The organism is uncultured Jannaschia sp., assembly GCF_947494055.1.
Taxonomy (GTDB): Bacteria; Pseudomonadota; Alphaproteobacteria; order Rhodobacterales; family Rhodobacteraceae; genus Jannaschia.
The window spans coordinates 1-53,042 of record NZ_CANLTR010000021.1; the positions used below are offsets into that span (position 1 = coordinate 1).

General features: G+C 67.6%; 48 protein-coding genes and 2 pseudogenes. 28 read left to right on the forward strand and 22 right to left on the reverse strand.

The window, feature by feature from the left end; genetic code table 11:
- From Q1A87_RS15100 to Q1A87_RS15130, 7 genes and pseudogenes are all read left to right on the forward strand, one after another.
- A pseudogene (locus Q1A87_RS15100) lies at nucleotides 1–147 on the forward strand (IS5/IS1182 family transposase); the annotation flags it as partial.
- Between the two features lie 151 nt (nucleotides 148–298).
- A complete protein-coding gene (locus tag Q1A87_RS15105; protein ID WP_299652906.1) occupies nucleotides 299–982 on the forward strand; it encodes a hypothetical protein in 684 nt (227 codons plus the stop codon).
- The gene (locus tag Q1A87_RS15110) at nucleotides 906–2,489 is read left to right on the forward strand and encodes a DNA polymerase Y family protein (RefSeq protein WP_299653024.1); all 1,584 of its coding nucleotides are present in this window, start codon (nucleotides 906–908) and stop codon (nucleotides 2,487–2,489) included. The genes Q1A87_RS15105 and Q1A87_RS15110 overlap by 77 nt, the downstream gene beginning before the upstream one ends.
- Nucleotides 2,489–5,791: an error-prone DNA polymerase gene (locus Q1A87_RS15115; RefSeq protein ID WP_299652908.1), complete on the forward strand. Its 3,303-nt coding sequence runs from the start codon at nucleotides 2,489–2,491 to the stop codon at nucleotides 5,789–5,791. The genes Q1A87_RS15110 and Q1A87_RS15115 overlap by 1 nt, the downstream gene beginning before the upstream one ends.
- Nucleotides 5,792–5,842: 51 nt before the next feature.
- Complete coding sequence (locus Q1A87_RS15120; RefSeq protein WP_299652910.1) at nucleotides 5,843–6,376, forward strand: cytochrome c; 534 nt, start codon at nucleotides 5,843–5,845, stop codon at nucleotides 6,374–6,376.
- Nucleotides 6,373–7,254: a cytochrome c gene (locus Q1A87_RS15125; protein ID WP_299652912.1), complete on the forward strand. Its 882-nt coding sequence runs from the start codon at nucleotides 6,373–6,375 to the stop codon at nucleotides 7,252–7,254. Before Q1A87_RS15120 ends, Q1A87_RS15125 begins: the two co-directional genes overlap by 4 nt.
- A 126-nt stretch (nucleotides 7,255–7,380) precedes the next feature.
- Nucleotides 7,381–8,391 (forward strand): calcium-binding protein, encoded by a 1,011-nt coding sequence (locus Q1A87_RS15130; protein WP_299652914.1) that lies wholly within the window; start codon nucleotides 7,381–7,383, stop codon nucleotides 8,389–8,391.
- Here Q1A87_RS15130 and Q1A87_RS15135 read toward each other — a convergent pair.
- Together Q1A87_RS15135 and Q1A87_RS15140 are read right to left on the reverse strand one after the other, a co-directional pair.
- The gene (locus Q1A87_RS15135) at nucleotides 8,388–9,245 is read right to left on the reverse strand and encodes an alpha/beta hydrolase (protein WP_299652916.1); all 858 of its coding nucleotides are present in this window, start codon (nucleotides 9,243–9,245) and stop codon (nucleotides 8,388–8,390) included. The genes Q1A87_RS15130 and Q1A87_RS15135 overlap by 4 nt on opposite strands.
- 1 nt (nucleotide 9,246) lies before the next feature.
- Nucleotides 9,247–10,047, reverse strand: coding sequence for an SDR family oxidoreductase (locus tag Q1A87_RS15140; RefSeq protein WP_299652918.1), 801 nt, complete (start codon nucleotides 10,045–10,047; stop codon nucleotides 9,247–9,249).
- 246 nt (nucleotides 10,048–10,293) lie between these two features.
- On the opposite strand from Q1A87_RS15140, the gene Q1A87_RS15145 reads away from it, so the two are divergent.
- Together Q1A87_RS15145 and Q1A87_RS15150 are read left to right on the forward strand one after the other, a co-directional pair.
- Nucleotides 10,294–11,145, forward strand: a complete 852-nt coding sequence (locus Q1A87_RS15145) for an SDR family oxidoreductase (protein WP_299652921.1) — start codon at nucleotides 10,294–10,296, stop codon at nucleotides 11,143–11,145.
- 77 nt (nucleotides 11,146–11,222) lie between these two features.
- A complete protein-coding gene (locus Q1A87_RS15150; RefSeq protein ID WP_299652923.1) occupies nucleotides 11,223–12,758 on the forward strand; it encodes an alpha-amylase family glycosyl hydrolase in 1,536 nt (511 codons plus the stop codon).
- 25 nt (nucleotides 12,759–12,783) lie between these two features.
- Here the strand turns inward: Q1A87_RS15150 and Q1A87_RS15155 are convergent, their stop codons facing one another.
- A complete protein-coding gene (locus tag Q1A87_RS15155) occupies nucleotides 12,784–13,830 on the reverse strand; it encodes an SDR family oxidoreductase (protein ID WP_299652925.1) in 1,047 nt (348 codons plus the stop codon).
- A gap of 182 nt (nucleotides 13,831–14,012) precedes the next feature.
- Between Q1A87_RS15155 and Q1A87_RS15160 the strand changes: the two genes are divergently transcribed.
- Nucleotides 14,013–14,504: a DUF892 family protein gene (locus Q1A87_RS15160; RefSeq protein ID WP_299652927.1), complete on the forward strand. Its 492-nt coding sequence runs from the start codon at nucleotides 14,013–14,015 to the stop codon at nucleotides 14,502–14,504.
- A 123-nt stretch (nucleotides 14,505–14,627) separates the two neighbouring features.
- Here Q1A87_RS15160 and Q1A87_RS15165 read toward each other — a convergent pair whose 3' ends face one another.
- Genes Q1A87_RS15165 through Q1A87_RS15175 form a run of 3 tightly spaced genes read right to left on the reverse strand, consistent with a single transcriptional unit; the run spans nucleotide 14,628 to nucleotide 16,971 of the window.
- Nucleotides 14,628–15,821, reverse strand: coding sequence for a DUF3618 domain-containing protein (locus Q1A87_RS15165; RefSeq protein WP_299652929.1), 1,194 nt, complete (start codon nucleotides 15,819–15,821; stop codon nucleotides 14,628–14,630).
- Nucleotides 15,821–16,213 carry a phage holin family protein gene (locus tag Q1A87_RS15170; RefSeq protein ID WP_299652931.1) on the reverse strand — a complete coding sequence of 131 codons (393 nt, stop codon included), beginning with the start codon at nucleotides 16,211–16,213 and terminating at the stop codon, nucleotides 15,821–15,823. Before Q1A87_RS15170 ends, Q1A87_RS15165 begins: the two co-directional genes overlap by 1 nt.
- Nucleotides 16,210–16,971: a hypothetical protein gene (locus Q1A87_RS15175; RefSeq protein ID WP_299652933.1), complete on the reverse strand. Its 762-nt coding sequence runs from the start codon at nucleotides 16,969–16,971 to the stop codon at nucleotides 16,210–16,212. The genes Q1A87_RS15170 and Q1A87_RS15175 overlap by 4 nt, the downstream gene beginning before the upstream one ends.
- Nucleotides 16,972–17,245: 274 nt before the next feature.
- On the opposite strand from Q1A87_RS15175, the gene Q1A87_RS15180 reads away from it, so the two are divergent.
- The 7 genes from Q1A87_RS15180 to Q1A87_RS15210 all read left to right on the forward strand — a co-directional run bounded on the left by Q1A87_RS15180 (nucleotide 17,246) and on the right by Q1A87_RS15210 (nucleotide 24,586).
- Entirely contained in the window at nucleotides 17,246–17,893 is a 648-nt protein-coding gene (locus Q1A87_RS15180; RefSeq protein ID WP_299652935.1) for an HAD family hydrolase, read from the forward strand.
- Nucleotides 17,890–18,861 (forward strand): sugar-binding transcriptional regulator, encoded by a 972-nt coding sequence (locus tag Q1A87_RS15185; protein WP_299652936.1) that lies wholly within the window; start codon nucleotides 17,890–17,892, stop codon nucleotides 18,859–18,861. Before Q1A87_RS15180 ends, Q1A87_RS15185 begins: the two co-directional genes overlap by 4 nt.
- Before the next feature lie 71 nt (nucleotides 18,862–18,932).
- Nucleotides 18,933–20,246 (forward strand): sugar ABC transporter substrate-binding protein, encoded by a 1,314-nt coding sequence (locus Q1A87_RS15190; RefSeq protein WP_299652938.1) that lies wholly within the window; start codon nucleotides 18,933–18,935, stop codon nucleotides 20,244–20,246.
- A gap of 66 nt (nucleotides 20,247–20,312) precedes the next feature.
- Nucleotides 20,313–21,185 (forward strand): sugar ABC transporter permease, encoded by an 873-nt coding sequence (locus Q1A87_RS15195; RefSeq protein WP_299652941.1) that lies wholly within the window; start codon nucleotides 20,313–20,315, stop codon nucleotides 21,183–21,185.
- Between the two features lie 13 nt (nucleotides 21,186–21,198).
- Complete coding sequence (locus Q1A87_RS15200) at nucleotides 21,199–22,029, forward strand: carbohydrate ABC transporter permease (protein ID WP_299652943.1); 831 nt, start codon at nucleotides 21,199–21,201, stop codon at nucleotides 22,027–22,029.
- Between the two features lie 40 nt (nucleotides 22,030–22,069).
- Nucleotides 22,070–23,071: an ABC transporter ATP-binding protein gene (locus Q1A87_RS15205; RefSeq protein WP_299652945.1), complete on the forward strand. Its 1,002-nt coding sequence runs from the start codon at nucleotides 22,070–22,072 to the stop codon at nucleotides 23,069–23,071.
- 60 nt (nucleotides 23,072–23,131) lie between these two features.
- Nucleotides 23,132–24,586, forward strand: a complete 1,455-nt coding sequence (locus tag Q1A87_RS15210; RefSeq protein ID WP_299652947.1) for a mannitol dehydrogenase family protein — start codon at nucleotides 23,132–23,134, stop codon at nucleotides 24,584–24,586.
- 3 nt (nucleotides 24,587–24,589) lie between these two features.
- On the opposite strand, the gene Q1A87_RS15215 is transcribed toward Q1A87_RS15210, so the two are convergent.
- From Q1A87_RS15215 to Q1A87_RS15225, 3 genes are all read right to left on the reverse strand, one after another.
- Nucleotides 24,590–26,263, reverse strand: coding sequence for an MFS transporter (locus tag Q1A87_RS15215; RefSeq protein WP_299652949.1), 1,674 nt, complete (start codon nucleotides 26,261–26,263; stop codon nucleotides 24,590–24,592).
- 156 nt (nucleotides 26,264–26,419) lie between these two features.
- Nucleotides 26,420–26,623, reverse strand: coding sequence for a hypothetical protein (locus tag Q1A87_RS15220; RefSeq protein WP_299652951.1), 204 nt, complete (start codon nucleotides 26,621–26,623; stop codon nucleotides 26,420–26,422).
- A 170-nt stretch (nucleotides 26,624–26,793) separates the two neighbouring features.
- Nucleotides 26,794–27,399, reverse strand: a complete 606-nt coding sequence (locus tag Q1A87_RS15225; protein WP_299652954.1) for an outer membrane lipoprotein carrier protein LolA — start codon at nucleotides 27,397–27,399, stop codon at nucleotides 26,794–26,796.
- 228 nt (nucleotides 27,400–27,627) lie between these two features.
- On the opposite strand from Q1A87_RS15225, the gene Q1A87_RS15230 reads away from it, so the two are divergent.
- Nucleotides 27,628–28,263, forward strand: coding sequence for a hypothetical protein (locus tag Q1A87_RS15230; RefSeq protein WP_299652957.1), 636 nt, complete (start codon nucleotides 27,628–27,630; stop codon nucleotides 28,261–28,263).
- Nucleotides 28,264–28,282: 19 nt separating this feature from the next.
- Here the strand turns inward: Q1A87_RS15230 and Q1A87_RS15235 are convergent, their stop codons facing one another.
- The 3 genes from Q1A87_RS15235 to Q1A87_RS15245 all read right to left on the reverse strand — a co-directional run bounded on the left by Q1A87_RS15235 (nucleotide 28,283) and on the right by Q1A87_RS15245 (nucleotide 33,723).
- Complete coding sequence (locus Q1A87_RS15235; protein WP_299652960.1) at nucleotides 28,283–31,090, reverse strand: DNA translocase FtsK; 2,808 nt, start codon at nucleotides 31,088–31,090, stop codon at nucleotides 28,283–28,285.
- 11 nt (nucleotides 31,091–31,101) lie between these two features.
- A complete protein-coding gene (locus Q1A87_RS15240; protein WP_299652963.1) occupies nucleotides 31,102–32,274 on the reverse strand; it encodes an aminotransferase class I/II-fold pyridoxal phosphate-dependent enzyme in 1,173 nt (390 codons plus the stop codon).
- A gap of 123 nt (nucleotides 32,275–32,397) precedes the next feature.
- Nucleotides 32,398–33,723 (reverse strand): amidase, encoded by a 1,326-nt coding sequence (locus Q1A87_RS15245; RefSeq protein WP_299652966.1) that lies wholly within the window; start codon nucleotides 33,721–33,723, stop codon nucleotides 32,398–32,400.
- Between the two features lie 84 nt (nucleotides 33,724–33,807).
- On the opposite strand from Q1A87_RS15245, the gene Q1A87_RS15250 reads away from it, so the two are divergent.
- The gene (locus Q1A87_RS15250) at nucleotides 33,808–35,010 is read left to right on the forward strand and encodes an FAD-dependent monooxygenase (protein ID WP_299652969.1); all 1,203 of its coding nucleotides are present in this window, start codon (nucleotides 33,808–33,810) and stop codon (nucleotides 35,008–35,010) included.
- On the opposite strand, the gene Q1A87_RS15255 is transcribed toward Q1A87_RS15250, so the two are convergent.
- From Q1A87_RS15255 to Q1A87_RS15275, 5 genes are all read right to left on the reverse strand, one after another.
- On the reverse strand, nucleotides 35,011–35,193 hold the full coding sequence (locus Q1A87_RS15255; protein ID WP_299652972.1) for a Trm112 family protein: 183 nt from the start codon (nucleotides 35,191–35,193) through the stop codon (nucleotides 35,011–35,013).
- On the reverse strand, nucleotides 35,190–35,834 hold the full coding sequence (locus tag Q1A87_RS15260) for an LON peptidase substrate-binding domain-containing protein (protein WP_299653027.1): 645 nt from the start codon (nucleotides 35,832–35,834) through the stop codon (nucleotides 35,190–35,192). Before Q1A87_RS15260 ends, Q1A87_RS15255 begins: the two co-directional genes overlap by 4 nt.
- 37 nt (nucleotides 35,835–35,871) lie before the next feature.
- Nucleotides 35,872–36,789, reverse strand: coding sequence for a tetratricopeptide repeat protein (locus Q1A87_RS15265; RefSeq protein ID WP_299652975.1), 918 nt, complete (start codon nucleotides 36,787–36,789; stop codon nucleotides 35,872–35,874).
- 54 nt (nucleotides 36,790–36,843) lie between these two features.
- Nucleotides 36,844–37,632, reverse strand: coding sequence for an exodeoxyribonuclease III (locus Q1A87_RS15270; RefSeq protein ID WP_299652978.1), 789 nt, complete (start codon nucleotides 37,630–37,632; stop codon nucleotides 36,844–36,846).
- 240 nt (nucleotides 37,633–37,872) lie between these two features.
- Nucleotides 37,873–38,559, reverse strand: a complete 687-nt coding sequence (locus tag Q1A87_RS15275; protein WP_299652981.1) for a response regulator transcription factor — start codon at nucleotides 38,557–38,559, stop codon at nucleotides 37,873–37,875.
- Nucleotides 38,560–38,723: 164 nt separating this feature from the next.
- Between Q1A87_RS15275 and ribA the strand changes: the two genes are divergently transcribed.
- Both ribA and Q1A87_RS15285 read left to right on the forward strand, forming a co-directional pair.
- A complete protein-coding gene (gene ribA / locus Q1A87_RS15280; protein ID WP_299652984.1) occupies nucleotides 38,724–39,773 on the forward strand; it encodes a GTP cyclohydrolase II in 1,050 nt (349 codons plus the stop codon).
- Entirely contained in the window at nucleotides 39,770–40,270 is a 501-nt protein-coding gene (locus Q1A87_RS15285) for a L,D-transpeptidase family protein (protein ID WP_299652988.1), read from the forward strand. Before ribA ends, Q1A87_RS15285 begins: the two co-directional genes overlap by 4 nt.
- Before the next feature lie 4 nt (nucleotides 40,271–40,274).
- On the opposite strand, the gene Q1A87_RS15290 is transcribed toward Q1A87_RS15285, so the two are convergent.
- Together Q1A87_RS15290 and Q1A87_RS15295 are read right to left on the reverse strand one after the other, a co-directional pair.
- On the reverse strand, nucleotides 40,275–40,928 hold the full coding sequence (locus tag Q1A87_RS15290; protein WP_299652991.1) for a YggS family pyridoxal phosphate-dependent enzyme: 654 nt from the start codon (nucleotides 40,926–40,928) through the stop codon (nucleotides 40,275–40,277).
- A gap of 88 nt (nucleotides 40,929–41,016) precedes the next feature.
- A complete protein-coding gene (locus Q1A87_RS15295; RefSeq protein WP_299652994.1) occupies nucleotides 41,017–42,387 on the reverse strand; it encodes a porin in 1,371 nt (456 codons plus the stop codon).
- On the opposite strand from Q1A87_RS15295, the gene Q1A87_RS15300 reads away from it, so the two are divergent.
- From Q1A87_RS15300 to holA, 4 genes are read left to right on the forward strand one after another with little or no spacing between them, the layout of a single operon-like run.
- A complete protein-coding gene (locus Q1A87_RS15300) occupies nucleotides 42,386–42,895 on the forward strand; it encodes a DUF3576 domain-containing protein (RefSeq protein WP_299652997.1) in 510 nt (169 codons plus the stop codon). The two genes, Q1A87_RS15295 and Q1A87_RS15300, sit on opposite strands and share 2 nt — an antisense overlap.
- 50 nt (nucleotides 42,896–42,945) lie before the next feature.
- On the forward strand, nucleotides 42,946–45,495 hold the full coding sequence (gene leuS, locus Q1A87_RS15305) for a leucine--tRNA ligase (protein ID WP_299653000.1): 2,550 nt from the start codon (nucleotides 42,946–42,948) through the stop codon (nucleotides 45,493–45,495).
- The gene (gene lptE / locus Q1A87_RS15310) at nucleotides 45,482–45,982 is read left to right on the forward strand and encodes an LPS assembly lipoprotein LptE (protein ID WP_299653003.1); all 501 of its coding nucleotides are present in this window, start codon (nucleotides 45,482–45,484) and stop codon (nucleotides 45,980–45,982) included. The genes leuS and lptE overlap by 14 nt, the downstream gene beginning before the upstream one ends.
- On the forward strand, nucleotides 45,979–46,977 hold the full coding sequence (gene holA / locus Q1A87_RS15315) for a DNA polymerase III subunit delta (RefSeq protein ID WP_299653006.1): 999 nt from the start codon (nucleotides 45,979–45,981) through the stop codon (nucleotides 46,975–46,977). Before lptE ends, holA begins: the two co-directional genes overlap by 4 nt.
- Nucleotides 46,978–46,980: 3 nt before the next feature.
- On the opposite strand, the gene Q1A87_RS15320 is transcribed toward holA, so the two are convergent.
- Nucleotides 46,981–48,123 (reverse strand): TIGR03862 family flavoprotein, encoded by a 1,143-nt coding sequence (locus Q1A87_RS15320; protein ID WP_299653009.1) that lies wholly within the window; start codon nucleotides 48,121–48,123, stop codon nucleotides 46,981–46,983.
- Between the two features lie 10 nt (nucleotides 48,124–48,133).
- On the opposite strand from Q1A87_RS15320, the gene Q1A87_RS15325 reads away from it, so the two are divergent.
- The gene (locus tag Q1A87_RS15325) at nucleotides 48,134–48,454 is read left to right on the forward strand and encodes an HNH endonuclease (RefSeq protein ID WP_299653012.1); all 321 of its coding nucleotides are present in this window, start codon (nucleotides 48,134–48,136) and stop codon (nucleotides 48,452–48,454) included.
- Between the two features lie 637 nt (nucleotides 48,455–49,091).
- On the opposite strand, the gene Q1A87_RS15330 is transcribed toward Q1A87_RS15325, so the two are convergent.
- Together Q1A87_RS15330 and Q1A87_RS15335 are read right to left on the reverse strand one after the other, a co-directional pair.
- Nucleotides 49,092–49,226, reverse strand: coding sequence for a helix-turn-helix domain-containing protein (locus Q1A87_RS15330; RefSeq protein ID WP_299653015.1), 135 nt, complete (start codon nucleotides 49,224–49,226; stop codon nucleotides 49,092–49,094).
- Between the two features lie 38 nt (nucleotides 49,227–49,264).
- Nucleotides 49,265–50,196, reverse strand: a pseudogene (locus tag Q1A87_RS15335) (IS5 family transposase).
- A gap of 803 nt (nucleotides 50,197–50,999) precedes the next feature.
- Here Q1A87_RS15335 and Q1A87_RS15340 point away from each other — a divergent pair.
- Nucleotides 51,000–51,389 (forward strand): hypothetical protein, encoded by a 390-nt coding sequence (locus Q1A87_RS15340; RefSeq protein ID WP_299653018.1) that lies wholly within the window; start codon nucleotides 51,000–51,002, stop codon nucleotides 51,387–51,389.
- A 164-nt stretch (nucleotides 51,390–51,553) separates the two neighbouring features.
- Nucleotides 51,554–52,792: a hypothetical protein gene (locus Q1A87_RS15345; RefSeq protein WP_299653021.1), complete on the forward strand. Its 1,239-nt coding sequence runs from the start codon at nucleotides 51,554–51,556 to the stop codon at nucleotides 52,790–52,792.
- The last annotated feature ends 250 nt before the right edge of the window (nucleotides 52,793–53,042 follow it).

The window sequence follows — 53,042 nt, forward strand, 5'->3', positions numbered from 1 at the left end:
GGCCAGTGGATGAACTGCATGAAGCTGCTCGGTCAAAAGCTCATGGCCCGAGATTTCGATCGTCAGACAGCCGAACTCCAGGTCCGCATCGCCATCCTCAACCGCTACACCGCCCTCGGCATCCCCGTCACGCGGCCCATCGGCTGACATCCACGGGGGAAAGGGGGAACTCGGCCTTCAGCGTCTTTACGCAACAAGGCCGTCTGTACACACGAGGCCCCGTCAAGGGACTCGACAAGCGAGACGCGAAGGGAGAACAATAGGGGAACATAAATCGATTCCCCGGTGTTCCCGCCCCATGTCGGACCCTGACCTGCCCCCTTTTGCCGAAGCCTTCTCGACCACGCGGGACGGGGCGGGAACGGGCTTCGTGATGGCGCAGATCGAGGCACGGCTTGCCGGCGCCGGGCGGCGGGACGGGCCGATCCTCTGGGTGCAGGATCACCGCGCCACGCAGGAGGCGGGCCTGCCCTGCCTGCGGGGAATCGCCGCAACGGGACTCGGAATGCCCATCCTGCGGGTCGGCGCGCGCGGCGCGGCCGATGCGCTTTGGGCGATGGAGGAGGGACTGGAATGTGCCGCGCTGTCCGCCGTCGTGGGCGAGGTCTGGGGCAACCCCAAGGCGCTCGACTTCACTGCCACCAAGCGGCTCGCGCTCCGCGCGGCGCGGTCCGGCGTGCCGGTCTGGCTCCTGCGGCAGGACGCGGCGGCGGATCTCTCGGTCGCGCCCGAGCGCTGGCGGCTGGTCTCCGCCGCGTCGGAGGCGAACTCGCTCGATGCCCGCGCGCCGGGCGAGGCGCGCTGGATGGCGGAGCTGTTCCGGTCGCGGCGGCAGGCGCCGGGGATCTGGGTGGCCGGCCATGACCGGGCGGCGCATCGTGTCGATCTGGCTGCCGCGCTTTCCGATGGCGCGGTGGGAGCGGGCGCAGGCCACGCGCCCGCCGACGCCCCCCGCGCCGTGGGAGGCGGAGGACGCGCCTGACGGGCCCGACCCGGACGCCCCCCTCGTCCTCGCGCAGGACGGCCCCCACGGACCGGTGATCCACGCCGCCAATGCCGCCGCGCAGGCGAACGGCGCGGCGCGGGGCATGCGCGTCGTGGACCTGCGCGCGATCTGTCCCGAGCTGCAGGTCGTGCCCGCCGATCTCGCCGGGGATGCGAAGGCGCTGCACCGCCTGATCCTCTGGTCGCGCCGCTGGTGCCCGTGGTCGGCGGGCGACGGGGCGGACGGGCTGGTGCTCGACACGACCGGCTCGGATCATCTCTGGGGCGGAGAGGCGGCGATGCTGGCCAACATCGCCGCGCGTCTGTCCGGTCTGGGGCAGGTCGCGCGCGTGGCGGCGGCGCCGACCCACGGCGCGGCCTGGGCGCTGGCACGGCACGGCGACCGCGAGGAGATCTGCGGTGCTCGCGCGCTGCGGGTGCGGATGGCGATGCTGCCGGTCTCGGCGCTGCGCCTCGACGGGGCGACGCTGACGACGCTGCACCGGCTGGGGCTGAAGCGGGTGGGCGACCTGATGCTGGTGCCGCGTGCCACGCTGGAGCGGCGTTTCGGCCGCGACGGGCGCGCGCTGATGACGCCGCTGCGGCGTCTGGACCAGATGCTGGGCGACGCGCCCGAGCCGGTGGTCAGCCCCGCGCCCCCCTTGCGCTTCCGCATCGTGCGGCGGCTGGTGGAGCCGGTGATGGACCCGCAGCCGCTCCTGGACGAGCCGCTGGGAATGCTCTGCGACGCGCTGGCCGAAGCGGGGCAAGGGCTGCGCGGGCTGCGGCTGGAGCTTTACCGCACCGACGGGATCGCCGTGCGCTTCGAGATCGGCTGCGCGCAGGCCAACCGCGATCCGGCGCATCTGCGGCGGCTTCTGGCGCGGCATTTCGAGAGCCTCGACGCGGGCTTCGGCTTCGATACGCTGAGCCTCGAGGGGCTGCGTCCGGAGCGGCTCGCCGCCGCGCAGGTCCGGCTCGACGGGGGGATCGACAGCGACGTGGCGCTGGCCACGCTGGTCGACCGCCTGACAGCGCGGCTGGGCCCGGGCGCGGTGGAACTGCCCGACCCCGGGGAAAGCCACCTGCCGGAGCGTGCCGAGGGCTGGCGGCCGGCGCTGGACGGACTGGGCGGCGGGCTGGACGGCCGGCGCGCCGACGCGCTCGCCCCCGGGGGGCTCGGCGGCGGCGGCCTCGTCGCGCCGGGGCGGGAGCGGCCCGTCCGCCTGCTGCGCGCGCCGGAGCGGATCGAGGTGCTCTACGCCGTGCCCGAGGGCCCGCCCGTGCGGTTCCGCTGGCGCCGCAAGCCCTACCTGATCCGCCGCCATCAGGGGCCGGAGCGGATCGCGCCGGAATGGTGGCGGGCGAAACCGGGCACGCGGCTTCGCGACTACTACAAGGTCGAGGTCGAGGAGGGCGCGCGCTACTGGCTCTACCGCGAGGGGATCGCCGGCGACGGGCGCGGGGGCGAGCCGGACTGGTTCCTGCACGGCCTCTTCGCCTGATGCCGGACCAGCCGCTCACCCCCGACAAGCGGACGCTGGCGCGCCACGACGACTTCGCCGCGAACCCGCCCGCGCCCTTCGTCGAGCTGGGCCTGACGACCTGTTTCTCGTTCCTGCACGGCGCGTCGGAGCCGGTCGACCTCGTGCTGCAGGCCTGGGAGCTGGGCTACCATGCGCTGGGCATCGCCGATCGCAACTCGATGGCGGGGGTGGTGCGGCTGCACACCGAGGCCGAGACGACGAAGATGCGGCCGCTGATCGGCACGCGGATCGTGCTCGTTGACGGGACCGAGATCCTGGCCTACCCGACCGACCGCGACGCCTACGGCAATCTCTGCGCGCTGATCTCCAAGGGGCGGATGTCCACGCCGGACGGGGCCTGGCAGGAGAAGGGGCGCTGCGACCTGACGCTGGCCGACCTCGCGGCGCACCAGGCGGGGCTGGTGCTGATCGCGATGCCGCCCGACGACCTGGACGCCTTCGCCGCGCGGCTGCCCGGCCTCGTCCGCCGCCTGCCGTCGCTCACCCACGTCGCGGCGGCGCATCTCTACCGCGGCGACGACCACGCGCGGATCGAGCGGCTGGACCGGCTGGCGCGGCACCACGGCCTGCGCATCGTGGCGACGAACGACGTGCATTATCACACCCCCGAGCGTCGGCCGCTGCAGGACGTGATGACCTGCATCCGCGAGAAGACGAAGCTCGCCGAGGCCGGCTTCCGGCTCCACGCCAATGCCGAGCGGCACCTGAAGTCGCCCGCGGAGATGGTGCGCCTCTTCGCGCGCTGGCCGCGGGCGATCGCCGAGAGCCTGGCCATCGCGGAACGGCTCCGCTTCTCGCTCCGGGAGCTGCGCTACGAATACCCGCAGGACGACGTGCCCGCCGGTCGGTCGCCCGACGAACACCTGCGCATCCTGACCGAGGCCGGGGCGCGGCGGCGCTACCCGGAGGGAGTGCCGCAGAAGGTCCGCGACGCGGTGGAGAAGGAGCTCGACCTGATCCGGCGCCATGACATCGCGCGCTACTTCATCACCATCCAGGAGATCGTGGCCGAGGCGCGCGGGCGCGGCATCCTTTGCCAGGGACGCGGTTCGGCGGCGAACTCGGCGGTGTGCTTCTGCCTCGAGATCACCTCGGTCGACCCCTCCAAGCACGACCTCCTGTTCGAGCGGTTCCTCAACGACGAGCGACGGGAGCCGCCCGACATCGACGTCGATTTCGAGCACGAGCGGCGCGAGGAGATCATCCAGCACATCTACGACCGCTACGGCCGCGCCCATGCCGGCCTCTGCGCCACCGTGATCCACTACCGCCCCCGCATGGCGATCCGCGAGGTGGGCAAGGTGCTGGGCCTGACCGAGGACGTGACGGCGGCGATGGCACGCACCGTCTGGGGTTCCTGGGGCAGCTCCACGGACGACATGCATCTCGAGGATACGGGCGTGAACCTCCACGATCCCGCGATCCGCCGGGCGATCCTCCTGACCGATCAGCTCATCGGGATGCCGCGACATCTGGGTCAGCATGTCGGCGGGTTCATCCTGACCGAGCATCCGCTGACGCGCACCGTGCCCATCGGCAACGGCGCGATGCCGGAGCGCAGCTTCATCGAATGGGACAAGGACGACATCGACACGCTGCGCATCCTCAAGATCGACGTGCTGGCGCTGGGCATGCTGACCTGCATCCGCAAGTGCTTCGACCTCGCCCGCGCGCATCTGGGGGAGGAAATGTCGCTGGCCACGGTCCCGCCCGAGGATGCGGAGACCTACGCGATGCTGCAACGGGGCGACTCGCTCGGCGTCTTCCAGGTGGAGAGCCGGGCGCAGATGGCGATGCTGCCGAAGCTGAAGCCCAGGGAGTTCTACGACCTTGTGATCCAGGTCGCCATCGTCCGCCCCGGCCCGATCCAGGGCGACATGGTGCATCCCTACCTGAAGCGCCGCCGCTCGGGCGAGGTGATCCACTACCCGCAGCCCGCGCCCGAGCACGGGGAGCCCGACGAGCTCAAGAACATCCTCGTCCGGACGCTGGGCGTGCCGATCTTCCAGGAGCAGGCGATGAAGATCGCGCTCGTCGCCGCCCGGTTCACGCCGGCGGAGGCGAACCAGCTCCGCAAGGCGATGGCCACGTTCCGTTCCAAAGGTCTGGTCAGCGCCCACAAGGAGAAGATGGTCGGCAACATGATCGCGCGCGGCTACGACGCGGAGTTCGCCGCCCGCTGCTTCAGCCAGATCGAGGGGTTCGGCGAATACGGCTTCCCCGAGAGCCACGCGGCCAGCTTCGCGCATCTGGTCTACGTGTCGAGCTGGCTCAAGTGTCACCGGCCGGACGTCTTCGCCTGCGCGCTGCTGAACTCGCAGCCGATGGGCTTCTACGCTCCGGCGCAGATCGTCGAGATGGCGCGGCGGTCGGGCGTGACCGTCCTGCCGGTGGACGTGAACTTCAGCGACTGGGACTGCACGCTGGAGCCCATAGGCGCAGGATTGGCGCTGCGCCTGGGGTTCCGGCAGCTTTCGGGACTCCGGCAGGCGGAACTGGCGCGGCTGGTGGCCGTGCGCGACGCGCCCTTCGCGGGGGTGGAGGATCTGCGCCGGCGCACCGGACTCTCGAAGCGCGCGATCGAGACGCTGGCCGCCGCCGACGCCTTCCGCTCCGCCGGGCAGGACCGGCGGCAGGCGCTCTGGGACGCGAAGGCGATCCGGTCCGGGCCGGACCTGCCGCTCTTCGCCCACGGCGACGCGCCGGACGTGGGCGCGGAGCCCGAGCACCTGCTGCCCGTCATGCCGATGCGGGAGCATGTCGTGGCCGACTACCAGACCGCGCGGCTGTCGCTGAAGGCGCATCCGATCGCCTTCATGCGCGGCGGCATGCGGAAGTCGGGCTATGTCCGGTCCGATCGATTGCGGTCGCTGCGGTTCAACGAGCGATGCTCGGTCGCAGGGCTCGTCCTGATCCGCCAGAAGCCCGGCAGCGCCAAGGGCGTCTGCTTCGTCACGCTGGAGGACGAGAGCGGGGTCATCAACGTCGTGATCTGGCCCGACCTCTTCGCCAGGGCCCGCAAGGCGATCATGTCGGCGCGCCTGATGGCGGTGCATGGCCATGTGCAGTTCGACGACGCGGTGATCCATGTCGTCGCGCACGAGATCGTGGACCGCAACGACGCGCTCCAGCGGCTCTCCACCGACGAGCTCACGGCCGACGTGGCGCGGGGCGATCACGTCCGGCATCCGCTGCCCGCCCATGCGAGCCGACATCCGCGCGATGTCAGCGCAATCCCGAAGTCACGAGATTTTCACTAGAAGCATGGCCCGTGACGTGCATCATCGTCCCGGCAACCAAGGGAGAACCAGATGAGACTCATGGCTATCGCCGGCACCGTCGCGGCCCTGACCGCGACGATGGCCCTCGCGCAGGATTTCGAGGCCCTCGTGAAGGAGCGGCAGCAGGGCATGAAGGATATGGGCTCCGCCATGAAGACGATGGGTCCGATCATGAAGGGCGAGGTGGATTACGACCCCGCCGCGGTCCACGAAGGGGCGCAGACCATCGCGTCCCATTCCGGCGAGACGCTGGTGAACTGGTTCCCCGAAGGCAGCATCGACGTGGCCGATAGCGAGGCGAAGCCCGAGATCTGGGACCGGCACGAGGAATTCACGGCCCTCGCGAACCAGCTTCACGAATATGCCATGGCGCTCGACGCGGCCGCCGATGCCGGGCTCGGCGCCGCAGACGAGGGTGGCGAGGCCGATGTCGGCGCGCTTCTCGGCACGGCTCCGGCGGAGGACGCGTTCGACATCGAGACCGCCTCGGCCGATGCGATCTACGGCGAGATCGGCAAGACCTGCGGGACTTGCCACCAGAACTTCCGCGTCGACGACGATTGAGACGGCTCCTCGCCATCGCGGGGGTGCTGGTCGTGGCCGGCCTGATCGGGCTGGTCGCGATCATCCTCTGGCCCATCGGGCACGACGAACCGGAGATCGCGCTCGAAGGGAATGTCCGTGACGGCGCCTATCTGGCGCGGGCGGCGGGCTGCATCTCCTGCCACTCGCGGGAGGGGGGCGAGGTCCTCGGCGGCGGCGCGCCGCTTGTGACCGATTTCGGCACGTTCCATCCGCCCAACATCTCGCCCGACCCGGAAGCGGGGATCGGTGACTGGTCCGTCGCGCAATTTGCCAAGGCCGTGCGGCAGGGCATCTCACCCCAAGGCCATCCCTACTACCCGGCCTTCCCGAGCGCCTTCTACGCCGCCTTCACCGACCAGCAGATCGCCGATCTGCACGCCGCGCTCGGCTCCGTGCCCGCCGTGGCGGAGCCCGCCCCGCCGCATGAGGTGGGCTTTCCGTTCGATCAGCGCTGGGGGCTGAAGCTCTGGCGCGCCGCGTTCGAGCACGCGCCGGACGTGGCCCCGGTCGAGGGCCGGTCCGAGGCCTGGAACCGCGGGAAGGAACTCGCCGAGGGCGCGTCGCATTGCGCGGCTTGCCACACCGACCGGAACTTCGTGGGCGGTCTGATCGAGTCCCGGCATTTCGCCGGCAGCGACGACCTTCCCGGCGGCGAGCGGGCCCCGGCGATCCTGCCGGCGGCGCTGGCCGAGGATGGCTGGGACGTCGACGCGATCACCGACGCACTCGCAAGCGGAATGATGCCGGACGGTGATACCTTCGGCGGCGCGATGGCCGAAGTCGTCGCGGGCGGCACGACGTTCCTGACCGAGGAGGACCGCCGCGCCATTGCGACCTACTTGATGGAAGGGCGCTAGGCGCCCGAAGGTCCGGTCCTGTCGCATTCGGAGGCTTAGGAAACTGTCAGGGTTTGCTGGCTAAGCAAGCACGTCCGTTCGGCTTCGCCCGGCCGGATGCGTATTGATGCCTACTTGGAGATTCCCATGGCAATTCCGACTCCGTTCGAATTCTTCGCCCGACCGTTCGATCTCGACTTCGCCGCGATGTCCGGCCTGCCCGCCGCCGCCGCGCGGAAGACCGACGGCGACGATCGCATCGTCGGCAAGGGCGCGAACGACCGGATTGCCGGGGGTGGAGGCAACGACGTGCTGAAGGGCGCCGGTGGCCGGGACACGATTGCCGGCGGCTCGGGCGACGATTCTCTCGAAGGCGGAGCGCAGGCCGATTTCCTGCGGGGCAATTCCGGACGCGACGATCTGAGCGGCGGATTGGGGAACGATCGGCTGGAGGGCGGCAGCGACCGCGACCGGTTGAAGGGCCACGGCGGCGACGATGTCCTCCTCGGGGGCGACGGCGGCGACCGCCTATCGGGCGGCACTGGGAACGATTCCCTCTACGGCGAGGCCGGACACGACTGGCTGTCGGGAGACAAGGGGAACGATCACCTCTGCGGCGGCGCAGGCAACGACAAGCTGCGGGGCGGTTCCGGAAAAGACACGCTTCTCGGCGGCACGGGGAACGACAGGCTGGCGGGCGGTACGCAGGACGACGAGTTGGCGGGTGAGGACGGCGACGACCGGCTCCTTGGCGGTGCCGGGAACGACGCCCTGACGGGCGGTGACGGCGACGACGTCGTGAAAGGGGGCGGCGGAAACGACGTCATCTATCTGGGTTCCGGACGCGACGTGTCCTTCGGCGGAGGCGGCGCGGACGAATTCGTGTTCGGCCCGCCCGACGACGATACCGTTATCTTCGACAATGTCATCAAGGGCTACGACCCGTCGCAGGACTTCATCACGGTTCTCGAGGGTGATGGAACGGCCAAGGCCACGGGGAAAAAGGGCCTCGACCTCCGCGATGATTGGGCCGCCGACGGCGTGAAGATGGATTTCGACGGTCATTCCTTCACGGCCGGGGAGGATGGCTTTCGCCTGACGGTCCTGTTCGATGAAAAGGTGACCGAGGTCGCGTTCTGGAACAGCGTGATCTTCTAGAGCTCCGCCGCCGCGCCGGTCCGTCTCCAGATGCCGGTCGCGAAAGCGGCCGCGCGGTCGAGCGAGGCGCGGGCCGGCGCCCACCAGGGCGCCCAGATCTGTCCCATGTGAAGCATCCCGGGCGTTACCGTCAGATGCGCGTCGACGCCCGCGGCGGCGGCGCGCGCATGCAACAGACGTGAATCGTCGAGCAGGACCTCGGGCGTGCCGACCTCGATCCAGGTCGGTGGCAATCCCGTCAGATCCGCCAGCAGGGGCGAGACGTCCGGGTCCGACGGCGGTCGCGCGCCGAAGCACATCTCGGCCAGCGCGCGGTCGCCCGCGTCGTCGACCATCGGATCGTCGGCTGCCATCTCCGTTCGGGTGGCGCTTCGGCCCGTCCGGTCCGTGTTGGGCGAGAACAGGAGCAGGCCCCGCGGCGGTCGCCCGGCGCGGGCGAGATGCAGCGCCGTCACCAGCGCGAGATGGCCGCCCGCGCTGTCGCCCGCGAGTATGACGTCGCTATCGTGGGCGATAGCGGCCAACGCGTCGTCGAGTTGCGCCGGCCACGAATTCTCCGGCGCGAGGCGGTAGGCGGGCAAGGTGACGTCGAACCCGTGCCGGTCGGTCAGATAGGTCGCGATGCGCGCGTGCGTCGCGGGCGACCCGAAGACGTAGCCGCCCCCGTGGAACCAGACCACGCGCGGCCCGCCCGGGCGCCGTGGCCGGTCGTGCCGTGATCCGGGCGCGACCGAGTCCCGTCCGAGCATCAGCTCTCGGAACGCCGGCCGCATTACCGCGGGTGTGTCGCCCAGCGGATGCGCCGCGATGCGCGCGAGCAGGTCGTCGCGCGTGACGTCCCCGTGAAACGGCACCTCAGAGGTTCATCGACTGCACCGCGCCGCCGTCCACGCGCCAGTTCGAGCCGTTGACGAAGCTGGCCCGCTCCGAGCACAGGCAGGCGATCACGAAGGCCACTTCCTCGGGTCGGCCGCGGCGCTTGAGCGACAGGTGCGGGCGCTCTTCCTCGAGGAAGGACTCGATGGCCTCGTCGAAGGAAACGCCGAGCTTCTCGGACCGCTTCTCCATCATGCCGTCGGTCATGTCCGTCTTGATGAAGGCGGGCGCGACGCAATTTATCAGCGTGCCCTTCTGCGCGTAGACCTGGCTCATGCCCTTGGAAAAGCTCAGGAGCGCGGATTTCGAGGCGTTGTAGACGACTTCGTCGGGATAGGGCTGCGCCACGTTCTCGGAGACAACGAAGACCACCCGGCCCCAGCCGCGCGCATTCATGCCGGGGATGAAGGCCTTGGACATCCGCACGGCGGACATGAAGTCGGTGTTCCAGGCATGCATCCAGTCGTCTTCGGTGATGTCGTCGAGCGGATCACCCTTGGCGCCCGTGACACCCGCGGCGTGGATGAGGATGTCGGCGTTCCACCCGGCGTCCTCGACTGCCTGCGCGACCTCGTCGGCCCCGGCCTGGTCGCTCAGATCCGCGACGACCGTCACCACGCCGTCGCCCAGCTTGAACGCGACCTCCGCCAGCTCGTCGGCGTCGATGTCGGTGAGGACGAGGTTGCAACCGTCGCCCTGCAGTATCTTCGCGGTCTCCAGCGCCATGTCGCCGGCCGCACCGGAAATGACGGCCGTGCGGCCGTTTATGTCGAGGTCCATCGATGGTCTCCGTTTCGTCGAAAGGGTCCGGGCCTATCGTTCGCGTAACGGCATCGGTTCCGGCCAGACCGCGGGGGCGTGGCCAACTACCGCACCGTCCGTAACGTCAACGCTAGTGCGTCACCCATGCCCCAAGGCGGGAATCATTTGTCCGCGACAGATGCTCGCGACCCCGGGACGCAGCCTGGAACAAGGCGGAGCGCACCGTGTTCCAACCGGGATTCTGAATACTACGAGGAGGTCGCAATGAACGCACCAACGATTCCGGCCCAGCATCAGGACAGCATGCCGGCCGACGAGCACGAGATGGATCCCGCCCCGGACTACACGCCGCGCCATCCCGGCTCGGGCAAGCTGATGGGCAAGGTCGCGCTGATCACCGGCGGCGACAGCGGCATCGGCCGCGCCGTCTCGGTCCTCTTCGCGCGCGAGGGCGCGAAAGTGGCGATCGCCTATCTCGAGGAGGACCGGGACGCCGAGGAGACGAAGCGGCTTGTGGAAGCCGAGGGCAGCGAATGCCTGCTGATCCGTGGCGACCTCGGGCAGAAGGCGCATTGCGAGACGGCGGTGGCGGACACGGTCGAGGCCTTCGGGCAGCTCGACATTCTGATCAACAACGCCGCGCAGCAATTCATCGACGAGGATTTCGCCAATCTCGACGAAGAACTGATCGATCGGATGCTCGCATCCAATGTGAAGTCCTACATGTTCACCACTCAGGCGGCGTTGCCGCATCTCAAGGACGGCGCGGCGATCGTGAACACGTCTTCGGTGAACGCCTTCGCGGGGATGGGTTCGCTCATCACCTACTCGACTACGCGCGGCGCCTCGCTGGCGTTCACCCGGTCGATGTCGAGCAACCTCGTCGAGAAGGGCATCCGCGTGAATGCGGTGGCGCCCGGCCCGATCTGGACGCCGTTCATCCCGGGCACGATGCCCGCCGAGGACGTGGAGGGTTTCGGCTCCGGTACGCCGATGGGCCGCGCGGGGCAACCTTGGGAGGTGGCCACCGCCTTCCTGTTCCTCGCCTCCTCGGACGGCAGCTACTTCACCGGTCAGACCCTCCATCCGAACGGGGGCAAGGTGGTCGGCGCCTGATGACGGTCCTATAACGTACCGAGCGAGGCGCTCCATGTGGGGCGCCTTCTGCTCGATCCGACGTCAGGAGCCGCCCCTTGTCCTCGAACCGCTGGCCCGACGCGCCCGTCATCTACCAGATCTATCCCCGCTCCTTCGCCGACAGCACAGGTGACGGTCTTGGCGACCTGAACGGCATTTCCCGCAATCTCGGCCATGTCGCGGCGCTGAACGTCGACGCGATCTGGCTGTCGCCGTTCTATCCTTCGCCGATGACCGACGGGGGTTACGACATCCTCGACCACACGGATGTGCATCCCGCCCTCGGCACGCTCGCGGATTTCGAGCGGCTGGTGCAAAGGGCGCACGACATGAACCTGAAGGTGATCGTCGACCAGGTCTTCAATCACACATCCGCCGAACATGCCTGGTTCCGCCGCGCGCTGATGCGCGATCCGCATTACGAAGCCTACTATCTCTGGGCGGACCCGAAGCCCGACGGGACGGCGCCGAACAACTGGCTGTCGCAGTTCGGACAGCCGGCCTGGACATGGTCGCATCGGCGCCGTCAGTACTACTTCCACAACTTCACCTCCGCGCAGCCCAGCCTGGACCTGCGAAACGAGAACGTGCAGGGCGAGCTGCGGCGGATCATGGCGTTCTGGCGCGAGCGCGGGGTGGACGGGTTCCGGATCGACGCGGTGACGTCGTTCCTGTGGGACCCGTCGCTCGAGGACAATCCGCCCGCCACGCCGGAGGTGCAGGCGAAGGTCGCTGGCGAGACCTTCGTTCCCTTCACCTACCAGGATCACGTCCACGACATCCTGCCCGGCGACGGCCTCGCCTATGTCGAGAAGATCCGGGACTGGGCCGGAACCGACGCCTACCTGCTGGGCGAGGTGACGTCCGGGAACAACTCCGTCGAGCTGGCCTGCGGGCTGACGGAGCCGAACCGGCTCGACGCCGCCTATACCACGGATTTGCCGGAGAACGCCGCGTCGGCCGAGGCCTATGCGGACATCCTGCGTCGCGCGCGCGATCCCCACCGCCTCGGCTGGTGGCTGTCCTCGCACGACCAGCCGCGCCATGTCGGCAAGGCCGGGGACGGGTCGGACCACGATGCACGCTTCCTGGCCTTCATGCTGGTGATGTCGCCGGGTCCGGTCATCCTCTACCAGGGGGAGGAACTGGGCCTGACGCAGCCTCACCTGCCGCGGGCCGCGGTGACGGACCCCCTCGACCTTCTCTACTGGCCCGACGGGCCGGGGCGGGAAGGCGCGCGCGTGCCGATCCCCTGGACGGAAAGCAACGACCGCGGGTTCTCGACGGCCCGGCCGTGGCTGCCGATGGACTGGCCGATGGGCGTATCCGTGGCGGTGCAGAGCATCGGCGCGGATTCCACCCTTGCCTTCTACCGCAGGGTGATCTCGTTCCGGCGCCGGCGGATGCCGAAGATGGTGCTCGAAGACTGGTCGCGGGACGGCGACGTGATCCGGCTCGACTACGAGGGCGGACGGGTGGTGCTGAACTTCGGACGGGACGGGGTCGAGGCCGGGGGCGAGCCGGACTTCGCCTCCGGTCCGATGGCGGGAACGACGTTGCCGGCGCGGACCGGGGCGGTCTGGCTCGAATGAGCGACCGGCCCGGTCCGGTGGTGCTTCAGAACCCTGCGGGGCGCAGATGGGCCGGTGTGGCGCGCAATCGGTCGAGGCGCCGCGGCATCCGTCCGGGTGCCGTGGCCCGGCCGAGGAGCACGCCGGCCGCCAGAAGCGCGGCGGCGCTCCCCAGGGCGAAGACCTTGCGCGCGACATCGCCGTCGACCACGATTCCACGGGACGAGGCACGGTCGTCGTAGGGGCCGTGCGACGCGCTGGGATAGTCCTCCACGGGGCTGTCGAGATTGTCGAGTTGCGGCAGGTCCGGCCGCTCCGACGTCTGGATGTCGGTGCCGATCTTCGTCAGCTTGCGCTCCACCGCTCCGGGGAGGAGCATGTTCGCGACCATCAGTTGCAGGACGGACCGGCCGACCAGCACCTCGCGCGCATCGCTGTCGATCGCCCGCAACACGCCTTCGGCCGCGACCTCCGGCTGGAAGATCGGCGGGGCCGGTTGTTGCTTGCGGTCCATCCGGTTGCGAGACCAGTCGAATTGCGGCGTGTTGAGCGCCGGAAGCTGGACCATCGACAGCGTGATCGGGCGCCGGGCCTGGGCGAGCTCGATGCGCAGCGACTGGGTGAAGCCCTCGATGGCGTGCTTGGCGCCGCAATAGGCGGCCTGGTTCGGGACCGAGGTATAGGCGAGGCCGGAGCCGACATTGACGATGTTCCCGCGTGCCATGATCCGCAGCGCCGTCCGGCAGCCGTTCACCGTGCCGATATAAGTCGTGTCGGTGATCTTGCGAAACTCGGCCTCGTCGACCTTGGCGAAGGGCGAAAGGCTGGTGAGCATCGCGTTGTTCACCCAGACATCCGGCACGCCGAGTTCCGCGACGATCGCGTCGCCGGCCCGCTCGAGCGCGGCGCCGTCGCTCACGTCCACCGATCGGGTCCAGACACGGTCGCCCATGATGCGCGACAGCGTCTCCAGCCGTTTCGTGCCGCGGGCGAGGACGGCCACGCGGTAGCCGCGATTTAGCAGGGCGTCGACGGTCGCGCGGCCGATGCCGGCCGATCCGCCGGTGACGACGGCGATAGGGGGATTGTGCATGATGGTCTCCGTTCCATGCCGGGACGCGACATACCGCCGTTCGCGATCTGCCGGCCGGGATCGTTGGTCAACGTTTTCGCCGCACCGCTCAGTTCCCGGCTTGCGCCGGAGCGCCGCACAGGAACGAAGGGACGACCCGGGACGTTTGCTGGCAGGAACCCCACAAACGGGAAGGAAACACGATGGACACCCTGAAGGACCTCTATATCGACCAGTTGCAGGACATCTACTCGGCCTGCACCCAGTCGCGCGACGTGACCGTCGAGCTCGAGGAAGCCGCGACCGATCCGGAGCTGAAGAAGGCGCTCCATTCCGGCCACAAGGGCATCTCCGACGGCTTGCAGATGCTCGAAGCCTTGATCAAGGGCCACGGCGCCGACCCGAAGGGCGAGCATTGCAAGGGCATGGAAGGCCTCGTGAAGGAGGCGCGGTCCCATGCGCTGGAGGAGGAGTTCGGCGACGATGCGGTGCGCGACGTGATGATCATCACGCAGTACCAGCGCATGGCGCATTACGCGATCGCCGGCTACGGCTGCGTCAAGGCGTTCGCCACGCGGCTCGGCCTCGATGAGGAAGCCGCGCGCCTCGATACGCATCTGTCGAACACCTATGACGGCGACGACCACATGACGCGTCTCGCCACGAGCGGCATCAACGCGGACGCCGTGGCCTGACAGACCGGCATCAGCAATGCGAAGGGCGGCCCCGGCGGGGCCGCCTTTTTTCGTTCAGTGAACCGCGCAAACGAAAAGCGCGGCCCGATCGGACCGCGCTTTCCCGTCTGTTTATCTGGAAAGTCAGCTAACGCTGCTGCCGAGGTTCTGCTTCTCGGCCTCGTCCTCGGCCGCGTCCTTCACGCGAGCGGCGGCCGATTTCGCGGCGCCCTCGGCCCGGTCCACCGCCTCTTCGCCGGTGGGCGTGCCTTCCTTGGCGTTGCTCAGCGTCTCGGACGCGACGGCCTTGGCCTCCTCGGCCGCGGCCCGCGCGACTTCCTGCAGCTTGTCGACCTCGGCGTGATAGATGCGCTCGGCCTCTTCCAGCGCACGGTCGCGGTAGGAGCCCACGTAGGCGTCTTCCTGACGCGTGCGCGGCAGCGCGGCGCCGATCGCGGCGCCCAGCCCGAAGGCGAGAAGGCCACCGACCAGCGGATGCTCACCATACGCGTCGCGGCCCTGCGAGGCATACGCACGGGCGTGTTGGTCCAGGTTCCGCTGTGCGTTGTAGGCCGCCTGTCGCGCGGCGATGACACGGTCTCGTGCGGCGTCGGTCATGTGTTCGGTTCCTTCCTTTAGGCGATCGATGAAGCTCTGTTCGGAGCTGTCGTCGTAATCGCGCATGTATGAGGGGTGGTCGCGGCCGCCGCCGAGGGACGGGACGGCCCCGCCGATCCGTCTGCCGGCGGAACTCAGGCTGTCCCGCGCCGAACGTGCGGCACCGGTGATACGGTCGCGAAACGTGGGGTCGTGGCGGTCGCCCGTGGCACGGGCCAACCGGTCGTCGAACCCGCCCATCTCGTCCGGGCCACGGCGGAAGCCATGCACCGGCTCGTACGCCCGGTCGTCATAGGCGACCTTCGGCGTATGCGTCGCCGGCTCGAGCCGGGTGCGCGACGCCGGAAGGCGGTCGCCAGGCATGGCGGTGCCGGTCTCGTCTTCCGTTCCGACTTCGTCGGGACGACCGTAGGTGTCGCGGAACGACTCGACGTCGTGCGTCGCGCCCCATCGGTCATAGGTGCCGGCCGTCGGCCGGGACGGGCCCGCGATCAGCCAGGCGAGGCCAACTCCCGTCAGCGCAAGCGCGATCGGGTTGGCCTTCGCTTGCCGGACCGCGCCGTCGGCGAAGGCGCCGCCATGCTCCCGGAAGAGGCCGGAAGCGGTCTCGACCATCGCCTCGGGCGAGAAGCGGTTCTGCAACGCGTCGAGGGAGCGGGCGAGTTCGCCACGCTCGGCCTCGATCTCGCGTTCGATCTCGTCTGGGGACTTGTCAGACATCACATCGTCTCCTTGACGGCCACGGCATCACGCTTGACGTTCTTTACCGTGCGGTTCGGGGCGAGGCTCGACAGCTTCAGATCGCTGATGCCCTTCGACACCATGACGAAGGCGATGATCGCCAGCGCGCCGCCCACGATGAGAGCGGCCCAGCCCGCATCGAGCCCCAGCTCGGCAATCGCCGAGACCAGCGCCGCGGCCAGCACGTTCAGCGCGACGAGCGCCACGACCAGCGCGCCGGCCAGCATCCCGACGGCGACTCCGGCCCGGGTGACGTTCTCGGATACCTCGGCGCGGGCGAGGTCCACTTCCTTGCGGACGAGATTTGAGACATGCGACAGCACGTCCCCGATCAGGCCCGTCGTTCCTTTCGTTTCCGGGGCCTCGTTCATCGTCCGTAACCTCCGACCGGGCGGTCGTACGCGGTGCCGGCAACGCCGGGCGTCGGCGCGTCGAAGCGCGGATCGTAATCGTCGCGGCGATAGTCCGAACGATCACGCGGCATCCCGCTGCGATAGCCGGACTGGTCGCGTTCGGACGCCTTGAGCAGTCGCGCGACCGCGAAGCCCAGAAGCGCGGCCCCGCCGAGGAAGACGCCCGGATTGCGGCGGGCGAAGGTGGTCACGTCATCGGCAAGCGAGCCGAGATCCTTGTCCCGGATCGCGTCGGCCGCGTAGCCCAAATTCGAGGCGAGGTAATCCGCCGCGCGTGCCTGATAGCTGTCGTCACCGAATTCGTGACCGGCATTGCGGATCTGATCGGCCGTGCGCTCGATGTTGGATGTCGCGTAGCTGCGGGCCTCCTCGACCTTGGAATCCGCGGCCGACCGGGCCTGGTCGGCGAGCTTGTGCGCCTCGCCGCGGGCCTTGTCGCCGAGCTGCGACGCACGGCTCTCCGCGGCGTCCTTCGTCTCCTTCGCCATGTCGGCGGCGTTCTTCTCCGAGCCTGATGCAGAGCCGGTCGCGGTCGTGTTCGACGTGGTCGCGCTCCCGCCCGTGGTGGCTCCGCCGGTGGCCGTTGTTCCGCCCGTCGAGCCGGCGACAGCGCCGGTAGCAGCGGTGGAGGGGTTCGCCGCCGTGGAGGCGGCCGTCGACGGGTTGCCGGGTTTCGGCGTGGCCGTCGGGGTAGGGGTGGATTTGTCGGTGTTCATTACTGTGTCTCCTAAATTGCCTTGGATCGGGCCGATCGGATCAGCTGACGAAGCTGATCACCGCAAGGACCACGACGACGACGCCGATGATGTAGAAGATGCTGTGCATGCTGGCCTCTCAGGTTCCGCGGGGTGCCGGGTCCTGTGCGGTTGGCCGGCGCCTCAACTTCGGCACCTCAACGCGTCCATTCACAATTCTGTTCCCTTCCTTAACCCGCGGCCCCGGCAAGCGTGGCGCTTGCCCGGAAAGCCGCCGGCGGGTAGCCCCGACAGGATGCTGGACCTCGATCTCGTGATTTTCGACTGCGACGGCGTGCTCATCGACAGCGAGGGACTGTCGGGGGAGGTGCTGATCGAATCCCTGGCCGAGATCGGGGTAACGATCGACTTCGACGTCTTCTGCACGCGCATGGTCGGGCGGAGCTTTCCGACCGTCGCCGCCGAGCTTCGGACGCGATCAGGATACCCCCTGCCGGAGGGGTTCGAGATGCAGTACCGGCGCCGCCTGCTCGCCCGGTTCGAGACGGAGCTCGCGCCCACGATGGGGGTCGAGTCGATGCTGGACCTGCTCGATCTTCCGGTCTGCGTCGCGACCTCGTCGTCGCCCGAGCGGGTGCGACATTCGCTCGGCGTGACCGGGCTCTCCGACCGGTTCCCGCATGTCTTCACCGCCTCCGAGGTCGCGCGGGGCAAGCCGGCGCCGGACCTGTTCCTGCACGCCGCGGCGCGGATGGGGGCGGATCCGGCCCGATGTCTCGTCGTTGAGGACAGCCTGCCCGGCCTCGAAGCCGCCCGCGCCGCGGGGATGCGCGCGCTGCGCTACACCGGCGGGGCGCATCTGCGGGGGCGGATGCTCAAACACGAGGCCGACATCGTCTGCTTCGACGACTGGCGCAGGTTTCCCGCGGTGATCGGGGCATGAGCGACGAGACCCGGTTCGACGACGCCGCCCGCGCGGGCTGGCTCTATTACGTCGCCGGCAACCGGCAGGACGAGATCGCGCGCAAGCTCGGCGTCAGCCGGCAATCGGCGCAGCGGCTCGTGGCGATGGCGGTGAGCGAGCGGCTGGTGAAGGTCCGGCTCGACCACCCGATCGCACAATGCATGGAGCTGGCGCATCGCCTGACCGAACGCTACGGGCTTTCGCGTTGCGAGGTCGTACCCTCGGATCCGGACGCGCCCGGTTTGCTGACCGGCGTCGCCATCGTCGGCGCGGTCGAGATGGAACGCTTCCTGAAGCTGTCCGCACCGCAGATCCTCGCCCTCGGCACCGGCCGGGCGCTGCGGGCCTGCACCGAGCACCTCGCGGCGATGAACTGTCCGCAGCACCGCATCGTCAGCCGACTCGGCAACATGATGCAGGACGGGTCCGCCACGCCCTACAACGTCGTCATCCGCATGGCCGAGCGGGTGGGCGCGCGCCACTACCCGATGCCGCTTCCCGTGCTCGCCCGCACGCAGGACGAGCTGGCGGTGCTCCACGCGCAGGATCCGGTGCGCAACACGCTCGAACTTTGCGCGCGCGCGGACGCGACCTTCGTGGGCGTGGGCCAGATCGACGAGATGGCGCCGCTCAAGGTGGACGGGTTCATGAGCGAGGCCGAGGTCACGGCCCTGCGCGCGCAGGGGGCCGTGGGCGAGATCACGAGCTGGGTCTTCGACGGCGACGGGCGCATCTTCGACAGCGGCTACAACGAACGCGTGGCCTCCGCTCCGCTCGCACCGGCGGGCGACCGGCCGGTCATCGGCATCGCCGTGGGGGCCGCGAAGGTGCCGGCAATCCGTGGCGCCTTGCGCGGCCAGCTCCTCAACGGACTGATCACGGACGAAGCGACGGCGGCCGGCGTTCTGGATGACGGCGCGGATCTGCCGGCTCGTTCACCCCCTTGACAGAACCGTCCTGAATGATGAGCATACGCCCACCTGATAGGCATTTGCCCAAAAGGCATATGGGAGGATTTATGACCAAGATGAACCGTGCCCTGATGGGCGCGACCGCGTTCTGCATGGTCGCCGGAGTCGCATCCGCGCAGCAGACCACCCTGACCATCGCCACCGTGAACAACGGCGACATGATCCGCATGCAGGGCATGACCGACAGCTTCACCGAAGCCAACCCGGACATCGCCCTCGAATGGGTGACGCTCGAGGAGAACGTCCTGCGTCAGCGTGTCACCACCGACATCGCGACTAACGGGGGTCAGTACGACGTGATGACCATCGGCACCTACGAGGTTCCGATCTGGGGTCGTCAGGGTTGGCTGACATCGCTCAATGACCTGCCGGCCGAATGGAACAAGGACGACATCCTGCCCGCGATCGCCGGGGGACTCACCGTCGACGGAGAACTCTACGCCGCGCCGTTCTACGGTGAATCCTCGATGGTCATGTACCGCACCGACCTGATGGAGGAGGCCGGCCTCGAGATGCCCGAGGCGCCGACCTGGGAGTTCATCCGCGAGGCCGCGGCGGCGATGACCGACGAGGAGGCCGAGATCTACGGCATCTGTGCCCGCGGAAAGGCCGGCTGGGGCGAGAACATGGCCTTCCTGACCGCGATGGCCAACAGTTTCGGCGCCCGTTGGTTCGACGAGGAATGGAACGCGCAGTTCGACCAGCCGGAATGGCGGGAGACGCTCGAGTTCTACACCGGCATGATGGAGGAATCCGGCCCTCCGGGCGCGTCCAACAACGGGTTCAACGAGAACCTCGCGCTGTTCCAGCAGGGCAAGTGCGGCATGTGGATCGATGCGACCGTCGCCGCGTCCTTCGTGACCGGTGCGGACTCGACCGTGGCCGACCAGGTCGGCTTCGCGCTGGCGCCCGATACCGGCCTCGGCAAGCGCGGCAACTGGCTCTGGGCCTGGTCGCTGGCGATCCCGGCGAGTACCGATGCGCCGGAAGCCGCCAAGACGTTCGTCGCCTGGGCCACGTCCAACGAATACACCGAGCTGGTGGCCGAGGCCGAGGGCTGGGCCAACGTCCCGCCGGGCACGCGCACCTCGCTGTACGAGAACGAGGAATACCTCTCGGCCGCGCCTTTCGCCGAGATGACGCTGCAAAGCATCGAATCCGCCGATCCGACCAACCCGACGGTCGATCCGGTCCCCTATACCGGTGTGCAGTTCGTGGCCATTCCGGAGTTCCAGGGCATCGGCACGGCGGTCGGTCAGCAGTTTTCCGCGGCACTTGCGGGGACCACGTCGATCGACGACGCGCTCGCAACGGCGCAGCAGCTGACAACCGACGAGATGGAGGACGCGGGCTACAACTGAGCCCGTTTCCCGGCGGGGCCGACCACCCGGCCCCGCCACCCCCGTGTTCTTGGGAGGGATCACGTCATGGCTACCGCACATTCCCGCGCCGCCGCCCGCATCATGATCGCGCCGGCCACGGTCCTGCTGCTCGGGTGGATGCTGATCCCCCTCTGCATGACGCTCTACTATTCGTTCCAGCGCTATCGCCTGCTGACGCCGGACAATCGCGGATGGGTCGGGTTCCGGAACTACGAGCGGTTCCTCACCAATCCGGCGTTCCAGGATGCGTTGATCAACACGCTCCTCCTCGTGCTTGGCGTACTCGTCATCACCGTCGTCCTCGGGGTGCTCCTCGCGATCCTGCTCGACCAGCCGATGTTCGGCCAGGGCATCGTCCGCATCCTCGTGATCGCCCCGTTCTTCGTGATGCCCACCGTCTCGGCGCTGGTCTGGAAGAACATGTTCATGAACCCGGTGAACGGCCTCTTCGCCTACGCGTTCGAGGCGGTCGGCCTGCAACCCTACGACTTCCTCAGCCAGGCGCCGCTCGCCTCGATCATCGGGATCGTGGCGTGGCAGTGGCTGCCTTTCGCCACGCTGATCCTGCTGACGGCGATCCAGTCGCTCAACAGCGAGCAGATGGAGGCTGCCGAGATGGACGGCGCCGGGCCGATCCAGCGGTTCATCTACATCACGCTGCCGCATCTGGGCCGCGCGATCACCGTCGTGATCCTGATCCAGACGATCTTCCTTCTATCGATCTTCGCCGAGATCCTCGTGACCACGAATGGCGGTCCGGGTACGGCCTCCACCAACCTCACCTACCTCGTCTACGCCGAGAGCCTCCTGAGCTTCGACGTCGGCGAAGGCAGCGCCGGGGGCGTCGTCGCCATCATCCTGGCCAATATCGTCGCGATCTTCCTGATGCGGATGATCGGCAAGAACCTGGACGCCTGAGGAGGAGACGCGGATGGCCCGAGCGATCACACCCCGCCGCAAGGCGTTCAACACCGCCCTCGCCTGGCTCATCGGGCTGGCGATCTTCTTCCCGATCCTGTGGACGTTCCTGACGAGCTTCAAGACCGAGGCGACCGCGATCGCCGACCCGCCGGTCTGGTTCTTCTTCGACTGGACGACGGAGAACTACTCCGTCGTGCAGGAGCGGTCGGGCTACTTCCGCTACTTCTGGAACAGCGTCCTGATCTCGGTCGGCTCCACGTTGCTCGGCCTGATCATCGCGGTCCCGGCGGCGTGGTCGATGGCCTTCGTGCCGGCGCGCCGTACGAAGGACATCCTGATGTGGATGCTGTCCACCAAGATGCTGCCGGCCGTCGGCGTGCTCGTCCCGATCTACCTGATCTTCCGCGACCTCGGCATTCTCGACAACGTCTGGGGCCTCGTTTTCGTGCTGATGATGATCAACCTGCCGATCATCGTCTGGATGCTCTACACCTACTTCCGCGAGATCCCGGGCGAGATCCTCGAGGCCGCGCGGATGGACGGGGCGACGCTTAAATCCGAGATCCTCTACGTTCTTGCACCGATGGCGGTGCCAGGCATCGCCTCGACCGTGCTCCTCAACATCATCCTCGCCTGGAACGAGGCGTTCTGGACGCTCAACCTCACGGCCGCGCAATCCGCGCCACTCACGGCGTTCATCGCCAGCTACTCCTCGCCGGAGGGGCTGTTCTACGCCAAGCTCTCCGCCGCCTCGACCATGGCGATCGCGCCGATCCTCGTGATGGGCTGGTTCAGCCAGAAGCAGCTCGTGCGCGGCCTGACCTTCGGAGCGGTGAAATGACCGCCCCGATCCCGACACCCCTAGCCGGAGGCCTGCGCCCATGGGCACGATAACACTCGAAAAGGTCACCAAGTCCTTTGGCGACGTGCAGGTCATTCCGCCGCTCGACCTCGAGATCAACGACGGAGAATTCGTCGTCTTCGTCGGCCCGTCCGGCTGCGGCAAGTCCACGCTCCTGCGCCTGATTGCGGGGCTCGAGGACGTCACCTCCGGCGAGATCCGCATCGACGGGCGCAACGCGACCGAGGTGCCGCCGGCGCGGCGCGGCCTCGCGATGGTGTTCCAGTCCTACGCGCTCTATCCGCACATGTCGGTGCGCAAGAACATCGCCTTCCCGCTTCGCATGGCGAAGATGGACAAGGCCGAGCAGGACCGCCGGGTCGAGAACGCGGCCCGTGTCCTCAACCTCTCGAACTATCTCGACCGTCGCCCCGGTCAGCTCTCGGGCGGCCAGCGACAGCGCGTCGCCATCGGCCGCGCCATCGTGCGGGAGCCGGCGGCGTTCCTCTTCGACGAGCCGCTGTCGAACCTTGACGCCGCGCTGCGGGTCGGCATGCGGATGGAGATCTCCGAACTTCACTCGCAGCTCGAGACGACGATGATCTACGTCACCCACGACCAGGTCGAGGCGATGACGATGGCCGACAAGATCGTCGTCCTGCAGGCCGGCAACATCGAGCAGGTCGGCTCGCCGCTGGAGCTCTACCACCGCCCGCGCAACACCTTCGTCGCGGGCTTCATCGGCTCGCCCAAAATGAACCTGATGTCCGGGGCCGAGGCCGACAAGTACGACGCCACCACGGTCGGTGTCCGTCCGGAGCATATCGACGTCACGCCCGACGGGCCGTGGCAGGGGCGGGTCGGCGTGGCCGAGCATCTGGGTTCCGACACGTTCATCCACGTTCACGAGACCGGCCTCGCGGAGACGCTGACCGTGCGCCAGACGGGCGACATCTCGGTCCGCCACGGCGACATGATCCGCCTGACGCCGCGCCAGGACGAGATGCACCGGTTCGGCGCGGACGGTCTCCGCCTCGAATGATGGGCCGCCTTCGGGCGAACCCTGTCGAAATAAGAAACCTGCAAGAATGGACGGTGTCCCATGGATCAGCCGGTCAAACCCTCTGTCGCGACGCTCGATGCCCTTCCCGAGGGCGTCGAGAAGCCGGACTACGATCCCGCCACGCTGTCGCCGGGCATCGTGCATATCGGCATCGGCAACTTCCACCGCGCGCATATGGGCGTCTATCTCGATCGGCTGTTCGGGCGGGGCGGGCCGACGGACTGGGCCATCGTCGGCGCGGGCGTGCGTCCGCCGGGCGACGTGGGAATGCGCGATCGGCTCGCGGCGCAGGACTGGCTGACCACCGTGGTCGAACTCGACCCGGCGGGTCTCAGCGCCCGCGTTACGGCGCCGATGACCGGCTTCGCCGAGATCACACCGGAAGCGACGATCGCCGCGATGGCCGATCCGCGCATCCGTATCGTCTCGCTCACGGTGACGGAGGGCGGCTACTACACCCGTGCCGACGGAAGCTTCGACGCCGAACACCCCGACATCCGGGCCGACGCGACCGGTGACACGCCCCGCACGGCCTTCGGCATGATCCTCGCCGCGCTACGCCGGCGGCGGGAGGCCGGCACCGAGCCGTTCACGATCATGTCCTGCGACAATCTTCCGGGCAACGGTCATGCCGCGCATGCCGCTTGCGGTGGCCTGGCGGAGATGCGGGGCGAGACGGACCTGCTCGACAGCGTCGCCTTCCCGAACGGCATGGTCGACTGCATCACGCCCGCGACGACCGACAAGGTGCGCGACATGGTGCGGACCCGCTTCGGCCTCGACGACGCCGCGCCGGTCATCTGCGAGCCGTTCCGGCAATGGGTTCTGGAGGACAACTTCCCGACCGGTCGCCCGCCGCTCGAGGAGGTGGGCGTCGAATTCGTCGCGGACGTGGTGCCCTACGAACTGATGAAGCTGCGGGTTCTCAACGCAGCGCATGCGGCGATCGCCTACCCTTCGGCGTTGCTCGGCCATGTTGCCGTTCACGAAGCGGTCGCGGATCCGGACGTGGCCGAATGGGTGCGGGCCGTGATCGCGCGCGAGGCGATCCCGACGCTGGCTCCGATCGAGGGCGTCGACTTCCATGCCTATCTCGACACCTGCATGGAACGGTTCGCCAATGCGGAGGTCGGTGACACGGTCGCGCGGCTCTGTCTCGACGGATCGAACCGGCAGCCGAAATTCGTCCTGCCGACCCTGCGCGACCGGCTGAAGGACGGCGAGACGATCGAGGGGCTGGCGCTCGAGGTCGCGCTCTGGCGCGCCTACGCCGCGACCGGCGGGACCGAGGCAGCCCCGGTGATCGAGGACGAGCGGGCGGACCGGTTGCACGCGGCCGCACAGGAAGCGCCCTCCACATTCCTCGCCTTGGAGGACGTGTTCGGCGATCTCCGGCAAGAGGCGCGCTTCGCGGAGGCTTTCGAGGCGGCCTGCACGGCGATCGAGGCGAACGGACCGCGCGGCGCGATCCGGGATTACGTCGCCGCCGCCTGACCGTCAGCTCGCGCGTGTCGGGTCGGTCATCGGATCGCCCGCTTCCCGGCCCGAGGGCGCGTGCGTCGCGGAGGCCGATCCAACCGGCCGCTCGATCATCCGGTGGACGCGCGGCGGATGGTTGTCGATATGCAGCGCACGCACGAGGTCGAAGTTCTCGAGGTCGGCCTTCGTCCGGCGCTGTGTGTCGCGTACGTATTCCAGCCAGGTCGGGACGTGGTACCGCTCGATCCATAACTCCGGATCGGCCAGATCGCGCAGCAGCGTCCAGCGGCGCGCGCCGTCGCGCAGGCAGATGCGGCGTCGCTCGTTCATGACCCGCACGAAGGCGGGCACGTCCGTCTCTCGGATGCGGTGCTCGATGGTGATGACGATCGGGCCGCTGGTGTGCCGGAGGGGGATCGTCGTCTCCGGCTCCTGCCAGCGGCCGAGCGGGTCCAGATCCTCGTCGCCCGTTCCGGGCAGCGGCACCATCAGACCGAGGAGGCCACCCGCCGCCTGGACGGCGGCGGCCGACAGGAGGGCCGCCGTCACGCCATGGGCCTCGGCGATCGCGCCGCAGGTCCAGGCTCCGGCCGTCATGCCGCCGAACGTCGCCATCTGATAGAGCGACAGCGCCCGCGCGACGACCCAGCGGGGCGAGGAGAGTTGCACCGAGACGTTGAAGGTCGAGAGCGCGAGCACCCAGCCCGTTCCCGCCAGCATCAGTGACGGGATCGTCAGCACCATCGCCCGGCCCAGCCCAGTCCCGACCGCGCCGATCACCAGCAGGACGGAGGCGAGCCGCACGATTCCCTCCGTCGTCAGATGCCCGCGCGCCCATCCGCTCGAGAGCGCGCCGCCGATGGCGCCGACGCCGAACGCGCCGAGCAGGATGCCGTAGGTCAGCGGCCCGCCCTGGATCAGGTCGCGGGCCACCACGGGCAACAGCGCGGGCAGCGCCGCCGCCGCGAGGCCGAAGACGGCGCCCCGGAGGAGGACGACGCGGATGTTCGGCGACATCGACACGTAGCGCAGCCCGGCCGCCATCGCGACGTCGAGCCGTTCGGGCGGCAGGGTGCGCGGCGTCCGCTTCGGGTGCCAGCGCAGCAGGACGACGATGATTCCGACATAGCTCAGCGCGTTGGTCAGGAACGCCCCCGCCGCGCCGGCGACCGCGACGATCACGCCGCCGATGGCCGGGCCGACGGAGCGGGCGATGTTGAACCCCATCGAATTGAGCGCCACCGCGCCGGGCAGGGCGGCGCGCGGCACCATGTCCCCCACGGAGGCCTGCCAGGCTGGGTTGTTGAGCGCGGTGCCGCAGCCGATGGCGAAGGTGAAGGCCAGCAAGCCGAGGGGCGAGAGCCAGTCGTTGTAGGCGAAGACCGCGAGCACCAGGGATACGGCGATCATGAAGCTCTGCGCCGAGAGCATGACCAGCCGCCGGTCGAGATTGTCCGCGATGGCCCCGGCGAGAAGCGAGAACATCATGATCGGAAACACGGTCGAGGCCTGCACCAGCGCCACGTCCTGCGGCGAGTCCGACAGGCTCGTCATCAGCCACGAGGCGCCGACGGCCTGAACGAGCCCGCCGAAGTTCGACGAGACCGACGCCAGCCAGATCGCCCGGAAGATGGGGATCGAGAATGGCGAGGGCGCCGCGGCGGCGACGTCCGGGGAGGCGGTCGTTGTCATCGGAAGCTGGTCATCGAGGGGTCTCGACGACACCGTTACCGGGAACCGCAGGCAGGCGCATCCCGCAATCGCTGCGACCCGCCCTTGCATCCCTCGCGAAGACGCGACGCGGCGGTACTTGCGGCGACCTCGGGGAGGCCCAAGGTCGCCGCTACGTCAGGCGTCCTTCTGGGTCGGGTCGTGTGCCCGGCAGGACCACCGCTCGACCGTCCAGCCCGGATGCGTGGCGGTCCAGTCCGCGAGCTGCGTCTGACCCCGCATCATGCAGGCCATCAGCGGCATCTCCGTGAAGAGAAGACTTTCCTGACGGCATTCCACATGGGAAGCGTTCAGGCAGGCGAGAAACATCAGTTCGATCATTGCAAGACCCTTATGCGTGGCATCGAGTCCTCCCAGCCGGCTCGCACCGGCGTTCCGTTTCTACGGACGCCGGACCGGTGCACCCAATGCAAAAGGTAAGGCACGATCGCTTGCAATCGAAAACTGCGACATTTTGCCCAAAGACGCGGCAATAGCCTATGAATTGTGCGTCACTCGGTCAGGCCCCGCTTCCGCATCTCCTGCGGAATGCTGAACAGGCTCGTCCCGAGCGAGCCGCCGGTCTGCATGTCGCCGAGGATCACCGTGGTCTGCGTGCCGGCATCGTCGGTGATGACCCATTGCCGGAGCTTCGTCGGGTCCGGCGTGAAGACGAGCTGGATGTTGCCGTATTCCGGATGGGCCGGGTCCTGTAGCGTCACCGAGGTCTGGGTCGCATCGCCGGTGTGACGGACCAGCATGCCGGATCGGCCCAGGTCGACGTTCTGGGCGAGGATCAGGCTGAGCGGCGTCTGCGACAGCGGGTACTGCTCGGGCGGCGTGTTCGACACCGAGTCGAAGATCGCCACCTGGCCCCCGCCGGCGATGACCAGGCCCTTGTTCGGCGCGTCGTAGTCGAACCGGGCGCGGTTCGGGCGGCTGATCGACAGATCGCCGGTGGAGATGGTGCCGTCGCCGTTCACCTGCGTGAACTCCGATCGGGCCGTGGCGAATGAGTTCAGATAGCGGCTGATCTCGCCCACCGGGATCTGCGCCGCGGCGGGCAAGGCGAAGAGGACGAGGATCGAGGCAAGGATCGTGCGGGCGAAGAGGCGCATGGGAGCAAGGTCCGTTAGGTTTCGTATCGAGGGGCATATAGGGTCCGTCTCGCCGGATTGCCCGGGATATGCGATAGCTGGCGGTCGTCGGCGGATTGCGGGCCCGATACGTGGCGTGGCATCCGGGCACCTGAAATGCGTCTGCTCTACGCTTAGCCGAATTACGCGTGATCGAATCGTTAAGCTCGGTTAACCTAACGTGAAGTGTCGTCAATCGAGGATCGCTTCATGTTTGCCCGTCTTCTTGCCTCCGCCGCATTCGTGATCGTCGCGATCCCGGCCGCATCCGCAATCTTCGTGTTCGAAGGGGCGGTGATGGATACCACTGGGCCGTCGGACACGCCCGGGCTGCCATCCTATCCGCCGATCGGGACGCTTGCGGATATTACTCTGCAAATTCCTGATGAACCGGACGCGTCCATCGCAAACCGCCTTTCGGCAGGCGCGGGTATCGCCTCCGCGCAAATAATTATTCCCGGCTATCTCGAAGGAACCACTGATTTCGTCTTCGCTTCGGACGGGTTCGTCGGCGTCACTGGACTTGGGTTTTCGAATACTGCAGCCGCGACGACTCTCGCTGGGCCGGAGCCCGACCTGTCTGATCGGGGCATTCTGTCCTTCGACGGGTTCTTTGATACGCCGCTCGATACGGCGCCGGTGACGATCGGTGACCTTGCCGCTGCGCTGTCGAGCAACGCCTTGTCGGGGAGGTACGAGTTCGGCCTCGGCGGGGGCGGCGTCTCCGTCGCCTTCGATAGCGACGAAACCGCGGCGCCGGTCCCCGCCGTGCCACTGCCGCCCGCGGGCTTAGCTCTGCTGGGCGGGATCGGCCTGCTGGGCTTTGCCGGGGCCCGACGCCTCTGAAGGCCGGGCCCACGGGGCCTCACCCGTTCGGGTCGGGCAGCAGGATGTCGCGCTTGCCGACGTGGTTCGCGGCCGTGACCGCACCGTTGTCCTCCATCTGCTCCACCAGGCGCGCGGCCTTGTTGTAGCCGATGCCGAGCTTGCGCTGGATGTAGGAGGTCGAGCACTTCCGGTCCCGCGCGACGATGGCCACCGCCTGATCGTAGAGCGCGTCCTCGCCGCCCGTGTTGCCGCCCGTGAGGCCGAGCACCGCGTCGATGTCGGAGGCGTTGTCCTCGTCCGGCCCGTCGAGGACGGACGCGGCGTAGTCCGGCGGACCGTAGGCCTTCAGGTGGTTGACGATCTCCTCCACCTCCTCGTCGGAGCAGAAGGGCCCGTGGATGCGGGTGATCTTCGAGCCGCCGGCCATGTAGAGCATGTCGCCCATGCCCAGAAGCTGCTCGGCGCCCATCTCGCCCAGGATCGTGCGCGAGTCGATCTTGGAGGTGACGTGGAAGGAGATCCGCGTCGGAAAGTTCGCCTTGATCGTGCCGGTGATGACGTCGACCGAGGGCCGCTGCGTCGCCATGACCAAGTGGATGCCCGACGCCCGCGCCATCTGCGCCAGACGCTGGATGCAGGCCTCGATCTCCTTGCCCGCGACCATCATCAGGTCGGCCATCTCGTCGACGATGACGACGATATAGGGCAGCTTCTCGGGCACCGTCTCCTCGGTCTCGAAGATCGGGTCGCCGGTCTCGTCGTCGAAGCCGGTCTGGACCGTCCGGCTGAAGAGCTCGTCCTTCGACAGCGCGTCGCGGACCCGGCCGTTGTAGCCCTCGATGTTGCGCACGCCCATGCGGGACATCTTGCGGTAGCGCTCTTCCATTTCGCCCACGACCCACTTGAGGGCCACGACGGCCTTCTTCGGGTCGGTCACGACGGGGGAAAGGAGATGGGGGATGCCGTCGTAGACGCTGAGCTCCAGCATCTTCGGGTCGATCATGATCATCCGGCAATCGTCGGGAGAGAGCTTGTAGAGCAGCGACAGGATCATCGTGTTGATCGCCACGGACTTGCCCGAGCCCGTCGTCCCCGCGATCAGCAGGTGCGGCATCTTGGCGAGGTTGGCGACGATCGGGGCGCCGCCGATATCCTTGCCCAGCGCGAGCGGCAGGGCCTGCACGGTGTCCTCGAAGTTCGGGGCCGAGAGGATCTCGCGCAGGACGACCTTCTCGCGCTTCTCGTTGGGAAGTTCGATGCCGATGACGCTGCGTCCCGGCACGGTGGAGACGCGGGCCGAGAGCGCCGACATGGAGCGCGCGATGTCGTCGGCGAGCCCGATCACGCGGCTGGCCTTGAGACCGGCGGCGGGTTCGAGCTCGTACATCGTGACGACGGGGCCGGGGCGGACCGAGACGATCTCGCCCTTCACGCCGTAATCCTCGAGCACACCCTCGAGCTGCCGGGCGTTCTCCTCCAGCGCCTGATCGGAGAGGTGGTGGCGTTCCACCGTGCCCGGGTCGGTCAGCAGCTCGAGCGGCGGCATCTCGTAATCGTCGTCTTCGGCCGGCGCGGGCGTGGCGCGGATCGCGCGTTTGGGCGTGGGCTTGGGCGCTGCGGGCACGTCCCGGTCGATCGCATGACGCAAGGGCAGGGCGTGCTGGTCGTTCACCGCGTCGTCCTCGTCATCCTCGAGGAGTGGATCGGTCTCCAGATCGGGCATGGCTGTCCGGCGGATCGGCCGCGCGGACGTCTCGTCGGCGTCCGTCTCGATTGCCCGATCCTCGACGGATCGGTCCACGGCGGGTCGGTCCGCAGCGGACCAATCCTCGACGAGCGGGTCCTCCTCGACGCGCCGGTGCGTGGCGGCCGTCAGCGTGGGCTCGGCCCGCTCCATCGGCGCGTCGGTCTGTGCGGCCAAAGCCTGCGAGATCGAGGCGCGGCGGACGCGGGTGCGGACCGCGCTGGCGATCCGCGCACGCACCCGGTCATCGTCGGGCAAGTCGAAGTCGAACCCGTCCCCCCCGGTCCCCTCGTCCGGTGTCTCCGGCCCGGTCGAACGCCGCATGGGCAACCAGGACAGCCAGCGCGACCGGGTCGGCGCCTCGTCCTCGACCTCCTCGTCGTCCTCCGCCCGGGCTGCCCGACGCTCGCGCAGGGCGGCCGCGCCCTTCGCCGTGCCCCGCGCCGCGCCTTTCGCCGCGCTGCCGGTGGCCACGCGCAGCGCGTGCCATGCCACGCCGAGCCCGTTGAGGAAGAACAGCCCGCCGGTCCGCAGGTCCTCCCGCGTGAAGCCCAGCACCCAGGCACCGACGAAGACCGCCGCGGCCGAGATCACCAGCGTGAAGAGTTTGAGGCCCAGCACCGCGTGGATCGGCAGGATCGACAGCAGTGCGCCGAGCCCGGTATCGCCGAACAGGCCGCCCAGCCCGAAATCGTGCGTCCAGGCCGGTCCCGGCACCAGCGACGCGCAGTGCAGCGACAGCAGCAGCACCCAGCCCGGCACGAAGAACGCGCGGGGCAGGACGCGTTCCGAGCCGCCGTGGAGCGCGAAGCGCAGGCCCCAGACGACGAGCGCCACCGGCAGGCCGAGCGCGCCGTAGCCGAGGATCAGGTAGAGCGGCGCGGCCAGCGACGCGCCGAACATGCCGAGCCAGTTCTGCGGCGTCGCATCCGTCGCGGCCAGCCAGTTCGGATCGTCGGGGTGGTAGCTGAGCAGGAGTGCGGCCCCGAGCAGGCCCAGGACCACCATCAAGACGCCCAGACCCTCGCGCCCGCGCCGGGCGAGGCTGATCTGCAGCCGGGTGTCCAGAAGGGGATCGCGTTGTCGCGCCGGATAGGCCATTCGGGGTCCTCCTACGTGTACAGGCAGTCGCGCAGCCGGGTGAGGCCGCGGACCGTCTCGTCCTGCGGCCCGACCAGCGCGACCCGGACGAAGCCGGTGCCTGGATTGCCGTTCATCGTGTCGCGGGCGAAATAGGCGCCGGGCATCACCCGCACGCCCGTCTCGGTCCAGAGCTTCACCGCCGCCCGCTCGCCGTCCTCCACGGGCAGCCACAGGAAGAAGCCGGCCTCGGGGACGGGATGGTTGCCGAGGATCTCGCGCGCCGCCGCGAATTTCGCGGCGTAAAGGGCGCGGTTCGCCTCCACGTGGCTCTCCTCGGCCCAGGCTCGGGCGGCCGCCATCTGCAGCGGCAGCGGCAGCGGCGCGCCCGAATAGGCGCGCAGCTGCTTCATCCGCGCCATGTTGCCCGGTCCGGAGACGGCGAAGCCGGATCGCAGACCCGCGAGGTTCGAGCGCTTGGAGAGTGAATGGAAGGCCACGACCCGCTCAGGGTCGGCGCCCGTCGCACGAACGGCCTCGAGGATGCCCGTCGGCGGCGCGCCGGTGTAGATCTCGGCGTAGCATTCGTCTGCGAAGATCGTGAAGTCGTGCCGCTCGGCCAGGTCCAGAAGCGTCGTCCAGTAATCGAGCGAGGCGACGGCGCCCTGCGGGTTCGACGGCGAGCAGATGTAGACGATGGCCGTCCGGTCGAGCAGGTCCGCGTCCAGCGCCGCGAAGTCGGGCAGGTCGCCCGTCGCCGCCGAAGCGTTCACGTAGACCGGCTCCGCCCGCACCGCGAGCGCGGCGACGGCGTAGACCTGGTAGAACGGGTTCGGTGTCAGGATCGCGGGCTGCCGCCCGGCTTTCTCCTCGGGGCAGAGCGCCATCGCGGTGTTGTAGAGACCCTCGCGCGTCCCGTTCAGCGCGAGGATCTCCCGCTCCGGGTCGGCCGCGTAGCCGTAGCGCCGCATGAGCCAGTCGGCGCAGGCCGCGAGCAGTTCGGGCGTGCCGTCATTCGGCGGGTAGGACATGAACGCGTCCCGGTGCGCCGCGATCACCTCGCCCACGAAGGCCGGGGCCGGGTGGCGCGGATCGCCGATCGTCATCTGAATCGGCGCGTCGCCCGGCGCGAGATCGCCGAGCAGCGTCCTGAGACGCGGAAACGCGTATTCGGGCAGTTCGGAGAACCGCGTCGGAGAAATCATGCCTGCGCCTCGATACGGGTGCTCTGCCGGCCCCGTTTCGTTCACGATAGCAAAGCCGCGCGCCCGGGGTCCAACGAAAAGCGGGACCGGCCGGACGGTGTGACATTCGCGTCGATCGGCCGGTCAGGCCAGCGCCGCCTCCATCGCCGCGCCGAGGCGCAGCAAGCGGTGCTCCTGCCGCGGCGGGGCGAGCGCCATCACGCCGCACATCGGCACGCCCGTCGGCAGGGTCAGCCCGCAAAGGCCAAGCAGGTTTCCGACCCGCGTGTTGCGCAGGGCGAGGAGATTCTCCTCCACGTAATAGGACTCGTCTGAGAGCAGCCGTTCGCGCTTCGGCGGCAGGATCGCGGCGGTCGGCAGGAGCACGGCGTCGTAGCCCGCCGTCGCGGTCAGGTACTCCGCCACCGCTGCACGCCGCCTCCGAACTGCGACGAGCACGTCCTTCGCGGTCGCGTCACGGCCTGTCCGGAACCGTTCCAGGATGCGGTCGAACATCAGGTGCGGCGCGGCCTCGATCGCCTCGTGCCAGATCGCGTAGGCCTCCGGCGAGAACAGGTGCGGCGTCTGCGCCATCGCCGCGGCGACCGAGGGAAGCTCCGCCCGCTCGATCGTCGCGCCGGCCGCCTCGAAGCGCTCGATCGCCTGCTGGCAGGCCGCGCGCGGTTCGTCGCGGCTGGTCTCGAGGTAATCGGCGAGCACGAGGAAGCGCCGACGGTGCAGGCTCGCGCCCGCGAGGTCGGGCGGGACCGTGCCCTCCAGCAGCGCCAGCGCCAGCGCGCAATCCTCTACATTACGAGCAAGGGGGCCGATCGTGTCCATCGACTCCACGAGCGGGACCGTGCCCCGGTCCGAGACGCGGCCATGCGAGGTCTTCAGACCCACGAGGTCGTTCCACGCGGCTGGGTTGCGAACCGAGCCGCCGGTATCGGATCCGATCGCCACCGGCGCCAACCCGAACGCCACGGAGGCTGCCCCGCCGGAGGTCGATCCGCCGGGCACGCGGTCGGGGTCGTGCCGGTTCGGCGGCGTGGCCGTCTTCGGGTTCAGGCCAAGTCCTGAAAAGGCCAGCTCGCTCATATGCGTCTTGCCGATGCAGACGCTGCCGCCCGCCGTCGCGTTCGCGAGCACCTCGGCATCCTCCTCGGGAACACGGTCCTTCAGGAGCGCCGATCCGGACTCCGTCGGCAGGCCCGCGGTGTCGAACAGATCCTTCCAGGAGACCGGCACGCCGTCGAGCGGCCCTCGGCGCGTGCCGGTCCGCGCGCGCCCCGCCGCGGCCGCGGCCTCGGCTCGTGCGCGGTCGGCGGTGACGTGGGTGAAGATCGTGTCGCGATGCGCGTGGCCGTCGATCGCGTCGAGGAAGGTCTCGCATAGCGCCTCCGGGTCGATCTCGCCCGCGCCGATCCCGCGCCCGAGGTCGCCCGCGCCCATCCACAGCCAGTCGCGCATGTCCGTCTCCGTTTGGTGTCGCGCGCCACGCTAGGCGGCCGGACGCGGTTGGACAATGGCGCCACGGCACGCATATGGGACCACATGGATACGGACGTCATCATCGTCGGCGGCGGGCTGACCGGACCGCTGACCGCCCTCGCGCTCGCCGATGCGGGGATCGCCTCCATCCTTCTCGACGCGCGCCCCCGGGCGGTGTTCGACGACGCCTTCGACGGGCGGGCCTATGCGCTGGCGCTGGGCTCGGTCAGGGTTCTGCGCGCGCTCGGGCTCTGGGACGATCTGGCAGAGGTGGCGCAGCCGATCACCGGCATCCGCGCCAGCGACGGGCGCGCGGGGGAGGGGGCGTCGCCGCTGCACCTCGCCTTCGAGGCCTCCGAGATCGGCGAGTCCTTCATGGGCCAGATGGTCGAGGACCGGCATCTGCGCCCCGCGCTCCTCGCCGCTTGCGACGCGAGCGACCGGATCGAGATGCGCTTCGGGGTCGAGGTCGTCGGCCATTCCGTCGAGGACGCTGCCGTCCGGGTCGAGGCCGACGGGACGCTCGCCGCGCGTCTCCTCCTCGGATGCGACGGGCGGGCCAGCGGCGTGGCGCGGCGGGCCGGGATCGGCCGGACGGGGCGCGAATACGGACAGACGGCGCTGGTCTGCGCCGTCGGCTTCGAGCGGCCGCATCACGGCATCGCGCACCAGTTCTTCATGCCCGCGGGCCCGCTCGCCATCCTGCCGTTGCGGGGCGAGCGTGCCAGCATCGTCTGGACCGAGGCGGACGACGTTGCCGCCGATCTGAACGCGCTTTCCGATGCCGACTACCTCGACATCCTGCGTCCGCGCTTCGGCAGCTTTCTGGGGGAGATCGAGCTTCTGGGCGCGCGGCACACCTACCCGCTGTCCCTGAGCCTCGCGCAGGACTTCGTCGCACCCCGCGTGGCCCTTGTCGGCGACGCGGCGCATGGCATTCACCCGATCGCGGGGCAGGGGCTCAACCTCGGGGTCAAGGACGTGGCCGCGCTGGCCGACGTGCTCGCCGATGCGCGGATGCGGGGCGAGGATATCGGCGCGCCGGACGTGCTCGCGCGCTACACGCGCTGGCGGCGGTTCGACACGACGGTCATGGGCGTCGCCACGGACGCGGTGAACCGGCTCTTCTCCAACGACAACCCGCTGCTACGGCTCGGACGCGACCTGGGGATGGGCGCGGTCTCGGCAATGCCGGGCCTGCGGCGACGCTTCATCCGCGAAGCGGCGGGCCTGACCGGCGACCTGCCGCGCCTGATGCGACGCTGATCAGTCGAGCTGCCGCGCCTCGTCGACGAGCATGATCGGGATGCCGCCCCGGATCGGGTAGGCCAGTCCGGCGGATTTCGACACAAGCTCCTGCCGCTCCGCGTCGTAGGTCAGCGGACCGTGCGTCTGCGGGCAGACTAGAGCCTCCAGCATCCGGCGGTCGTGAGCAGGCGTGTCGGTCATTGCAGCGCGTCCTCGCTGGACCCGCCGCGCAGGGCGAACTCCATCAGCGTCACCACCGTCTCCCGACGGGTGGCGAGCGAGGGGGCCTCGAGCAGTGCCTGCTTCTCTTCCGGCTCGAACGGGCAGAGCATCGAGAGGCTGTCGATCAGCAATTCCTCGTCGGCGTCCTTGAGGTTCTCCCAGTCCGTCGAAAGGTCCTGGCTCTCGAAGTAGCGATGCAGGAGCGCGAGGAAGGCGGCGCGGTTGAAGTCGGTGTCGATCTCCGCCTTGCCGAGATCGCGCCCGAACCCGTCCCAGCTCACGTCGGCCTGGAGATAGGGTTGAAACCCCATGATCTCCCGCGTCACCCGGAAGCGCGACACGCCCGAGAGCGTGATCATGTAGCGCCGGTCCTCGGTCTCACTCAACTGCGTCAGGCGCCCGGCGCAACCGATGGTCTGCAATTGCCGCCCGTCGCCGGATTTCTGCGCGCGCGGCTGGATCATGCCGATCAGACGGTGCCCTGTCTTGAGCGTGTCGTCGATCATCTGCAGGTAGCGCGGCTCGAAGATGTGCAGCGGCAACCGGGCCCGGGGCAGCAGAAGCGCGCCGGGCAGGGGGAAGACCGGGATGGTCGTCGGGAGGTCGGCGTGGCGATACATCAAGGGAATGTAGGTCTCGAACCGTGGCGACAAGCCTTCAAGCGAAGATCATCGACGACAGCCGCCGCCGGCCCTTCATCGCCACCGGATCCTTCGGTCCGGCCGCGTCGAAGATCGTGAAGAGCTGCGTGCGCGCCGCGCCGTCGTTCCAATCCCGGTCGCGCCGGAACAGCTCCAGCAATTCCTCCACCGCGCCCTCCGTGTCGCCCGACGCCTGCAGCGCCGCGGCGAGGTCGAAACGCGCTTGGTGGTCGTCCGGGCTGGCCTCCACCGCGGCGCGCAGTTCCCCGACCGGCCCGGCATTCGCCGATTGCCGGGCGAGCGCGATCTGCGCGCGGGCCGCCTCCAGCTCGGGCGCACCGGCGATGGCGGCGGGCGCGCTGGCGAGCAGCGCCTCGGCCTGGTCGATCTCGTCCATCGCGACATGGGCGCGCAGGAGGCCGCCATAGGCGGCGGCATTCTCCGGCTCCTCGCCCAGGATCGCGGCGAAGGTCTGTGCCGCGTCGACGGCGGCCCCCTCGCCCAGCATCTCCTCGGCGGCGATCAGAGCCTCGGCCAGACCGTCGGCCTCGTCGGCATTGTGGGCGGCGACGCGCTTGACGAATTCCTGGACCTCGCCTTGGCTCACCGCACCCTGGAAGCCGTCGATGGGCTGCCCCTGCCAGAAGGCGTAGACCGTCGGGATCGACTGGATGCGCAGTTGCGCGGCGATCTGCTGGGCACGGTCGATGTCGACCTTGGCCATCCGGACCTTGCCCTTTGCGGCCTTCACGGCGGCCTCCAGCTGCGGTCCGAGCGTCTTGCACGGGCCGCACCAAGGCGCCCAGAAATCCACGATCACGGGCGTCTTCATCGAGGCCTCGACGACCTCGGCCATGAAGGTGGCTTCGGTCACGTCGCGGATCAGGTCGCCGTCGGCGTCGGGCTGGGACTGGGGCTGGCCGAGTTCGAGCATGATAAACTCCTTTGCTTGGCGCTCATATGCGCGTGTCGTGCGGGTTTTCCAAGGTCAGAGGTCGAAGGTCGCGAGCACCGGTGCGTGGTCCGACGGCTTCTCCCAGCCGCGGACGTGGCGCAGGATGCGGCTCGTATGCGCGGCGCCCGCGATGTCGGACGTGGCCCAGACATGGTCGAGGCGCCGGCCCTTGTCGGCCGCGTCCCAGTCGGGCGAGCGGTAGGACCACCACGAATAGAGGTTGCCCTCGGGGATGTCCTGCCGCGTCACGTCCACCCAGCCGCCGGCGTCCTGCGCCTGGGCCAGGTGCTCGATCTCGATCGGGGTGTGGCTTACGACCCGCAGAAGCTGCTTGTGTGACCACACGTCGTCCTCGCGCGGGGCAATGTTGAGATCGCCGACGAGGATCGACTTCAGGGGCCGTTCCGCGTGGAAGGCGTCGCGCATGTCGGTGAGGTAATCGAGCTTCTGTCCGAACTTGACGTTGGCCTCCCGGTCCGGCGTGTCGCCGCCGGCGGGCACGTAGAAGTTGTGGATGACGACGCCGTTGTCGAGCTGTCCCGCGATGTGGCGGGCATGGCCGAGCCCGGCGTGATCGAGCGCCGAAACCTCCGCGATGGGCAGCTTCGACAGGATCGCCACGCCGTTATAGCCCTTCTGCCCGCGCGCGACCATGTGGGTGTAGCCCATCGCTTCGAACGTCTCGCGCGGGATCTTCTCCACCGGCGACTTGCATTCCTGCAGGCAGAGGACATCGGGCCCTTCCTCGCGCAGGAACGCCGCCACGAGCTCGGCCCGCAGGCGGACGGAGTTGATGTTCCAGGTGGCGAGGGTGAAGGGCATGGCGCCTCCGTCGGGCTGTCTCGGACGGGCGCCTTTTGCACGGGTCCGGCCCCGGCCGGAACCCCGGAGAGGCCCGCGCAGACTAAAGAAGGCCCGAGCCGAAGCCCGGGCCAGTCCAACAGGGAGGTGCATCGAAAGTGCCGTCGATGCGGCGGTATTCCTGATGTTAGGCCGAACGGCGACGTAGGGTAACAAAAATTTCCGTAAGCCCGCGTTTTCAAAATTCCTGTGCCTCTTCAATCACGCCATGAGGCGATAGCCCCCGCTCTCGGTCACGAGCAGTCGGGCGTTCGACGGGTCCGGCTCGATCTTCTGGCGCAGGCGATAGATATGCGTCTCCAGCGTGTGCGTCGTGACGCCCGCATTGTAGCCCCAGACCTCGTGCAGCAGGACGTCGCGCGGCACGGTCCCGTCGTTCGAGCGGTAGAGGAACTTCAGGATGTTCGTCTCCTTCTCGGTCAGGCGCACCTTCCGGTCGTCCTCCGTCACCAGCATCTTCATCGCCGGCTTGAACGTGTACGGCCCGAGCTGGAACACCGCGTCCTCGGACTGCTCGTGCGTGCGGAGCTGGCTGCGGATGCGGGCGAGCAGGACGGGGAACTTGAACGGCTTGGAAATGTAGTCGTTCGCGCCCGCGTCGAGACCGAGGATCGTGTCGGAATCGGTGTCGTGGCCGGTGAGCATGACGATGGGGCATTTCACCCCCTGCTTGCGCATCAGGCGGCAGAGCTCGCGCCCGTCGGTGTCGGGCAGTCCCACGTCGAGCACGATCAGATCGTAATGCTGTTCCTTGATGCGGCTCATGCCGGCCGCGCCGGATTCCGCCTCGAAGACGTCGAAGTCCTCGGTCAGCATGAGCTGCTCGGCCAGCGCGTCCCGTAGGTCGTCGTCGTCGTCCACCAAAAGGATCTTCTTCGGATTGGCCATCCCTGCGCCTCCTCTTTCCGTGAGAGAAACGTGTGCATGCGTGATCCGCATTTGAAGTCGGTGGCGCCTTGGTCACGGCGACGTGTCGCCAAGGGGGGATTTGTTTCATATGTGGGGCCGGCGCGTCCCCTTCAGGCGCGGTTTGTTACAGGATCACGCCCCCGATGCTGCCCGCCACGCCCGCCGAACTGCTCGCCCGCGCGCGCGCGGAGTTCCGTCTCGGCCTGCCCGTGGCGATGGGCGGCGCGGTAATGGCGGCGGTCGAGACGGTGCCGCCCGAGCGGCTGGCGGCGATGCGGGCGGCGGGACCGCTCGTACTTACCGTGTCGGGGCGTCGGGCGGAGACGCTGAAAGCGCGGGCCTATGACGGCGACGTCGCGCGCATCGCCGTCCCGGACGACGTCGACGCCGCGTGGATCCGCGCGGTGGCCGATCCGGCGGACGATCTGCGCGCACCGATGAAGGGGCCGTTGCGCACGCTCCGCGGGGGCGACGCCGTGCCGTGGCGCGCGGGCGTGGCGCTGGCCAAGGCCGCCTGGCTCCTGCCCGCCGTGATCGGGGTGGAGGCAGAGGCGCCCGAGGGCGTCACCCGCCTGTCGCCGGCCACCGTGCCCGACGATCCGGTCCTGCCCGTCGCGCCCGTGGCGTCCGCCCGGCTACCGATGGCGGCCCATGCCAAGGGGCGCGTGCATGTCTACCGCGAGCCCGGCACCGGCGAGGAGCATTACGCCGTGGAGATCGGCCGCGTCGACCGCGCCGCGCCCGTCCTCGTGCGGCTGCATTCGGCCTGCTTCACCGGGGACGTGCTGGGCTCGCTCAAATGCGATTGCGGGCCGCAGCTTCATGCCGCGATGGACGCGATGGGGGCGGCCGGGGGCGGCGTTCTACTCTATCTCAACCAGGAAGGGCGGGGGATCGGGCTCGCCAACAAGATGCGGGCCTACGACCTGCAGGATCAGGGCTTCGACACGGTCGAGGCGAACCACCGGCTGGGCTTCGAGGACGACGAGCGTGACTTTCGGCTGGGCGCGGCGATCCTCGACCGGCTGGGGATCGGGGTTGTGCGGCTGATGACGAACAACCCCCGCAAGATGGCGATGATGATCGCGCAAGGGATCGAGGTGGCCGAGCGGGTGCCGCTACATGTCGGCCTGACGCCGGAGAACGCGGCCTATCTCGACGTGAAGCGGGTGAAGTCCGGGCATCTGGAATGAGCCCGTCGTCCAACGACATGGTCCTGACGCCGACCGGGCTGCGGTTCCGGGGCCGGACCCTCCCCTGCACCATCGGATCGGGCGGCCTCCGCTCCGACAAGCGGGAAGGGGACAGGGCGACGCCGCGGGGCGTGCATCGGATCACCGGGATGCTCTACCGCCCCGACCGGATGCCGCCGCCGGCGCCTTGGGCCCGTCCGATCGGGCCCCGCGACCTCTGGTGCGACGCGCCGGCGCATCCGTGCTACAACAGCCAGGTGCGCGCCCCGTTCGACGCCTCGGCGGAACGGATGCGTCGGGCGGACCGGCTCTACGATCTCGTCCTGACGACGGACTGGAACTGGCCGGAGGCCGAACCCCATCGCGGCAGCGCGATCTTCTTGCATCGCTGGCGGGGGCCGGTCCGCCCGACCGAAGGCTGCGTGGCGATGGCGCCCGTGGACCTGCGATGGTTGGCGGCCCGCGTCCAGGTGGGCACGCGGCTCGTCGTGCGCTGACGGCTCAGGTCGGGACGCGCTCGCCGAAGATCGCCGAGCCGACGCGGACATGCGTGGCGCCGAAAGCGACCGCCTCCTCGAAATCGGCGGACATGCCCATGCTGAGGCCCGGCAGCCCGTTGCGCTCTGCGAGTTTGCGGAGCAGCGCGAAATGCAGCGACGGCGTCTCGTCCACCGGCGGAATGCACATCAGGCCGGCCAGCGGCAGGTCCATCCCGCGCACCTCGGCGACGAAGCCGTCGACCTCGGCGGGGGGCAGGCCGGCCTTCTGATCCTCCTCGCCGGTATTGACCTGCGCGAAGAGGTCCGGGCAGCGGCCGAGTTCCTGCGCCATGTCGGCGATGCGACGGGCGAGCTTCGCGCGGTCGAGGGAATGGATCGCGTCGAAAAGCTCCATCGCCGGGCGGACCTTGTTGCTCTGGAGCGGGCCGAGGAGGTGGAGCGCGACGTCCGGATGGGCCTCCTGCCAGGCCGGCCACTTGCCCTGCGCTTCCTGCACCCGGTTCTCACCGAAGATGCGGTGACCGGCGGCGAGCACGGCCTCGACCCGCTCGGGCGGCTGCACCTTGGACACGGCGATCAGGGTGATGTCGGACCGGTTCCGTCCTGCCCGTTCGCAGGCGGCGGCGATCCGGTCGTTTATGTCGGACAGGGGCATGGGCGGACCTCTCGTATCGGCCTGTCCATGCAAAACGAAACGGGCGGGCACAAGGCCCGCCCGTCCGATAGGCTCGATCCGGGTCGGATCAGAAGTCGAGGCGGATACCGAAGGAGACGGTGTCGAGCTCGTCCGGACCATCGTCGAGCCCGGCGATTTCGACGTCGCTGTAGTCCGAGTGACCGTAGCCGAACTGCACCGACGCGCCGCCGCCCAGATCGTAACCAGCCGTCAGGCCAATACCGTCGATGTCGCCGATCGGGGTGTCGTACTGACCGTAGTTCAGGCTCACGGAATAGGCGCCCCCGGTGTAGCCGACGCCGATGCCGAAGTGCTCAGTATCCCCGTCACCGAGGAAGAAGCGGTTGCTTTGCTCGACCTCGTTGTCCTCGTCCAGAGTGCCGTCCGTACCAAGGGCCTCGCTTGCGAAGCTACCGAAGTCGCTGTCGGCGATGGCATGCCCAGGCACATGGTTGTTGTAGTTCATGTACGAGACGCCGACGGCAAAGCCGAACAATTCGCCGTTGAGCGACGCACCCCAGGTATCCACGTCGGTATCAGCGACTTCCGCGGTCTGGTAGCCGAGGCCCATGCCGATGTTGGTGCCGCCCAGGTCGAGCTGGTAGGTCACGCCGAGGCCGTAGACCTCATCATTGCCTTCCACATCGTTGTCGTCGAGCTCGGCCGAGAGCGCGACGGCGAAATCGCCGAAGGAGTAGTCGTAACGGATGACCTGACCGTCGTAGAGGCCGTCGAGGCCATCGTTGTCATTGTAGCCGGCATGGATCGTCTCGTCGTCGTTGAGCGAGCCGGAGTTGAACGCGACTTCCGTCAGGGCGAAGTCGAGCGCGCCGTCGGTGTCACCACCGGTCAGGGTACCGAAGGCGCCGGAGATGAAGATGCTCTCGCCACCTTGCGTGTTCGGCGACTCGAAGGGCTCGCCGTTGCCGCTCTCGTCGAGGTCGATATCGGCACCGAAGAGCAGGCCGCCATCGGTCTCACCGGTCATCGTGAAGGTGATGTCGAGATCGGTGAAGAAGCCGACCTTGTCGTCGCCCTTGTAGTCGTTGTCCGGCCGGCTGAACTGCAGGCGCTCGCTGGAGCGGAGGCCCAGTTCGGCGTTACCGGAAAACAGGATTTCGGCCGAGGCGGTGCCGGCGAAGGCGACCAGCGCGGTCGAGGCGAAGAGAATCTTTTTCATGTGTCCCTCGTGTTTCAGTCGTCCCCACCACGGGAATCGCGTTGGGCGTGGTTGTCGTTTCCCCCATCGGCCCCCACCTCGCAACAAAACCGCGTTGCGCCCCGGGGAAACGCCGAACTCTTGGTGCTTTCGTGCCACAGTGGCCGGAGCCGCCCGTTCGCCGCCGGTCGAGCCGGACCTCGCGACGGCTTGTTCGAGGCCCGTCCGATGGGCTAGGCAGGCGGCGACGGGAACGAAGGCCGGAACGGATATGGACATGCTGGGATCGACCATGCGCGGCAGCGGACTTGCCGCAGGGCTCGCGCTCCTGGTGGCGCTCTCGGGATGCGGCGACCGGACGGTCTTCGGCCAGACCCGCGCCGACCGGATCGCCGCGCAGGAGAACCCGGCCACGATCCGCCGCGCTGCACGGGCCAATTCACGGCAATCATCGGTCCTCGACCTGTTCACCACCGACGATCCGAACGTGACGCTGGAGGTGAACCGCTATCTCTGGGCGGCGTCGCTTGACGTGCTGTCGTTCCTGCCGGTCGAAAGCGCCGATCCCTTCTCCGGCGTCATCCAGTTCGGCTACGGCACGCCGCCGGGCGGGGCGCGCGCCTATCAGGCGACCGTGCTCGTGCAGGACCCGGCCCTCGACGCGCGCAGCCTGACCGTCGCGCTCCGCACCCGGAACGGCACGGTCGACCGCGAGACGCAGCGCGCGATCGAGGATGCGATCCTGACCCGCGCCCGTCAGCTCCGCATCCGCGACAGCAATCTCTGACATCACAGTCCGCGTGCCTCGGGGCGCGCGGCCCGACGGGGCATTCCGACATGAGCTACGACACCGCGTCGATCGAGGCGAAATGGCAGGACGCCTGGGCGGAGGCCCGCGTCTTCGAGGCCACGCGCGACGACCGCCCGAAATACTACGTCCTCGAGATGTTCCCCTATCCGTCTGGACGCATCCATATTGGGCATGTCCGGAACTACACGATGGGCGACGTCGTCGCGCGCTACCGCATGGCGCGTGGCTTCAACGTGCTGCACCCGATGGGATGGGACGCGTTCGGCATGCCGGCCGAGAACGCGGCGATGGCGTCCGGGGGGCATCCGAAGGACTGGACCTACGCCAACATCGACACGATGCGCGGCCAGATGAAGCCGCTCGGCCTGTCGATCGACTGGAGCCGCGAATTCGCCACCTGCGATCCGGAATATTACGGCCAGCAGCAGGCGCTGTTCCTCGACATGCTGGAGGCGGGGCTCGTCTACCGCAAGTCCGCCACGGTGAACTGGGACCCGGTCGACATGACCGTGCTCGCCAACGAGCAGGTGATTGACGGACGCGGCTGGCGCTCGGGCGCGGAGGTCGAGCGGCGCGAGCTCGTGCAGTGGTTCTTCGCCATCTCGGACATGGCCGAGGACCTGCTCGAGAGCCTGGGCGGTCTCGAGAAGTGGCCCGACAAGGTGCGCCTGATGCAGGAGAACTGGATCGGTCGGTCGCGGGGCCTGTCGATGGAATTCCCGCTCGACCCGCCGGTCTGGGGCTTCGACGAGATCGAGGTCTACACGACCCGGCCCGACACGCTGCGAGGCGCCTCCTTCGTGGCGATCGCGCCGGAGCATCCGCTGGCGAAGGCGCTCGCCGCGGACGATCCCGAGTTGGCCGAATTCGTCACAGATGTTCGGCGCGGCGGCACCACCGAGGAGGCGCTGGAGACGGCGCCGAAGCGCGGCTACGACACCGGCCTGGAGGTCGACAACCCGCTCGGTGGGACGCTTCCGGTCTGGGTCGCGAACTTCGTGCTGATGGATTACGGCACCGGCGCGATCTTCGGCTGCCCCGCGCACGACCAGCGCGACCTCGACTTCGCGCGCAAGTACGACTTGCCGGTGACCGCGACGTTCCGTCCGGTCGACGCGGCGGAGTTCGAGATCGGCGCCGAGGCCTACGTGCCGCCGAAGACCGAGATCGTGGACTATGTCGACAACCCCGCCGGCGTGACCCGCGCGACCGGGGCCGAAGGGATCGAGGCCACGATCGACTGGGCCGAGCGCGAAGGGTTCGGCACCGGCCGCGTGCAGTACCGCCTGCGCGACTGGGGTCTCAGCCGGCAGCGCTACTGGGGTTGCCCGATCCCGGTCGTGCATTGCGAGGCCTGCGGCGTGGTGCCCGAGCGGAAGGAGAACCTGCCCGTCCGCCTGCCCGACGACGTGACCTTCGACGTGCCGGGAAACCCGCTCGACCGCCATCCCACATGGGCCGACGTGCCGTGCCCCACCTGCGGCCAGCCCGCCCGGCGGGAGACGGACACGATGGACACCTTCGTCGACTCGTCCTGGTACTACGCCCGCTTCACCGCGCCCCGTGCGGAGACGCCGACCGTGGCCGGGGACGCGGATTACTGGATGAACGTGGACCAGTATATCGGCGGGGTGGAGCACGCGATCCTGCACCTGCTCTACTCGCGCTTCTTCGCCCGCGCGATGAACCGCACCGGGCACCTTCCGGAATCCGCGCGGGAGCCGTTCGACGCACTTTTCACGCAAGGGATGGTCACCCACGCGATCTACCGCACGAAGGGCACGGACGGGCGCGACCGGTTTCACTACCCCGAGGAGGTCGAGTTGCGTGACGGCGGGGCGTTCCTGAAGGAGGGTGGCCACGCGGTCGAGGTGATCCCCTCGGCCAAGATGTCGAAGTCCAAGAACAACGTCGTCGATCCGCAGGCGATCATCGCGCAGTACGGAGCAGACACCGCGCGCTGGTTCGTCCTGTCGGACAGCCCACCGGAGCGCGACGTCGAATGGACCGCCGCCGGGGCCGAAGCTGCGCACAAGCACCTCGCCCGCGTCCACCGGATCGCGGAGGACATCGCCCGCGCCGACCGTGCGCCGAACGAGCACGACGCGACCCTGGCCCGCGCCACCGCCGGGGCGATCCAGGCGGTGACGGAGGGGGTCGAGGGGTTCGGCTTCAACAAGGCGGTCGCGAAGCTCTACGAGTTCACGAACGCCATCAATCGTTCCGATGCCGGGGCCAGCGCCCGCCGTGACGCAATGCGGACGCTGGCGCAGCTCATGGCGCCGATGACCCCGCATCTGGCCGAGGAGATCTGGTCGATGATGGGCGGGCAGGGCTTTGTGCTGCAAGCGCCCTGGCCCGTGGCCGACCCCGCGCTGTTGCAGGACGACACGGTGACGCTGCCGATCCAGATCAACGGCAAGCGCCGGTCGGAGATCGCCGTGGCGAAGGACATGGACAGGGCCGCGATCGAGCGTCTGGTCCTCGAGAACGAGGCGGTGCAGCGCGCGCTCGACGGGGCGGCGCCTAAGAAGCTGATCGTGGTGCCGGGGCGGATCGTGAATGTGGTCGTCTGAACGCCACATCCGGCGTCTGACGCTCGCCGGGCTCCTCGCCCTCGTCGCCGCCTGCGGCTTCACGCCGGTCTACGGGCCGGGCGGCGAGGCGAGCGTTCTGCGCAACGCCGTGCGCGCGACCGAGCCCGACACCGACCTCACATTCGCCTTCGTTCGCGAGCTCGAGGAGCGGTTGGGGCGCCCCTCGGAGACGCGCTACGATCTCGACTACGTGATCGCCACCTCCGAGGAAGGGCTGGCGATCGACGGGTCGAACAACATTACCCGGTTCTCCGTCTCCGGCACGATCGACTGGACCCTGACCCCGTCCGACGGCGAGACCGTTCTGCTCCGTGGGCAGGAGACGACGTTCGTGTCCTATTCCGCCACCGGCTCCACCATTTCGACTCTCGAATCCGAGCGCGACGCGCAGCGGCGGCTGGCGACGATCTTCGCGGATCGGGTGATCACGCGGCTTCTGGCGGACGCCGCGACGCTCGCGCGATGAACCTGCGCGGCGCTGCGGCGGCAAAGTTCTTCGCCGAGCCCGACGCCGGCACGGCGGGGGCACTCATCTACGGCGCCGACGCGATGCGCGTGGCACTGAAGCGGCAGGAGCTGATCGCCAACCTCGCCGGTCCCGAGGCGGAGGCAGAGATGCGGATCACCCGCATGAACGGGGCAGAGGCCCGGTCCGACCCCGCCGCCGTGATCGACGCGATGAAGGCGACGGGCTTCTTCCCCGGCCCGCGCGTCGTCTTCGTGGAGGGTGTGACCGAGGTTCAGGCCGTGCCCGTTATCGCCGCGCTGTCGGACTGGTCGCCGGGCGACGCCGCGCTGGTGGTGACGGCGGGGTCGCTGCGCAAGACCTCGAAGCTGCGCGCGGCGTTCGAGGCCCATGGCCGCGCCGCCGCCATCGGTCTCTACGACGATCCGCCGGGGCGGGAGGAGGTCGACGCCGCCATCGCCGCCGAGGGGCTCCGGCTCGATGCCGAGGCGCGGCGCGCGGTGGACATCCTCGCGACCGAGCTCGACCCCGGCGACTTTCGCCAGACACTGACGAAGCTGGCGCTCTATTCGGACGGTCAGACCGCGAGTTTCGGGGACGTTGCGCTCATGGCGCCCGCCACCCACGAGGCCGGAAGCGACGAGATCATCGTCGCCGCCGCAGAGGGCCATCCCCAGGCGATCGGTCCGCTGATGCAGAGGCTCGCGGGGCAGGGCGTCGCGCCCGTCGCGCTCGTCATCTTCGCGACCCGGCATTTCCAGCAACTCCACGCCGCGGCGACCGGGGGCGGGGTCGGCAACCTGCGGCCGCCGATCTACGGCCCGCGCCGCGACGCGATGGAGCGGCAGGTCCGCGGATGGGGGGTGGACCGGCTCGAACGCGCGCTCGACCTGTTGATGGAGACGGACCTGACGCTGCGCTCCGCGTCCCGCGCGCCACAGATGGCGGTGATGGAACGCGCCTTCATCCGGCTCGCGATGATGGCGAAGCGCTGACGGCTACCGCCCGGTCCAGTCCGCCGCGGCCCGACCCGCCCAAGCCCCGGTGGCAAGGCAGGCGGTCAGGAGCCATCCGCCGGTCGGCGCCTCCCAGTCCAGCATCTCCCCGGCCGCGAAAGTGCCGGGACGATCGCGAAGCATGAACCTCTCGTCGAGCGCGTCGAAGCGTAGGCCGCCCGCGGTCGAGATCGCCTCGTCCAGCGGCCGCGGCCCGGTGAGCGGGACGGGCAGGTGCTTGATGCGCGGCGCGAGGTCGTCCGGAAGCGGTCGGCCGAACTCCTGCAGCAGCGCGACCTGCACCGGTGCGAGCCGGAGCGCCTTGCGCAGCCGGTTCGGCAGGCTGTCGCGGCGGCCGCGGGCCAGCCGTTCGCGGACCTGATCCAGCGTCATGTCGGGTTTCAGGTCGAGCGCGAGCGGCGCGCCGTCGCGCAGGGCCGGGCTCAGCGGATAGAGCCCGCCGCCCTCCAGCCCATGACGCGAGATCGTGATCTCTCCGCGATGCGTGGTGCCGCCGACGATGAGGCCTGTATTTTTCACCGCCGCGCCGAGATGCCGTTCCATGTGCCGCGACCAGTCGACGCGGAACCCGACATTCGCCGGCGCGAAAGGCGCCGTCGCCCCGGGGAGGAGCGACGCCCAGGCCCCGTCCGAGCCGAGCCGCCGCCAGGATGCGCCCCCCGTCGCGAGGATCGTGGCAGCGGGCCGGATCGCGGTTCCGTCCGCGAAGGTCAGCGCATCGTCCGACCAGCCGGTCCATCGGGACCGCCGGTGCAGTCGCACGCCCAGCCCGTCGAGCCGCACGAGCCAGGCGCGGAGCAGCGGCGACGCTTTCATCGCCTCGGGAAAGACCCGCCCCGTCGAGCCGGTGAAGCCCGGCTGCCCGAGCCCTTCCATCCAGGCGGTTACCTCGGCCGGACCGAAGGCCGCGACCATGGGGGCGAGCGTGTCCGGCAGCTTCGACGCGAAATCCGGTGCGGCGTTGGTGATGTTCAGCCCGGACTTCCCCGCCATAAGCAGCTTTCGCGCCGGGGAGGGCATGTGATCGTAGACGTCGACCGCACAGCCGCGCGACGCGGCCACCTCCGCGGCCATCAGCCCGGCGGGGCCGGCGCCGACGATTGCTATGTCGCGCTCGCGATCCATCTAGCGGGGCATGTCAGAGGAGAGCGGACCGGACCAGCCCATCTGCGCGCTTTGCGAGCGGCCGATCCTGCCGGGCACGCCGCAGAGCCTGCACCACCTCGTCCCGAAGCTGCGCGGAGGCAAGGGCGGGCCGACCGTGCTCGTTCACCAGATCTGTCACAACGAGATACATGCGAGCGCGTCCGAGGCGGAGCTGGCGCGGCTTTGGAACACGCCTGAGAAGCTGCGCGCGCATCCGCGGCTCGAGAAGTTCGTCGCCTGGATCCGCAAGCGGCCGCCCGACTTCCATTCCAAGACGCCGGGAGCGCGGCGCGGCTGGAAGCGGCGCTGAGGCGACTTTGTGTTTCAGAAGCATTTTTACTACACTGCTTCTGCTGAGAAATAAAGAGGTGTTTGAAGGCGCGTGTTACCCCTTGTGTCACCTCATCTTCCTACGTCTTCTTGGCAAGAAGGTAGGGGAACACTCGAATTGATGGCGTAAAGAGGCTGACGCTGCCTAAGGGCTGGCACGAAGAGATTGCCGTGGAGGGCGTTAATCCGAACGTCCCCAGCATCTACGAATGGCAGATCGAAGGCGTAGGCCTCTACATTAGTCAGTACACCCGTGCGAAACGTCCCCGCCGAGCTTACTGGAGGAACGTAGCAAACCTTCTGGGTGGTCTTCCCTACAGGAAGGGCAAGCCTGACCAGTACCGGCCCATTCACCGGGAACTCGCCAGGGCCGTTCAAGATGGCCGTCAGATCACCCTCAGGCTTATAGAGAACGTACCCGACAAGCCTTCCCGCAATCGTCGCGAACGAGAGCTTATCGAGCAGCGACGGGCAGAGGCGCTAGAGGGTGGTCTGCCGGTCCTGAACTCGACATGATGAACGCCGTCCAGGACGACGCCTTTCGAAGTGCATTACAATCTTTCTCAAAAGATAGTTGCAGAGTTTTATTATAACACAAAGCATTCTCGCAACGCCACCTATCCTTGCAGCACACGGTAAACGGACCGCTCAGAGATACCGAGACGATCAGCAATCACCCGGTTCGGCAGCCCCTCCGCTCGAAGTGCCCTCAGTTCTCCTTGCTTCGCCCGTGCCGTGACGTTGTTGCGCAATTGCGCTTGAGGTGTGCGGTCCCCTTTCCCCGTTGAGGTCAGACGACGGCTTCAATCTCGGCCCTGCCAATGGCTGAGAAGCGGTTCATGATGGCGATGCGGTCTGGATTTCGGCGGTCTGGCGGTCGGGGTCTCGTGACATGATCCTCTCGCCGAAGAGCTTCAGGCAGGTCATCCGCGCCTCGACCCGACTTCGGACGTGGTATTCCGCCCATTTCCTCCGGAGCGCCCTGCCCGGATGTCGCGTCGCGCGCAGGGTCTCGTTGCGTGCGCTGGCAGCTGGACAGTCCTCTTTCCAGGCGCGGCCGTTGCGGCGGATGGGTATGATCGCGTTCGCGCCACGCTTGATGATCGCGCCATGGCACCGCCGCGTGTCATAGGCACCGTCCGCGGGAACGGTCTCGATCTGCGCATCTTGCGGGATCTGAGCCAGCAACTCCGGCAGCATAGGGCTGTCACCCTGCCTGCTCGAGGTGAACTCGACCGCGCGGACATCTCCCGTGCCTGCATCCATGGCGAGATGGACCTTTCGCCATTGCTTGCAGCGTGATGCGCCATGCTTGCGAGCCAGCCACTCGCCATCGCCGCGAAACTTGATGCCTGTGCTGTCCACCAGTTGGTTGAGCGGCTGCCCGGAGGCGCGATACGGGATCTGCACCGCGACCCGCGCCCGGCGTCGGCACAGCGTCGAGAAATCCGGCAGCGGCCAATCGAGCCCGGCCATCCGGATCAGGCTTTCGACCAGCCCGACTGTCTGGCGCAGCGGGAGACCGAAAAGCACTTTCAACGTGAGGCAGGTCTGTATCGCGGCATCGGAGAAGGTTTTCGGCCGTCCCTGCTGGCCAGACTTCTTCGCGTGCCAGGCCATGTCGGGATCGAACCAGATCGACAGCGAGCCCCGCTTCCGCAGTGAGGCGTCGTAGGCTGACCAATTCGTCGCGCGGTAGCGGCTCGGAGAAGAATTCGGCATGCGCCTGATCTAACCGTCAGGATTAATCACGTGAATCCCTCGCATCTTTGCGCAACAACGCCGGGGTGGGGGGCCTGAGAAACCGACTTAAAAAGCGATAGGGCTTTATTACTGTTATTGTTCCTACGATACAGTCTTAGGTCGCTTTATATACTGGTCGAGCCTGCCAATTCTCTGAGTAGGCCCTGAGAGTCGCTGTAAGGCCCCTTAGGTGGTCTTCTTTAAATCTATGGTGTTTGCCCCTATTTTCGTCATGAGCACTCAGGAAGCTCTGTTAGAGTGTCTCAGGCACTATTATAACCTATCACGCCTACTTAGGCAGACCTTAGATACTGCGGCCCGACCCCTCGCACGAGATGCAAACGCATCTCCGTTTTACCACAACGCCTTTGGCACTTCATGTCTCGCACCAATGATTCAATAGGCATGTAGGCGATGTATCTTCCCAATAGGCGGTAGGGCGGGATATTCCTGCGAGCCGTTTGCACGCGCTGACGTCAGCCGAACTAGGCAGCAAGGAAATCCCGGCCTTCACGCACGTAGAGGGATATGCTTCAATGGCATATTAAGAGAATGAACATTTCGATAGTAGGCTTTCAAACAGCAAATTTTGAGAGATAGATAATTAAAGAAGCTTCGCCGGCATCCAATTAATCGAGAAGAAGGCAGACTGCTACGTTGACTTAAGGTTAACGCGGTGGTATCCTATTCTATAGCATATGTTTGATCTCGCGTAGGCAGCCTGTAAAGATCTACTTTGGCCGCCTAGGATAGTTTTGTGTAAAGTCTGCGGGTAAGTTGTAATGGCGAGTGACGAAATGGCAATTGGGCACGGTTACGATAGCTCCTCCGAAGCGGACAAGCTCTATCCCGGCCTAAATCAGGCTATTGCCACCTTAATCCTTGGGCTTTCGGCAATTACATTTCTTCTGCCAACTCTACTAGGACTATCTATAGTCGGATACAACGAGAGCCTGCCTATCGTATGGCTCATCGGTATCCTTTTTCCTCTTAATAGTTTTAGCGGAAGCGACCAGCTTAGCTTTTTAAGAGAGTTTTGGACAGCTTTGCCCGCCCTCATACTTGGGATTTTTGCGGCCCAACACCGTACAAAGCGTTTGACCTTTGTAGTCTTGGCAATCGTCATGGTAATAATCGCCATCGGTGGATCGCTGTCACTGCATATTTTTTGAGTCGATGCGGAATTTTGAGGATGTTGCAATCGAGCTGCAAGGGACTTTGCCCATAAGCTAGCGAGACTGGAAGCCCTTCCAGAACAAATTGACCGGACTAGGACCATCGCTATACCGTTTCTAGCTGCGAGTGTTAGCGGTTATATAGTAAGGAAGAAGCCGTCATGAGCAAGGTTTTCCCCGAATGGTTCACTCTCAGTCTTCTAAAAAGGCGCGCGCGGTACACTATCATAGCAATAGTTGGTCCGAGCTTCATAAACGCAGCAGAGGTGACATTCGAAATAACTCCTCTAAGCAACCTTAATTCTGAAATCGTATCATCTCTTAAACCTGCACTTGTTCCGATGGGGCTTATAGGCGACCTCGACCCGGAAGGATTTTTCGACAGGGTCAATGGAAAGTGGATCGTCCCAATACAACCACTTGACCACTACCTGACTGAGCTAAGCATAAGGATAGAAGGCGCTGGACCCCACGCATACCCTCCCTCTCCTATCGCACTAGCGTTACCTTATAGGGATCAAAAGCCACTGGAACTTATTATTCACTTTTTAGATATGCCGGTTAGTGAACGGGTGAGCAGAGCGTACGGTGACGCAGCACTGTCGCAGACCCCAGGCGACCTATTAAGCGACTTCCTTTTCGCAACAAAGCAACTGACACAGCTAACGAACGATGAGATTCCGAGCATCGAAGAGGTTACACCGGTTCTTACTCGGACCCTAGTAGTCTATGGTGAAGCGCTCGGTCGGTTAGTCGATGAAACAGACTGGTTCGGTATTCCGTCAAACTCGGAAATAATACTAGAGATGATGCGAGTAGCTCTCGACAAAACTAGAGTCGATGCTCGTTTCGCTGACCGTATAAATGTCGGAAGGCTGGTTGCCGCTAAGGGCCGCGCTGAGTCTGCTGAGTATCTAGTCTATCGTCGAGTCTACAGCGCTATCGAGAGTCTCAATGATGATCTCGGGTGTAATGAGATATTCCCTATTGCCCTCCCTTTTTACCATGACCTGGCTGGCATGAGCCCGGATGATTACCGCAAAGTTCGGGAGCAGGCGAGAATAACAAAGTCTCATGTTCTCGCAGAGACGACGCGATGCTTTCGGATGCTGCTTACTAAGAACTCGTCCGGTTTGGTGGGCGCCTTACCGCAGGTTGTCGAGGGTAAGTTTGGCGGACTATCGGCGCGAGAGATGAGAAATTCTCTTGATGTTAGTCTTAGAAACGAAAGAAGGGCATTGCTTCGAGAGACTGGTCTATCTGGCGAATTAATCCCCAGCTGTGTACCAGAGGAACTCAGCTCTAGAGCTGATGTTCCAATCAATCTTTTATGCGATGCACTGGCATACCTTGAAGCTTTAAAGCCCCTTATAGAAGGAACGGAAGATGTTGGAGGCTAATCTTGTCATCTATGTTAGGGCTATAGCTGTCATTGCGCTATTCCTGCCGAGTATGTCCCTCGTCCATGATGGGCCAAGGGATTCCGACGGATGCCACTATAGCGAGTCCCAGGGGTACCATTGTCATTAAAAGAAGTTAAATAATGGTTCTTTTTAAAGTCATAGGATGCAGGCCTTCCGGATCGACCTGCCGAAGGGAATGACGGCCTAGGTGTTCAGTCCCGGCATTTGGTGGATCGGATTGAGGATG

Coding starts and splice junctions, on each gene's coding strand:
- Q1A87_RS15265 (WP_299652975.1), bottom strand. CDS start 36,789: ATGCTCGAACTCGGCCAGCCCCAGTCCCAGCCCGACGCCGACGGCGAC.
- Q1A87_RS15270 (WP_299652978.1), bottom strand. CDS start 37,632: ATGCCCTTCACCCTCGCCACCTGGAACATCAACTCCGTCCGCCTGCGG.
- holA (WP_299653006.1), top strand. CDS start 45,979: ATGAACCTGCGCGGCGCTGCGGCGGCAAAGTTCTTCGCCGAGCCCGAC.
- Q1A87_RS15250 (WP_299652969.1), top strand. CDS start 33,808: ATGGATACGGACGTCATCATCGTCGGCGGCGGGCTGACCGGACCGCTG.
- Q1A87_RS15325 (WP_299653012.1), top strand. CDS start 48,134: ATGTCAGAGGAGAGCGGACCGGACCAGCCCATCTGCGCGCTTTGCGAG.
- Q1A87_RS15235 (WP_299652960.1), bottom strand. CDS start 31,090: ATGGCCTATCCGGCGCGACAACGCGATCCCCTTCTGGACACCCGGCTG.
- Q1A87_RS15165 (WP_299652929.1), bottom strand. CDS start 15,821: ATGTCTGACAAGTCCCCAGACGAGATCGAACGCGAGATCGAGGCCGAG.
- leuS (WP_299653000.1), top strand. CDS start 42,946: ATGAGCTACGACACCGCGTCGATCGAGGCGAAATGGCAGGACGCCTGG.
- Q1A87_RS15295 (WP_299652994.1), bottom strand. CDS start 42,387: ATGTCCATATCCGTTCCGGCCTTCGTTCCCGTCGCCGCCTGCCTAGCC.
- Q1A87_RS15240 (WP_299652963.1), bottom strand. CDS start 32,274: ATGATTTCTCCGACGCGGTTCTCCGAACTGCCCGAATACGCGTTTCCG.
- Q1A87_RS15215 (WP_299652949.1), bottom strand. CDS start 26,263: ATGACAACGACCGCCTCCCCGGACGTCGCCGCCGCGGCGCCCTCGCCA.
- Q1A87_RS15300 (WP_299652997.1), top strand. CDS start 42,386: ATGCTGGGATCGACCATGCGCGGCAGCGGACTTGCCGCAGGGCTCGCG.
- Q1A87_RS15220 (WP_299652951.1), bottom strand. CDS start 26,623: ATGATCGAACTGATGTTTCTCGCCTGCCTGAACGCTTCCCATGTGGAA.
- Q1A87_RS15340 (WP_299653018.1), top strand. CDS start 51,000: ATGGCGAGTGACGAAATGGCAATTGGGCACGGTTACGATAGCTCCTCC.
- Q1A87_RS15245 (WP_299652966.1), bottom strand. CDS start 33,723: ATGCGCGACTGGCTGTGGATGGGCGCGGGCGACCTCGGGCGCGGGATC.
- ribA (WP_299652984.1), top strand. CDS start 38,724: ATGCTGCCCGCCACGCCCGCCGAACTGCTCGCCCGCGCGCGCGCGGAG.
- Q1A87_RS15130 (WP_299652914.1), top strand. CDS start 7,381: ATGGCAATTCCGACTCCGTTCGAATTCTTCGCCCGACCGTTCGATCTC.
- Q1A87_RS15190 (WP_299652938.1), top strand. CDS start 18,933: ATGACCAAGATGAACCGTGCCCTGATGGGCGCGACCGCGTTCTGCATG.
- Q1A87_RS15175 (WP_299652933.1), bottom strand. CDS start 16,971: ATGAACACCGACAAATCCACCCCTACCCCGACGGCCACGCCGAAACCC.
- Q1A87_RS15285 (WP_299652988.1), top strand. CDS start 39,770: ATGAGCCCGTCGTCCAACGACATGGTCCTGACGCCGACCGGGCTGCGG.
- Q1A87_RS15320 (WP_299653009.1), bottom strand. CDS start 48,123: ATGGATCGCGAGCGCGACATAGCAATCGTCGGCGCCGGCCCCGCCGGG.
- Q1A87_RS15205 (WP_299652945.1), top strand. CDS start 22,070: ATGGGCACGATAACACTCGAAAAGGTCACCAAGTCCTTTGGCGACGTG.
- Q1A87_RS15200 (WP_299652943.1), top strand. CDS start 21,199: ATGGCCCGAGCGATCACACCCCGCCGCAAGGCGTTCAACACCGCCCTC.
- Q1A87_RS15160 (WP_299652927.1), top strand. CDS start 14,013: ATGGACACCCTGAAGGACCTCTATATCGACCAGTTGCAGGACATCTAC.
- Q1A87_RS15225 (WP_299652954.1), bottom strand. CDS start 27,399: ATGCGCCTCTTCGCCCGCACGATCCTTGCCTCGATCCTCGTCCTCTTC.
- Q1A87_RS15275 (WP_299652981.1), bottom strand. CDS start 38,559: ATGGCCAATCCGAAGAAGATCCTTTTGGTGGACGACGACGACGACCTA.
- Q1A87_RS15170 (WP_299652931.1), bottom strand. CDS start 16,213: ATGAACGAGGCCCCGGAAACGAAAGGAACGACGGGCCTGATCGGGGAC.
- Q1A87_RS15155 (WP_299652925.1), bottom strand. CDS start 13,830: ATGCACAATCCCCCTATCGCCGTCGTCACCGGCGGATCGGCCGGCATC.
- Q1A87_RS15260 (WP_299653027.1), bottom strand. CDS start 35,834: ATGTATCGCCACGCCGACCTCCCGACGACCATCCCGGTCTTCCCCCTG.
- Q1A87_RS15230 (WP_299652957.1), top strand. CDS start 27,628: ATGTTTGCCCGTCTTCTTGCCTCCGCCGCATTCGTGATCGTCGCGATC.
- Q1A87_RS15140 (WP_299652918.1), bottom strand. CDS start 10,047: ATGGACCTCGACATAAACGGCCGCACGGCCGTCATTTCCGGTGCGGCC.
- Q1A87_RS15180 (WP_299652935.1), top strand. CDS start 17,246: ATGCTGGACCTCGATCTCGTGATTTTCGACTGCGACGGCGTGCTCATC.
- Q1A87_RS15120 (WP_299652910.1), top strand. CDS start 5,843: ATGAGACTCATGGCTATCGCCGGCACCGTCGCGGCCCTGACCGCGACG.
- Q1A87_RS15110 (WP_299653024.1), top strand. CDS start 906: ATGGCGCGGTGGGAGCGGGCGCAGGCCACGCGCCCGCCGACGCCCCCC.
- Q1A87_RS15210 (WP_299652947.1), top strand. CDS start 23,132: ATGGATCAGCCGGTCAAACCCTCTGTCGCGACGCTCGATGCCCTTCCC.
- Q1A87_RS15195 (WP_299652941.1), top strand. CDS start 20,313: ATGGCTACCGCACATTCCCGCGCCGCCGCCCGCATCATGATCGCGCCG.
- Q1A87_RS15345 (WP_299653021.1), top strand. CDS start 51,554: ATGAGCAAGGTTTTCCCCGAATGGTTCACTCTCAGTCTTCTAAAAAGG.
- Q1A87_RS15145 (WP_299652921.1), top strand. CDS start 10,294: ATGAACGCACCAACGATTCCGGCCCAGCATCAGGACAGCATGCCGGCC.
- Q1A87_RS15255 (WP_299652972.1), bottom strand. CDS start 35,193: ATGACCGACACGCCTGCTCACGACCGCCGGATGCTGGAGGCTCTAGTC.
- Q1A87_RS15115 (WP_299652908.1), top strand. CDS start 2,489: ATGCCGGACCAGCCGCTCACCCCCGACAAGCGGACGCTGGCGCGCCAC.
- lptE (WP_299653003.1), top strand. CDS start 45,482: ATGTGGTCGTCTGAACGCCACATCCGGCGTCTGACGCTCGCCGGGCTC.
- Q1A87_RS15290 (WP_299652991.1), bottom strand. CDS start 40,928: ATGCCCCTGTCCGACATAAACGACCGGATCGCCGCCGCCTGCGAACGG.
- Q1A87_RS15185 (WP_299652936.1), top strand. CDS start 17,890: ATGAGCGACGAGACCCGGTTCGACGACGCCGCCCGCGCGGGCTGGCTC.
- Q1A87_RS15105 (WP_299652906.1), top strand. CDS start 299: ATGTCGGACCCTGACCTGCCCCCTTTTGCCGAAGCCTTCTCGACCACG.